This window comes from Streptomyces sp. NPDC030799, from assembly GCF_055572255.1.
The window spans coordinates 481,863-531,339 of sequence record NZ_JBVIDS010000006.1 but is presented as its reverse complement, the minus strand read 5'-3'; the positions used below and the strand labels follow the sequence as shown (position 1 = coordinate 531,339).

44 protein-coding genes and 1 pseudogene (1 of these 45 running past the window's edge) are annotated in these 49,477 nt (G+C 71.2%); 23 read left to right on the top strand and 22 right to left on the bottom strand.

Annotated elements, in window-relative coordinates:
- Positions 1 to 101, bottom strand: a 101-nt coding sequence (locus tag ACZ41I_RS18525; RefSeq protein ID WP_158786612.1) for a biotin carboxylase N-terminal domain-containing protein, incomplete at its 3' end; no start/stop codon positions are given.
- Positions 102 to 465: 364 nt separating this feature from the next.
- Here ACZ41I_RS18525 and ACZ41I_RS18520 point away from each other — a divergent pair.
- Positions 466 to 957, top strand: a pseudogene (locus tag ACZ41I_RS18520) (hypothetical protein); the annotation flags it as partial.
- Positions 958 to 1,042: 85 nt separating this feature from the next.
- Here ACZ41I_RS18520 and ACZ41I_RS18515 read toward each other — a convergent pair.
- The 4 genes from ACZ41I_RS18515 to ACZ41I_RS18500 all read right to left on the bottom strand — a co-directional run bounded on the left by ACZ41I_RS18515 (position 1,043) and on the right by ACZ41I_RS18500 (position 3,706).
- A complete protein-coding gene (locus ACZ41I_RS18515) occupies positions 1,043 to 1,672 on the bottom strand; it encodes a Maf family protein (RefSeq protein ID WP_363219873.1) in 630 nt (209 codons plus the stop codon).
- A gap of 32 nt (positions 1,673 to 1,704) precedes the next feature.
- Entirely contained in the window at positions 1,705 to 1,833 is a 129-nt protein-coding gene (gene mmpB, locus ACZ41I_RS18510) for a morphogenic membrane protein MmpB (protein ID WP_363219872.1), read from the bottom strand.
- A 70-nt stretch (positions 1,834 to 1,903) separates the two neighbouring features.
- Positions 1,904 to 2,113: an acyl-CoA carboxylase epsilon subunit gene (locus ACZ41I_RS18505; RefSeq protein WP_363219871.1), complete on the bottom strand. Its 210-nt coding sequence runs from the start codon at positions 2,111 to 2,113 to the stop codon at positions 1,904 to 1,906.
- A gap of 9 nt (positions 2,114 to 2,122) precedes the next feature.
- On the bottom strand, positions 2,123 to 3,706 hold the full coding sequence (locus tag ACZ41I_RS18500; protein WP_363219870.1) for an acyl-CoA carboxylase subunit beta: 1,584 nt from the start codon (positions 3,704 to 3,706) through the stop codon (positions 2,123 to 2,125).
- Between the two features lie 110 nt (positions 3,707 to 3,816).
- Here ACZ41I_RS18500 and ACZ41I_RS18495 point away from each other — a divergent pair, with 110 nt between their 5' ends.
- Positions 3,817 to 4,677, top strand: coding sequence for a biotin--[acetyl-CoA-carboxylase] ligase (locus tag ACZ41I_RS18495; RefSeq protein WP_363219868.1), 861 nt, complete (start codon positions 3,817 to 3,819; stop codon positions 4,675 to 4,677).
- 264 nt (positions 4,678 to 4,941) lie between these two features.
- Positions 4,942 to 6,048: an adenylate/guanylate cyclase domain-containing protein gene (locus tag ACZ41I_RS18490; protein ID WP_363219867.1), complete on the top strand. Its 1,107-nt coding sequence runs from the start codon at positions 4,942 to 4,944 to the stop codon at positions 6,046 to 6,048.
- Here ACZ41I_RS18490 and ACZ41I_RS18485 read toward each other — a convergent pair.
- A complete protein-coding gene (locus tag ACZ41I_RS18485) occupies positions 6,023 to 6,685 on the bottom strand; it encodes a hypothetical protein (RefSeq protein WP_468514586.1) in 663 nt (220 codons plus the stop codon). The genes ACZ41I_RS18490 and ACZ41I_RS18485 overlap by 26 nt on opposite strands.
- A 196-nt stretch (positions 6,686 to 6,881) precedes the next feature.
- Here ACZ41I_RS18485 and ACZ41I_RS18480 point away from each other — a divergent pair, with 196 nt between their 5' ends.
- The 3 genes from ACZ41I_RS18480 (at position 6,882) to hutH (ending at position 10,609) form a co-directional block, all read left to right on the top strand.
- Positions 6,882 to 7,676 (top strand): enoyl-CoA hydratase/isomerase family protein, encoded by a 795-nt coding sequence (locus ACZ41I_RS18480; RefSeq protein ID WP_363219865.1) that lies wholly within the window; start codon positions 6,882 to 6,884, stop codon positions 7,674 to 7,676.
- Between the two features lie 163 nt (positions 7,677 to 7,839).
- Positions 7,840 to 8,982 (top strand): GGDEF domain-containing protein, encoded by a 1,143-nt coding sequence (locus ACZ41I_RS18475; protein WP_468514585.1) that lies wholly within the window; start codon positions 7,840 to 7,842, stop codon positions 8,980 to 8,982.
- An 88-nt stretch (positions 8,983 to 9,070) separates the two neighbouring features.
- Entirely contained in the window at positions 9,071 to 10,609 is a 1,539-nt protein-coding gene (hutH, locus tag ACZ41I_RS18470) for a histidine ammonia-lyase (RefSeq protein ID WP_399764837.1), read from the top strand.
- A gap of 53 nt (positions 10,610 to 10,662) precedes the next feature.
- On the opposite strand, the gene ACZ41I_RS18465 is transcribed toward hutH, so the two are convergent.
- Both ACZ41I_RS18465 and ACZ41I_RS18460 read right to left on the bottom strand, forming a co-directional pair.
- Complete coding sequence (locus tag ACZ41I_RS18465; RefSeq protein WP_399763975.1) at positions 10,663 to 11,421, bottom strand: hypothetical protein; 759 nt, start codon at positions 11,419 to 11,421, stop codon at positions 10,663 to 10,665.
- 42 nt (positions 11,422 to 11,463) lie between these two features.
- A complete protein-coding gene (locus ACZ41I_RS18460; protein WP_363217339.1) occupies positions 11,464 to 11,784 on the bottom strand; it encodes an LAETG motif-containing sortase-dependent surface protein in 321 nt (106 codons plus the stop codon).
- Positions 11,785 to 11,893: 109 nt separating this feature from the next.
- Here ACZ41I_RS18460 and ACZ41I_RS18455 point away from each other — a divergent pair, with 109 nt between their 5' ends.
- The 3 genes from ACZ41I_RS18455 (at position 11,894) to ACZ41I_RS18445 (ending at position 17,303) form a co-directional block, all read left to right on the top strand.
- Entirely contained in the window at positions 11,894 to 12,241 is a 348-nt protein-coding gene (locus ACZ41I_RS18455; protein WP_363217338.1) for a hypothetical protein, read from the top strand.
- Between the two features lie 225 nt (positions 12,242 to 12,466).
- Positions 12,467 to 13,714, top strand: a complete 1,248-nt coding sequence (locus ACZ41I_RS18450; protein ID WP_468514584.1) for a L,D-transpeptidase — start codon at positions 12,467 to 12,469, stop codon at positions 13,712 to 13,714.
- Between the two features lie 289 nt (positions 13,715 to 14,003).
- Entirely contained in the window at positions 14,004 to 17,303 is a 3,300-nt protein-coding gene (locus tag ACZ41I_RS18445) for a S8 family peptidase (protein WP_468514583.1), read from the top strand.
- Positions 17,304 to 17,328: 25 nt separating this feature from the next.
- Here the strand turns inward: ACZ41I_RS18445 and ACZ41I_RS18440 are convergent, their stop codons facing one another.
- The gene (locus ACZ41I_RS18440; protein WP_399763982.1) at positions 17,329 to 18,222 is read right to left on the bottom strand and encodes a helix-turn-helix domain-containing protein; all 894 of its coding nucleotides are present in this window, start codon (positions 18,220 to 18,222) and stop codon (positions 17,329 to 17,331) included.
- A gap of 169 nt (positions 18,223 to 18,391) precedes the next feature.
- On the opposite strand from ACZ41I_RS18440, the gene ACZ41I_RS18435 reads away from it, so the two are divergent.
- Entirely contained in the window at positions 18,392 to 19,438 is a 1,047-nt protein-coding gene (locus ACZ41I_RS18435) for an NAD(P)-dependent alcohol dehydrogenase (protein ID WP_468319527.1), read from the top strand.
- Between the two features lie 123 nt (positions 19,439 to 19,561).
- On the opposite strand, the gene ACZ41I_RS18430 is transcribed toward ACZ41I_RS18435, so the two are convergent.
- Both ACZ41I_RS18430 and ACZ41I_RS18425 read right to left on the bottom strand, forming a co-directional pair.
- Positions 19,562 to 20,278, bottom strand: coding sequence for a type 1 glutamine amidotransferase family protein (locus ACZ41I_RS18430; protein ID WP_468514582.1), 717 nt, complete (start codon positions 20,276 to 20,278; stop codon positions 19,562 to 19,564).
- 159 nt (positions 20,279 to 20,437) lie between these two features.
- Positions 20,438 to 21,826 (bottom strand): macro domain-containing protein, encoded by a 1,389-nt coding sequence (locus ACZ41I_RS18425; protein WP_468514581.1) that lies wholly within the window; start codon positions 21,824 to 21,826, stop codon positions 20,438 to 20,440.
- Positions 21,827 to 21,900: 74 nt separating this feature from the next.
- Here ACZ41I_RS18425 and ACZ41I_RS18420 point away from each other — a divergent pair, with 74 nt between their 5' ends.
- On the top strand, positions 21,901 to 22,839 hold the full coding sequence (locus ACZ41I_RS18420; protein ID WP_468514580.1) for a macro domain-containing protein: 939 nt from the start codon (positions 21,901 to 21,903) through the stop codon (positions 22,837 to 22,839).
- Positions 22,840 to 22,914: 75 nt separating this feature from the next.
- On the opposite strand, the gene ACZ41I_RS18415 is transcribed toward ACZ41I_RS18420, so the two are convergent.
- The 4 genes from ACZ41I_RS18415 to ACZ41I_RS18400 form a co-directional block, all read right to left on the bottom strand.
- Positions 22,915 to 23,679 carry a nucleotide-binding protein gene (locus ACZ41I_RS18415; RefSeq protein ID WP_363217330.1) on the bottom strand — a complete coding sequence of 255 codons (765 nt, stop codon included), beginning with the start codon at positions 23,677 to 23,679 and terminating at the stop codon, positions 22,915 to 22,917.
- On the bottom strand, positions 23,676 to 25,265 hold the full coding sequence (locus ACZ41I_RS18410) for a hypothetical protein (RefSeq protein WP_399763997.1): 1,590 nt from the start codon (positions 25,263 to 25,265) through the stop codon (positions 23,676 to 23,678). Before ACZ41I_RS18410 ends, ACZ41I_RS18415 begins: the two co-directional genes overlap by 4 nt.
- A 20-nt stretch (positions 25,266 to 25,285) precedes the next feature.
- Complete coding sequence (locus ACZ41I_RS18405) at positions 25,286 to 25,927, bottom strand: hypothetical protein (RefSeq protein ID WP_399763999.1); 642 nt, start codon at positions 25,925 to 25,927, stop codon at positions 25,286 to 25,288.
- A 407-nt stretch (positions 25,928 to 26,334) separates the two neighbouring features.
- Positions 26,335 to 27,453, bottom strand: a complete 1,119-nt coding sequence (locus ACZ41I_RS18400; RefSeq protein WP_468319517.1) for a hypothetical protein — start codon at positions 27,451 to 27,453, stop codon at positions 26,335 to 26,337.
- Positions 27,454 to 27,648: 195 nt separating this feature from the next.
- On the opposite strand from ACZ41I_RS18400, the gene ACZ41I_RS18395 reads away from it, so the two are divergent.
- Positions 27,649 to 28,803 carry a cystathionine gamma-synthase gene (locus tag ACZ41I_RS18395; RefSeq protein WP_363217325.1) on the top strand — a complete coding sequence of 385 codons (1,155 nt, stop codon included), beginning with the start codon at positions 27,649 to 27,651 and terminating at the stop codon, positions 28,801 to 28,803.
- Between the two features lie 141 nt (positions 28,804 to 28,944).
- On the opposite strand, the gene ACZ41I_RS18390 is transcribed toward ACZ41I_RS18395, so the two are convergent.
- The 3 genes from ACZ41I_RS18390 to ACZ41I_RS18380 form a co-directional block, all read right to left on the bottom strand.
- A complete protein-coding gene (locus tag ACZ41I_RS18390; RefSeq protein ID WP_363217324.1) occupies positions 28,945 to 29,193 on the bottom strand; it encodes a hypothetical protein in 249 nt (82 codons plus the stop codon).
- Positions 29,194 to 29,392: 199 nt separating this feature from the next.
- Positions 29,393 to 29,908, bottom strand: a complete 516-nt coding sequence (locus ACZ41I_RS18385; RefSeq protein ID WP_363217323.1) for a sigma factor-like helix-turn-helix DNA-binding protein — start codon at positions 29,906 to 29,908, stop codon at positions 29,393 to 29,395.
- Between the two features lie 167 nt (positions 29,909 to 30,075).
- A complete protein-coding gene (locus tag ACZ41I_RS18380; RefSeq protein WP_399764840.1) occupies positions 30,076 to 30,582 on the bottom strand; it encodes a MarR family winged helix-turn-helix transcriptional regulator in 507 nt (168 codons plus the stop codon).
- 162 nt (positions 30,583 to 30,744) lie between these two features.
- On the opposite strand from ACZ41I_RS18380, the gene ilvA reads away from it, so the two are divergent.
- The 3 genes from ilvA to ACZ41I_RS18365 all read left to right on the top strand — a co-directional run bounded on the left by ilvA (position 30,745) and on the right by ACZ41I_RS18365 (position 34,054).
- Complete coding sequence (gene ilvA / locus ACZ41I_RS18375) at positions 30,745 to 31,974, top strand: threonine ammonia-lyase (protein WP_399764009.1); 1,230 nt, start codon at positions 30,745 to 30,747, stop codon at positions 31,972 to 31,974.
- A gap of 227 nt (positions 31,975 to 32,201) precedes the next feature.
- Complete coding sequence (locus tag ACZ41I_RS18370) at positions 32,202 to 33,200, top strand: ATP-binding cassette domain-containing protein (protein WP_468514579.1); 999 nt, start codon at positions 32,202 to 32,204, stop codon at positions 33,198 to 33,200.
- Positions 33,197 to 34,054, top strand: coding sequence for an ABC transporter permease (locus tag ACZ41I_RS18365; RefSeq protein WP_399764013.1), 858 nt, complete (start codon positions 33,197 to 33,199; stop codon positions 34,052 to 34,054). Before ACZ41I_RS18370 ends, ACZ41I_RS18365 begins: the two co-directional genes overlap by 4 nt.
- A 77-nt stretch (positions 34,055 to 34,131) precedes the next feature.
- On the opposite strand, the gene greA is transcribed toward ACZ41I_RS18365, so the two are convergent.
- Positions 34,132 to 34,632 carry a transcription elongation factor GreA gene (gene greA, locus ACZ41I_RS18360; protein ID WP_363217319.1) on the bottom strand — a complete coding sequence of 167 codons (501 nt, stop codon included), beginning with the start codon at positions 34,630 to 34,632 and terminating at the stop codon, positions 34,132 to 34,134.
- Positions 34,633 to 34,822: 190 nt separating this feature from the next.
- Positions 34,823 to 35,221, bottom strand: coding sequence for a DUF4307 domain-containing protein (locus ACZ41I_RS18355; RefSeq protein WP_399764017.1), 399 nt, complete (start codon positions 35,219 to 35,221; stop codon positions 34,823 to 34,825).
- Between the two features lie 135 nt (positions 35,222 to 35,356).
- Between ACZ41I_RS18355 and mca the strand changes: the two genes are divergently transcribed.
- Together mca and ACZ41I_RS18345 are read left to right on the top strand one after the other, a co-directional pair.
- Positions 35,357 to 36,217: a mycothiol conjugate amidase Mca gene (mca, locus tag ACZ41I_RS18350; RefSeq protein ID WP_363217341.1), complete on the top strand. Its 861-nt coding sequence runs from the start codon at positions 35,357 to 35,359 to the stop codon at positions 36,215 to 36,217.
- Complete coding sequence (locus ACZ41I_RS18345; protein WP_363217317.1) at positions 36,210 to 36,455, top strand: hypothetical protein; 246 nt, start codon at positions 36,210 to 36,212, stop codon at positions 36,453 to 36,455. Before mca ends, ACZ41I_RS18345 begins: the two co-directional genes overlap by 8 nt.
- 8 nt (positions 36,456 to 36,463) lie before the next feature.
- Here ACZ41I_RS18345 and ACZ41I_RS18340 read toward each other — a convergent pair whose 3' ends face one another.
- Together ACZ41I_RS18340 and ACZ41I_RS18335 are read right to left on the bottom strand one after the other, a co-directional pair.
- On the bottom strand, positions 36,464 to 39,667 hold the full coding sequence (locus ACZ41I_RS18340; RefSeq protein ID WP_468514578.1) for a tetratricopeptide repeat protein: 3,204 nt from the start codon (positions 39,665 to 39,667) through the stop codon (positions 36,464 to 36,466).
- A 157-nt stretch (positions 39,668 to 39,824) separates the two neighbouring features.
- Positions 39,825 to 40,211 (bottom strand): hypothetical protein, encoded by a 387-nt coding sequence (locus ACZ41I_RS18335; protein ID WP_468319512.1) that lies wholly within the window; start codon positions 40,209 to 40,211, stop codon positions 39,825 to 39,827.
- Between the two features lie 119 nt (positions 40,212 to 40,330).
- On the opposite strand from ACZ41I_RS18335, the gene ACZ41I_RS18330 reads away from it, so the two are divergent.
- The 6 genes from ACZ41I_RS18330 to ACZ41I_RS18305 form a co-directional block, all read left to right on the top strand.
- Positions 40,331 to 40,921, top strand: coding sequence for an ArsR/SmtB family transcription factor (locus ACZ41I_RS18330; protein ID WP_468514577.1), 591 nt, complete (start codon positions 40,331 to 40,333; stop codon positions 40,919 to 40,921).
- A complete protein-coding gene (locus ACZ41I_RS18325) occupies positions 40,902 to 42,935 on the top strand; it encodes a thioredoxin domain-containing protein (protein ID WP_468514576.1) in 2,034 nt (677 codons plus the stop codon). The genes ACZ41I_RS18330 and ACZ41I_RS18325 overlap by 20 nt, the downstream gene beginning before the upstream one ends.
- A 223-nt stretch (positions 42,936 to 43,158) precedes the next feature.
- Complete coding sequence (locus tag ACZ41I_RS18320; RefSeq protein WP_399764031.1) at positions 43,159 to 44,427, top strand: glycosyltransferase; 1,269 nt, start codon at positions 43,159 to 43,161, stop codon at positions 44,425 to 44,427.
- Positions 44,424 to 46,076 carry an ArnT family glycosyltransferase gene (locus ACZ41I_RS18315; RefSeq protein WP_468514575.1) on the top strand — a complete coding sequence of 551 codons (1,653 nt, stop codon included), beginning with the start codon at positions 44,424 to 44,426 and terminating at the stop codon, positions 46,074 to 46,076. Before ACZ41I_RS18320 ends, ACZ41I_RS18315 begins: the two co-directional genes overlap by 4 nt.
- On the top strand, positions 46,073 to 47,257 hold the full coding sequence (locus tag ACZ41I_RS18310; protein WP_468514574.1) for a glycosyltransferase: 1,185 nt from the start codon (positions 46,073 to 46,075) through the stop codon (positions 47,255 to 47,257). The genes ACZ41I_RS18315 and ACZ41I_RS18310 overlap by 4 nt, the downstream gene beginning before the upstream one ends.
- A 31-nt stretch (positions 47,258 to 47,288) precedes the next feature.
- On the top strand, positions 47,289 to 49,477 hold the 5' portion of the coding sequence (locus ACZ41I_RS18305; protein ID WP_399764035.1) for a galactose oxidase-like domain-containing protein. It continues 214 nt past the right edge of the window; 2,189 of the gene's 2,403 nt are visible here — the first part of the coding sequence; the start codon lies at positions 47,289 to 47,291; its stop codon lies off the right edge, out of view.

Genomic DNA, 49,477 nt, shown 5'->3' with positions numbered 1-49,477 from the left:
GGGTCGGCGTAGACGGCCACGCTCGCGATCCCGGCGTCCCGGCAGGCCCGGGCCACGCGGACAGCGATTTCGCCACGGTTGGCGATGAGCACCTTGCGCACGATTGAGGCTCCCTCCTTGAAACAAGCCGAGTTTAGGGACTGCCGACACGGCACTTCGACCCGTCCCCAATGGTGAGCTTGCCCACACGGAGCGTAGTTCGAGGCTCGCTCGACCCGTGAAATCCCTTGTCGCGCCCGCGTACGCAGGACTCCTCCGGGAAACCCTAGCCCTGTCATGTGGTCAAGGTCTCTGTGAGAGCGTGCTGCGGCCCACTCAGTTTCTTTGTCGAGTCCCTACGAATGGCCCAATGATTCTTTGCTGGCGCGCAAACCCTTGTCCCTGGGTTTACCCGTTAGTAGCGTTCGCGATGGCTCGAACGTACCTGTGGTAACAAGTCGCTGGCTCGAGAGTGGGTGGGGACCGGTGGTGCGCAGACCGGTGGCATGGGTCGTGGCGGTCGTCCTCCTGGCGGAGGGCGTCTTCATTGCTGCGCTGAACTGGTTCCTCGGAATGGTGGTCGACCGCCAGGACATGTCCCTGGCGGGCCTCGACCCGTCGACGATGGCGACGTCCTCGAAGGTCGGCGGCGTCGTCTTCGGGCTCTACTTCGCGCTGTGCGCGCTGGTGGCCGTCCTGGTCGCGATCCGCGACCGCGCCCCCGCGGGCTTCGGCCGCGTCCTGCTGATCAGCGTGGCGGTCGTCCACGGCCTGCTGGGGGCCTTCGTCTGGGGCCTGGTCGGCTGGACGGCGTTCCTGTTCATGGTGGTCGTACTCGGCCTCGTCGTCCTGCTCCTGATGACGTACGACCGGGACGGCGGCCCGCGGCGGGATGTCTCCGGCGGTGGAGCGGGGCAGGACGGCGACCCGAAGACGGAGGCCGAGCCGGCCTCGGCCCCGGCTGCGGCCACGGGCCCGGCGTCCGTACCGGGGCCCCGTACGGACGCGCCGCAGGACGTGCACGACGGGCCCGGCGAGCCGCGGGACTCCGGGGCCGCCCGGATCACTCGTCCGGCGACCACAACTCCGTGATGCCCACGTGCAGTTCGGCCAGCAGCTTGCGCACCAGGGGCAGGCTGATGCCGATCACATTGCCGTGGTCGCCCTCGATGCCCTCGATGAACGGCGCCGAACGGCCGTCCAGGGTGAAGGCCCCGGCGACGTAGAGGGGCTCGCCGGACGCCACGTACGCCGCGATCTCCTCGTCGCTGGGTTCACCGAAACGGACGACGGTGGATGCGGTCCCGGACACGTACCGCTTGGCCGCCGTGTCCCAGATGCAGTGACCCGTCTGGAGGGTGCCCGCCCGCCCGCGCATCGCCTTCCAGCGGGCGGTCGCCTCCTCGGCGTCGGCGGGCTTGCCCAAGGCCTGCCCGTCCAGCTCCAGCACCGAGTCGCAGCCGATCACCAGGGCGCCCTGCACCTCCGGCTTCGCCGCCACGACCGAGGCCTTCGCCTCGGCCAGGGCGAGCGCCAGCTCCGCCGGGGTGGGCGCGGTGACGGCGTCCTCGTCGACGCCGCTGACGATCACCTCCGGTGAGAGACCGGCCTGCCTCAGGAGGCCCAGCCGGGCGGGGGAGGCGGAGGCGAGGATCAGGCGGCGGCGCGTAGACCTGCGGTCCGTAGCAGTCATGCGGTCAGGTTAGTCGCGGGGCGCCGGCCGGCTCACCTCAGGCCGATGACGACCATCGCCAGGATCATGGCCAAGGCCATCAGAAAGCCGAGCCGCCGAAGCATCGCCTGCGCTTCGCGCAGGTCCTTCGGCGGCTCGTTTTCCGGGTCTGACCAGAGCATTCGTCCAGCCTGCGGCCCGGTGGGGGGTGGGCGCCTGAGTATCGGTACTCAATTGGCGCGCCGTGTTGCCTCAGCTCGGCCAGTACGTGCGGGTCCAGGACGCCTGCCCCGGCTTGGGCAGGTGGGACGCCGCGATCCGTGCCGGGTCGGACCAGGCGTCCCTCGGGCCCTCCGCGCCGGGCGGCGTTGCCGCTGCCGCCGCGGCGCGGGCGCGGACCACCGCCAGGGCGGCGGCCAGCTCCTCCGGGGTCGGGTTGCCCCGTACGACTTTGATCGTCACAGCGGCTCCTTAGAGGGGGATGTTGCCGTGCTTCTTCGGAGGCAGGGATTCCCGCTTGGTGCGCAGCTGACGCAGGCCGCGGACGATGTGGGCACGGGTGTCGGACGGCATGATCACCGCGTCGATGTAACCGCGCTCGGCCGCGACGTAGGGGTTGAGGAGGGTGTCCTCGTACTCCTGGATCAGGCGGGCCCGGGTGCCCTCGACGTCCTCCGCCTCGGCGATGGTGCGGCGGTGCAGGATGTTGACCGCGCCCTGGGCGCCCATGACGGCGATCTGGGCGGTGGGCCAGGCCAGGTTGAGGTCGGCGCCGAGGTGCTTGGAGCCCATGACGTCGTACGCCCCGCCGAAGGCCTTGCGGGTGATGACGGTGATCAGCGGGACCGTGGCCTCCGCGTAGGCGTAGATCAGCTTGGCGCCGCGCCGGATGATGCCGGTGTGCTCCTGGTCGACGCCCGGCAGGAAGCCCGGCACGTCCACGAAGGTCAGCACCGGGATGTTGAAGGCGTCGCAGGTACGCACGAACCGGGCGGCCTTCTCGGACGCGTCGATGTCCAGGCAGCCGGCGAACTGCATGGGCTGGTTGGCGACGATGCCGACCGGGAAGCCCTCGACCCGCCCGAACCCGGTGAGGATGTTCGGCGCGAACAGGGACTGCGTCTCGAAGAACTCGCCGTCGTCCAGCACGTGTTCGATCACCGTGTGCATGTCGTACGGCTGGTTCGCGCTGTCGGGCACGACGGTGTCCAGCTCGCGGTCCTCGTCGCTGACGGCGAGGTCGGCCTCCTCGGGGAAGACCGGGGGCTCGGAGAGGTTGTTGGACGGCAGGTACGACAGCAGCTGCTTGACGTACTCGATGGCGTCCTTCTCGTCGCCGGCCATGTGATGGGCCACGCCGGAGGCCGTGTTGTGGGTCCTGGCCCCGCCCAGCTCCTCGAAGCCGACGTCCTCGCCGGTGACGGTCTTGATGACGTCCGGGCCGGTGATGAACATGTGCGAGGTCTGGTCGACCATGACCGTGAAGTCGGTGATGGCCGGGGAGTACACGGCTCCGCCGGCGCAGGGGCCGACGACCAGGCTGATCTGCGGGATGACGCCGCTGGCGTGGGTGTTGCGGCGGAAGATCTCGCCGTACGCGCCGAGGGAGGCGACGCCTTCCTGGATGCGGGCGCCGCCGGAGTCGTTGATGCCGATGACCGGGCAGCCGGTCTTCAGGGCGAAGTCCATGACCTTGACGATCTTCTGCCCGTAGACCTCGCCCAACGCGCCGCCGAAGACGGTGAAGTCCTGCGAGAACACCGCGACGGGGCGTCCGTCGACGGTGCCGTACCCGGTGACGACGCCGTCGCCGTACGGCCGGTTCTTCTCCAGTCCGAAGTTGCTGGACCGGTGCCGGGCGAACTCGTCCAGCTCGACGAACGACCCCTCGTCCAGCAGCAGCTCGATGCGCTCACGGGCCGTCAGTTTGCCCTTGGCGTGCTGCTTCTCGACGGCGCGTTCCGAGCCGGCGTGCGTCGCCTCGTGGATGCGGCGCTGGAGATCCGCCAGCTTGCCAGCGGTCGTGTGAATGTCGATCTCTTCCGGCTCGGACATCGGGATGCGGCTCCCTGCCTGCTCAAAAGGGGGGACGGTTACTCATCCGTAGAGTAGTGCTGGGCCTGTGGGTCGGCAGTGCGGCGTTTCCCACACCTAGGGTGACTTGCATGACGCCGCACAATGCATCAGACGACAGCCGCTGGTCCGACCTGGACCGTCCGCCCCTGAACGCCGCGGCACTGCGGCGTGCGCTGGTCCGGGAGGGAAGCCTGTACCGCGAGGTGGACGTGGTGCAGCGCACCGGCTCCACCAACTCCGACCTGGTCGCCCGGGCCGCCGCCGGGAAGGCAGGTGAGGGCGCGGTGCTGGTGGCGGAGGAGCAGACGGAGGGGAAGGGCCGTCTGGACCGCCGCTGGACGGCACCGCCGCGCTCGGGCCTGTTCTTCTCCGTGCTCCTGCGGCCCGTCGAGGTCCCGGTGGCGCGGTGGGGCTGGCTGCCGCTGCTCACCGGTGTCGCGGTGGCGGCGGGCCTGTCGCGGGGAGCGGGCGTGGATACGGCGCTGAAGTGGCCGAACGACCTGCTGGTGACCGTGGGCGGGGAGGAGCGCAAGGCCGGCGGCATCCTCGCGGAGCGGGCCGGTGAGGGCGGTGTGGTCATCGGTGTCGGCATCAACGTCACGCTGCGGGCGGAGGAACTGCCGGTGCCGCAGGCGGGGTCGCTGGCGCTGGCCGGGGCGGCGGGCACGGACCGGGATCCGCTGCTGCGGGCGGTGCTGCGGTCGCTGGAGGAGTGGTACGGGCGGTGGCGGGGTGCCGGGGGTGATCCCACGCTGAGTGGTCTTCAGGAGGCCTACGCGGCGGGGTGCGCGACGCTGGGGCGCACCGTGCGGGCCGAGCTGCCCGGAGAGCGGTCGATCGTGGGCGAGGCGGTGGCGATCGACGGGGACGGACGGCTGGTCATCGCGACGGAGACGGGTGTACGGGAGCCTGTGGGGGCGGGGGACATCGTGCATCTGCGTCCCGCGTAGGTCCGTGCCGGCCGGGGGGTCGCGCCGCGGCCGGCTGCAGCTCCCCGGGGGCGCGGGGAACTGCGCGACCAGCCACGACCGCCCCGCACTCCGCGACGGCGATGACTCCCCCGGACCTCTCCGGCACAGCACAGAGGCAAACGGCACCTACCCGGTACCGAGCACATCCCCCCGGCCGAACCCAACTGAGTGAGCTGGCGCACACCTGCCGTAGAGTTGAGGCCGGTCGAAACGTGACCGCGGCAGATCGGAAGGGCAGCAGGCGTGACCGTCGACGACACGGGCTCCGGCGCGGGCGCGGACGCCGCCGACCCCGGCGAGGATCCGCTGGCCCTGCGCCTCGAACAGCTCATCCTGGGCGCCGAGCGCCGCTACACCCCGTTCCAGGCGGCCCGTAGCGCCGGCGTCTCCATGGAGCTGGCGTCACGGTTCTGGCGGGCCATGGGCTTCGCCGACATCGGCCAGGCCAAGGCGCTCACCGAGGCCGACGTACTGGCCCTGCGCCGCCTCGCCGGTCTGGTCGAGGCGGGGCTGCTCAGCGAGGCCATGGCGGTGCAGGTGGCCCGGTCCACCGGGCAGACCACCGCCCGGTTGGCCGAGTGGCAGATGGATTCCTTCCTGGAGGGCCTGACCGAGCCGCCCGAGCCCGGAATGACCCGTACCGAGGTGACGTACCCGATCGTCGAGCTGCTCCTGCCCGAGCTGGAGGAGTTCCTGGTCTACGTCTGGCGCCGGCAACTCGCCGCCTCGGCCGGACGGGTCGTGCAGTCGGCGGACGACGAGGAGATGGTCGACCGGCGGCTCGCCGTCGGCTTCGCCGACCTCGTGGGGTTCACCCGGCTGACCCGCCGGATGGAGGAGGAGGAGCTGGGTGAGCTGGTCGAGGCGTTCGAGACGACCGCCGCCGACCTGGTGGCCGCGCGCGGCGGCCGGCTGATCAAGACCCTCGGCGACGAGGTGCTGTACGCGGCGGACGACGCCGGTATCGCCGCGGACATCGCGCTGCGGCTGGTCGAGACGCTGGCGAACGACGAGACGATGCCGGAGCTCCGGGTCGGCATGGCGTTCGGCACGGTCACCACCCGTATGGGTGATGTCTTCGGTACGACGGTGAATCTGGCCTCCCGGCTGACCTCGATAGCCCCGCGGGACGCCGTCCTGGTGGACAGCGCCTTCGCGGAGGAACTGATCCGCTCCGGCGAGGCGCCCGTCTCCGAGGCGGAGGCGGCGGAGGCCGCGGCGGCCGCCGAGAAGGAGGGCGAGGAGCCGCCGGTGTACCGCTTCGCGCTCCAGCCGATGTGGCAGCGCCCGGTCCGCGGGCTCGGCGTGGTCGAGCCCTGGCTGCTCACCCGCCGCGACGGCCAGTCGTAGACCTCTCGCCCCCTCGGTCCACGCACAGGCCGAGCACCGGCACGCACAGTCCGTCCGTACCCGGGTCCGCCGTGCTGCGGCTGGGTGCGGGGCTGGGCGGTGCGGTCCGGGAGGCGGTCGGGGCAGGTGGCTGGGCGGAGGGCGTCGCCCGGGGCTGCGACGGGGTGCCGCGGGTGGCGGCCGGTCCGCCGGCGGTGGTGCCCGGTGCGGCGGTGCTGCCGTGCGGCGCCGCGGGCGTGTACGGGCCGGGACGGGCGCCGGCCGGACGGGCGGCCGTCGGCGGGAGGCTCCGGCCGCCCATGACGGAGGTCGCCGAGGGCAGCGCGGTGGGGGCGGCGGCGACCGTGACGGCGGTGTTCGCCGCGGGGTCCGTGGCGCCGCCGTCCGCGTCGGGGCGGGGCCCGGCCTCGGTCGTGCCCGGGACGTCGGCGCCCGAGTCCGGCGCGACCCGGACCAGGCTGAGCACACCCGCGACCAGGGCGAGTCCGCCGGCGGCGAGCAGTACTTTGCGGGGGCGCGGCTTGCGGTGCCGTCCGCGTCGCACGGCGGGCGCGCCGACCGGCTCGCCGTGCGCCTGTGGCTCCCGCCGCTGCTCCGGTTCCGTTTCCGTACGGGACTGTGCACGTATCGGTGACATGGTTCCCCTCCCCGCCGCCCGCCCCGGCGTGCCGTGGCGGACGCACGCTATGCGTTCCTGTGGGCGATGTGGGGTGAGACGGCCGGGATGTCACTCGAACGGGCGTAGCCCCCTGGGCTTTTCCGCGGCCGGGTCCGGCTGCGATGATCGGGCCGACAGTGGTTAACCCGCGTTAACACGTGAGCCGGAGGATGTCATGAGCGAGGAGCGGTTCGGGGAGTTCGTGCTGGTACGGCGGCACGGGTTCGTCGCGGAGCTGGTGCTGGACCGGCCCAAGGCCATGAACGCCGTCTCGACGGAGATGGCCCGCTCCCTCGCCGCCGCGTGCACGGCGCTGGCCGCCGACCGGGACGCGCGGGTGGTGGTGCTGACCTCGTCCCATGAGCGGGCGTTCTGCGTAGGGGCGGACCTGAAGGAGCGGAACTCCTTCAGCGACGCCGATCTGCTGCGGCAGCGGCCGGTGGCGCGCGGGGCGTACACCGGGGTGCTGGAGCTGCCGATGCCGACGATCGCCGCGGTGCACGGGTTCGCGTTGGGCGGGGGGTTCGAACTGGCCCTGTCCTGCGATCTGATCGTGGCCGACCGTACGGCGGTGGTGGGGCTGCCGGAGGTGTCCGTGGGCGTGATTCCCGGCGGCGGCGGTACGCAGTTGCTGCCGCGGCGGGTCGGGGCGGCGCGTGCGGCGGAGCTGGTTTTCTCGGCGCGGCGGGTGGAGGCGGCGGAGGCGGTCGAACTGGGGCTGGTCGACCAGGTCGTGGACGCCGGGCGCGATCGGGAGGAGGCCCTCGCGCTGGCCGCGCGCATCGCCGGTAACTCGCCGGTCGGGCTACGGGCCGCCAAGCGGGCGCTGCGGCTGGGGCACGGCCTGGATCTGCGGGCGGGGCTGGAGGTCGAGGACGCGGCGTGGCGTTCTGTGGCGTTCTCCGGTGACCGGGCGGAGGGAGTGGCGGCGTTCAACGAGAAGCGCAAGCCGCAGTGGCCGGGGGAGTAGGCGGGGCTGTGCCCGTAAGGGGCGCGGGGCCGTGTTCGACCGGCGGCTGCGCCGCGTGGGCGCGAGCGGCCGCAACGGACCCGAGCCCCTCGCACCGCAGGGCTCACCACCTGTTCGCCCCACCCATGTCCCGCAACCCCCAAATCCTCCCTAATCTGGAGTAATGGGCGAGGACAGGCGGCTGGCCGCAGTCGTGGCGCTGGCGCAGGGGATGGCGGCGGCCCACACTCCGCGGGACTCGTGGCATGCCGCAGCGCTCGGCGCGTGCCGAGCGCTGGACGGCGGCTTCGCTGCGCTGTCGGTGTGGGAGCGGGAGCTCGGCCGCCTGCGCGTCCTCGTGAACGTGGGGGACCGGCGCCCGGACGAGGAGGAGTTCCCCGAGTCCGAGGCCTACCCGGTGCACCAGTTCCCGGAGATCACCGAGTTCCTGCACGAGCGGTGGGCCGGCGGGGGCGGACCCAACGCCTGGGTGGAGACCGCCGAGGGAACCGCCGCCGGCACTCCCGGCTATTTCCATCAGCGCGTCGCCGCCCTGCGCCGCAGAGGCCGCGGCTGCTGTGTCGTCGCGCCGGTGGTGCTGCATGGCAGGGCCTGGGGCGAGTTGTACGTCGCCCGTCCCGTCGACGCCCCTGTGTTCGACCGGGCCGACGCCGACTTCGCCACCGTGCTGGCCGCCGTCGTCGCCGCCGGGCTCGCGCAGACCGAGCGGCTGGAGGAGGCCCGCCGGCTCGCGTACACCGACGCCCTCACCGGACTCGCCAACCGCCGCGCCGTGGACGTACGCCTGGAGGAAGCCGTCGAGCGGCACCGTACGGAGGGTGCGGCCGTCAGCCTCGTCGTCTGTGATCTCAACGGGCTGAAGCGGGTCAACGACACCCTCGGGCACGCCGTCGGCGACCGGCTCCTGGAGCGCTTCGGCTCGGTGCTGTCGCTGTGCGGGGCGATGGTGCCGGGTGCGCTCGTGGCACGGCTCGGCGGGGACGAGTTCTGTCTGCTGGCGGTCGGGCCGCCCGCCGACGACGTGGTCAAGGCCGCCGACGAACTGTGCAGGAGGGCGGCGGAGTTGGAGCCCGGGGAGGGCGTGGCGTGCGGGATCGCCTCGACCGAGGACCCGATCGGGGAGGTGCACGACGCCCGGCGGCTGTTCCGGCTCGCCGACGCCGCCCAGTACCGGGCCAAGGCGCTGGGTGTCGACCGGCCGGTGGTCGCGGGGCGCGAGGGGCCTCAGGATCCGGTCGTACGGCTGGCGGACGAGCCGCCGCCCTCGCAGGGCGAGCGGCGCCGGTTCCGGGGACGCCGGCCGTGAGGCGAAGCCCACACGGATCGGTAAGGGGTGCCCCTGTTCCCCACTAGTGACATCCCCGCATTCAATGCGTACGCTCCTGAATATGGATATGCACACTGTGGTGGTGGGGACGTCCGGTGTCACGGCGTCCGACGTTCTCGCCGTGGCGCGCGGCGGTGCCCGCATCGAGCTGTCGGCGGAGGCGGTGGCGGCCCTGGCGGCGGCCCGCGAGATCGTGGACGCGCTGGCGGCCAAGCCGGACCCGGTCTACGGCGTCTCCACCGGCTTCGGAGCCCTGGCGACCCGGCACATCAGCCAGGAACTGCGCGCCCAGCTGCAGCGCAACATCGTCCGCTCGCACGCCGCCGGCATGGGGCCGAGGGTGGAGCGTGAGGTCGTACGGGCCCTGATGTTCCTGCGGCTGAAGACCGTCTGCTCCGGGCACACCGGCGTGCGGCCCGAGGTCGCGCAGACCATGGCCGACGTGCTGAACGCCGGGATCACCCCGGTGGTGCACGAGTACGGCTCCCTCGGCTGCTCCGGTGACCTGGCCCCGCTGTCCCACTGCGCCCTGACCCTGATGGGCGAGGGGGAGGCGGAGGGCCCCGACGGCACGGTCCGCCCCGCGGGCGAGCTGCTCGCCGAGCACGGGATCCAGCCCGTCGAGCTGCGCGAGAAGGAAGGGCTCGCCCTTCTCAACGGCACCGACGGCATGCTCGGCATGCTGATCATGGCCCTCGCCGACCTCGACACCCTCTACAAGTCCGCCGACGTCACCGCCGCCCTCAGCCTGGAGGCGCTGCTCGGGACGGACAAGGTGCTCGCACCGGAGCTGCACGCCATCCGGCCGCACCCCGGGCAGGGCGCCTCCGCCGCCAACATGCTCGCCGTGCTCAAGGGCTCCCAGCTCACCGGGCACCACCAGGACGACGCGCCCCGCGTCCAGGACGCCTACTCGGTGCGCTGCGCCCCGCAGGTCGCCGGTGCCGGACGCGACACCATGGCGCACGCCCGGCTGGTCGCCGAGCGCGAGCTGGCCTCCGCCGTCGACAACCCGGTCGTGCTGCCCGACGGCCGCGTGGAGTCCAACGGCAACTTCCACGGCGCCCCGGTCGCCTACGTCCTGGACTTCCTCGCCGTCGCCGCCGCCGACCTCGGCTCCATCGCCGAGCGCCGCACCGACCGGCTGCTGGACAAGAACCGCAGCCACGGGCTGCCGCCGTTCCTCGCCGACGACGCGGGCGTCGACTCCGGGCTGATGATCGCCCAGTACACGCAGGCCGCCCTGGTGAGTGAGATGAAGCGGCTGGCCGTACCGGCCTCCGCGGACTCCATCCCGTCCTCCGCCATGCAGGAGGACCACGTCTCCATGGGCTGGTCGGCCGCGCGCAAGCTGCGCACCGCCGTCGGCAACCTCACCCGGATCATCGCCATCGAGCTGTACGCCGCCACCCGCGCCATCGAGCTGCGCGAGGGCCTCACCCCGGCGCCGGCCTCCCAGGCCGTCATCGAGGCCGTGCGCGCCGCCGGTGTGCAGGGCCCGGGCCCCGACCGGTTCCTGGCGCCCGACCTGGCCGCCGCCGACGCGTTCGTACGCGGCGGGCACCTCGTCGCCGCGGTGGAGGCCGTCACCGGCCCGCTGCAGTAACGTCCCGGCAGGACGACAGGGGCCCCGCCGCGCGCGGGGCCCCTGTCGTCACATCACTTCAGCTTGGCCTGCTGGGCCTTGACGACCTCCGGTGACACCGCGTACGCCTTCTTGTCCATCATCGCGCCCAGGTTGGACGTGAAGTAGACCGACAGGGTGGTCCCGGTCCTGACGACCTCGGCGTGGACGGGGGCCGCGTCCCCGTCGTCCGAGTCCATCGTCGCGGTGAACGCCACCGCCCCGTCCCCGGCGTCGGTCGCCTTTTCCGCGGCGACCTTGGTGAACTGCGCCTTCGTCCCCGCCTGCTTGCCGGGGAAGCCGCTCGCGCAGGCCTTGACGGCGGCGGAGACCGACGCGAGGGCCTTCTCGGCGCCGTCGCCGTCGTACGAGGCAAGGGTGACCGTGGTGACGTCCCGGTCCAGGGACTTGTGCATGGCTTCCTCGAACTTCTTCCCGTCGAGGTCGTCCGGCGAGGTCGGCTTGGCCGAGGGCGACTTCTTCGCGTTCTCCATGGCCAGCCGGTCGGTCTTCGCCGCCGCCTCGGTCGGCGGGAGGCCGCTCATCACGCGGGCCAGCGGCCGGCACGGCGCGCTGTCGGTGGTGATCGGCTTGGCGCGGGAGGCCGGCACTGGCCCCACCTTGTACCCCGGCACCTCGCCGTCGGCGATGATCAGCTTCTTCAACTCCGTGGCGCTCGGCGCCTGCACGGCCGGCTTCGCCGCATCCTTGCCGGAGCAGCCCGTGACAAGGGCGAGCGACAGCGCACCCAGCACCGCGGTGGCGCACAGTCGCACGCCCGATGATCTCTTCATGGGCGAACTATGTGCGCACTGTCAAAGAATCGTCAAGGGTGATTAAAACCCCATGCGTTCACGGCGCACCGAATACACCACGAACCCGGCACCGACGCCGAGGAAAAGGGTGCCGCCGACGATGTACGGCGTGGTGTCGGGGCTGCCGGTGTCGGCGAGTTCGGTGTCGTCCGCCGCCTCCCGTGCGCTGTCCGCGGCCGCCTGCGACACCGCCCTGGCCTGCTGTGTCACATGGGTCGTGGTGGATTCCGTGTTCGCTCTGGCCGGGTCCTGCGAGGCCTTCGCGGACGGGACGAACCACAGCGCGCACAGCAGGGTGCCCGCGGCGGTGGCGGTCAGCAGCGGACGGCGAGCGGATGACACGGAATATCGATCCCCTTGTGACGCTGGCGAATTGGCCGTGTGGAGCGATGTTAGTGAAAGTCGCGGGTCACAGGAAAGTCACGGGAGGTTTCAGTCGTACGCTCCCGGCATGAGCGCTGAAGAGACATCACGTTTTGTACGGCTTCGGGTGGAGGTCGTCCTCGAAGTGCAGGACGAGGACGAGGTGACCAAGGCCGCGCTGCGCAGGGTCGGCCGGGACACGGAGCTTCCGGAGGCGGAGCGGGCCCAGGCCGAGGGGGCTGTGACGGACGACACCGCGGAAGCCCTCGCGTATCTCGTGGACCCGTTCGACCTGGTCAGCGAGGTGCCCGGGGTGGAAGTCCAGCAGGCGTCCTGGTCGAGTGAGCGGATCGACTACGACCCTGATTCGCCCGACTGGGATCTCGACGAGGATGATGGGGAAGACGACGACGAAGAAGAGGACGGCATCGGCTGAGCGTCCCGGGGCAGTCATGACCCCGGACGGCAACCGCCGTCCGGGGTTTCGTCGTCTCAGGGGGCGCACGGACGACTCAGCACCACCAGCCTCGGGCGACCGTGGCCGGCGTGGTGCGCCTAACACATGCGAACCATGTGAAACAGGACGGATCGTCCGTAGCGTGGAAGGTTCGCAACGGGGGTCTCGGGGTTTTCGATTTCGGCAACGATGGAGAAGCGTGTGATGACGGACAGTAAGCGGCGCAAGGGCCTGACGGTCGCGTCCGCACTGCTCGGTGGGGTGCTGGCACTCACGGGCTGTTCCGGCGGCGGCCACGCCAAGGCGTCCGACGACGGCAAGAGCTCGCAGGCGAAGGCCGACGAGGCAGCGGCCAAGAAGTCGTCCGAGGCCCAGATCACCATCACACCCAAGGACGGCTCCGACAACGCCTCCATCAACAACTCGGCCGGTGTCACGGTCGCCAAGGGCACACTGACCGGCGTCACGATGACCACCCAGGACGGCAAGGCCGTCGCCGGGCAGCTCTCCGCCGACAGGAAGAGCTGGAAGCCGACCGTCCAGCTGCAGCGCTCCACCACCTACAGGGTCGCCGCGGAGGCCAAGGACGCCCAGGGCCGCATAGCCAACGAGAACGCGTCCTTCACCACGGTCTCCCCGGCCAACAGCTTCATCGGCACCTTCACCCCGGACAACGGTTCCACGGTCGGTGTCGGCATGCCGGTCTCGATCAACTTCGACAAGGCGATCACCAACAAGGCGGCCGTGCAGAAGGGCATCACGGTCAGCTCCAGCAGCGGCCAGGAGGTCGCCTGCCACTGGTTCAGCGCCAACCGCATGGACTGCCGCCCGCAGCAGTACTGGAAGGCAGGCTCCACCGTCACCCTGAAACTCGCGCTCGACGGCGTCGAGGCCGCGCCCGGAGTCACGGGCATCCAGCAGAAGACGGTCACCTTCCACATCGGCCGCAACCAGGTCTCCTACGTCGACGCGAAGACCAAGCAGATGAAGGTCACGCAGGACGGCAAGGTCGTCAGGACCATCCCGATCTCCGCAGGCGCCCCCGAGCACACCACCTACGAGGGCCAGATGGTGATCTCGGAGAAGTTCAAGCAGACCCGCATGAACGGCGCGACGGTCGGCTTCAAGGACTCCGACGGCAAGGGCGAGTACGACATCAAGGACGTGCCGCACGCCATGCGCCTGACCAACTCCGGCACCTTCATCCACGGCAACTACTGGGGCGGGCCCTCCGTCTTCGGCAGCGTCAACACCAGCCACGGCTGCATCGGTCTGCAGGACGTCAAGGGCGCCGGCGACGCGAGCACGCCGGCCGCGTGGTTCTACAGCAACTCCCTGGTCGGTGACGTGGTGGTCGTCCAGAACACGGGGGACAAGATGGTCGCCCCGGACAATGGCCTCAACGGCTGGAACATGAGCTGGGCCCAGTGGAAGGCCGGTTCGGCCGCCTGACGCCCCCTCATCCCTCCGGTGCCGCCCCCCTCAAGGGGCGGCACCGGCGTGTGCGGGCCCTGCACGGGCGGGCCCGCAGCCTTGGAGCACGGGTCGACCTTCGTCATGAGAACGGGACCGCGCCGGTCTGTAACGGTGTCCCGCCCACGGCGTAACAGTTTTCCGTCGCTCTCTCTTACTCTCCTCTCAACCGTTGAGCCCTCTGAACACCCCCCGGCATACTGCGTGGTCGGGTGAACGGGGAATTCGCCCCGTGCTCCGTCTCCAGGGGGAGAACTTGCGCAGACAAGTGAAAAGCGCTGCTGCGGCCGCTGTCGCCACGGCCGCAGCCGTCGCCCTCGCCGCGGGTCTGACCAGCCCGGCGTCGGCGAGACCCGTGGAGCGCACCCCGACCACCGCCTCCGCGCTCACCGCGAGGACCCACGTCACCCTCATCACCGGTGACCGCGTCGCCCTCGACGCCAAGGGCCGCATCGTCGGCCTGCAGCGGGCCAAGGGCCGGGCGCACGTACCCTTCCAGGTCCGCAGGACCAAGGGCCACACACTGGTCGTCCCGGCCGACGCGGCCCGCCTGGTGACCTCCGGCACGCTGGACCAGCGGCTGTTCGACGTCACCGAGCTGAACAAGGCCGCCACCCGCCGGGCCCAGAAGAACGGCCTGAAGGTCATCGTCGGTTACCGCGGTGCCGCCGCCGCGGCCAGGGCGGACGTCCGGGACGCGGCCCGCCTGCGCCGCAGCCTCGGTGCCCTCAACGCCGACGCCGTGCAGACACAGGTCAAGGACACCGCCGGGCTGTGGCACGCCCTCACCCACGGCGACCGGGCCGCCTCCGGCATCGCGCACGTCTGGCTCGACGGCGTCCGCAGGGCCTCGCTCGACAAGTCCGTGCCGCAGATCGGCGCCCCGGTCGCATGGCAGGCCGGCTACACCGGCAAGGGGGTGAAGGTCGCCGTCCTCGACACCGGCGTGGACACCCGCCACCCGGACCTCAAGAGCCAGGTGGCCGAGTCCAGGAACTTCACCTCCGCCGCCGACGCCACCGACCACTACGGGCACGGCACGCACGTCGCCTCCATCGTGGCGGGCACCGGCGCCACCTCGGGCGGCACGTACAAGGGTGTCGCCCCGGACGCCGGGATCCTCAACGGCAAGGTCCTGGACGACACCGGCTCCGGAGACGACTCCGGCATCCTCGCCGGCATGGAGTGGGCGGCCTCCCAGGGGGCCTCCGTCGTCAACCTCAGCCTCGGCGGCTACGACAGCCCCGGCCTCGACCCCCTGGAGGCCGAGGTCGACAAGCTCTCCGCCACCAAGGGCGTCCTGTTCGTGATCGCCGCGGGCAACGACGGCCCCCAGTCGATCGGTTCGCCGGGCAGCGCGGACGCCGCGCTCACCGTCGGCGCCGTCGACAAGAAGGACAGGCTCGCCGACTTCTCCTCCACCGGCCCGCGCATCGGCGACGGCGCCATCAAGCCGGACGTCACCGCGCCCGGCGTGGACATCACCGCCGCCGCGGCCAAGGACAGCGTCATCGACAAGGAGGTCGGCGAGAAGCCCGCGGGCTACCTGACCCTCTCCGGCACCTCGATGGCCACCCCGCATGTCGCGGGCGCCGCCGCGATCCTGAAGCAGGAGCATCCCGGCTGGGGCTACGCCGAGCTGAAGGGCGCACTGACCGGCTCCGCCAAGGGCGGCACCTACACGCCGTTCCAGCAGGGTTCGGGCCGTATCGCCGTGGACAGGGCCTACCGGCAGACCGTGATCGCCGACCCGGTCTCGCTGAGCTTCGGTGTGCAGCAGTGGCCGCACACCGACGACAAGCCGGTCACCCGGCAGGTGACGTACCGCAACCTCGGCGACAAGGACGTCACGCTCACCCTGAGCAGCACCGCCACCGATCCCAGGGGCCACGCGGCCCCGTCGGGCTTCTTCACGCTGGGCGCGACGAGGCTGACGGTCCCCGCGCACGGGAAGGCCTCCGTCGGCCTCACCGTGAACACCAGGCTGGGCGGCACCCTCGACGGCGCCTACGGCGCGTACGTGACCGCGACCGGCGCCGGCCAGAGCGTCCGCACGGCCGCCGCGGTGCACCGCGAGGTGGAGTCGTACGACGTCACCCTGAAGTTCACCGGCCGCGACGGCAAGCCCGCCACGTACTACACCGCCGGCCTCAGCGGCGTGGGCGGCCCGGCGAACGGCACGGAGCTGAACCCGTACGACGCGTCCGGCACGGTGAAGGTGCGCGCGCCCAAGGGCACGTACGTCCTCAACTCCGCCGTCTTCCGGAACGGCAACGGCACCGGCGGCACCGACTGGATCGCCCAGCCGAAGCTGACCGTCACCAGGAAGCAGACCCTCACCATCGACGCGCGCAGGACCAAGCCGGTCGACATCACCGTCCCGGCCCCGGGCGTGAGGTCACGGTTCGCCTCGCCGGGGTACACCCTCACGATCGGTGACGACGAGTACGGCTACAGCTGGTTCCTGGACACGTACAAGGACTTCCGCACCGCCCACCTGGGCCCGAAGCTCCCCGCCGGACAGCTGTTCCAGCAATGGGACGGCCACTGGACCAAGGGGACCAGCGAGCAGTACGACGTCACCTCCGGCGGCCCGGTCACCCGGCTCGCCACCGGCTACACCAGGCACTACAGGGCGAGTGAACTGGCCACCGTCAAGGCCCGGCTGGGTGCATCCGCGCGCGGCAGGACCGGCTCGGTCGCCGCCATCGGCTGGGTGCCCGGCAGCGTGGGCGCCTCCTCCATCGACGTGCCGCAGCAGCTGCCCGGCACCCGCACCCTGCACCTGTCCGCCGGCGGCGGCGTCCTGTGGGACCTGCACTTCACCCAGTACGGCGGCACCGACCAGGACGGATTCCCGCTGCCCGACGCCACGTACGCGCTCGGCGCCTCCTCCTTCAAGGCCGGCCAGAGCTGCACGAGGACGGTCAACACCGCGGTCTTCGGCCCGCACCTCGACAAGGACCTCGGTCTCTACCGCTCCGGCAACGAGATCTACGGTTCGCTGCCGCTGTTCGCCGACTCCGCCAGGCACACCGGATACTCGGACTTCACCTCGGTGACCACGACCCTGTACCGCGACGGCACCAAGATCGGCTCGACCAACGACCCGCTGTTCGGGGAGGCGACCTTCAAGGTTCCGGCCGGTGCCGCCGCCTACCGGCTGACCACCTCGGTCAAGCGCTCGGCGACGGTCGCCCGGGCCTCCTCCCGGATCGACGCGACCTGGACCTTCCGTTCCAAGAAGATCTCCGGCACCGCCGTCCAGCTCCCCGCCTCCGTCCTGCACTACGGCGTCACGACCGGGCTGGACAGCCGGGTCGCGGCCGGCGAGACGCTCACCTTCCCGGTCACCGTCGAGGGCTCGGCGGCGGGCCGCAATCTGAGGTCCCTCGCCGTGTACGTCTCCTACGACGGCAGGACCTTCACGAAGACCGACGTCCGAGACGGCAGGATCACCGTGAAGAACCCGGCGAAGGGCAGGTCCCTCTCCCTGCGCTCCGAGATCACCGACAGGAACGGCAACACATCCCGGATCACGATCTACGACGCCTACTTCGGCAAGTAGACACTCCGCGTGGTCGCAGGACGGCTCAGGCCGACGGCACCGCGTGGGCAGCGTCCGTGCCCCAGCTGGCGAGGAGACGGAGGGAGTCGGCGGACGGCGAGCCCGGCTCGGCGTGGTAGGTCAGCAGGGACTGGTCCGTGTCGTCCGTCAGGCGGAAGGACTCGAAGTTCAGGGAGAGATCGCCCACCAGCGGATGGTGCAGGTGCTTGACGCCGTGGCTCTTCTCCTTGACGTCGTGCGTCGCCCACAGCCGGCGGAACTCCTCGCTCTTGACGGACAGCTCACCGACGAGCGCCGACAGCCGCGGGTCGTCCGGATAGCAGCCCGCGTCCATGCGCAGGGCGCACACGATGTCGATCGCCTTCTGCTCCCAGTCGACGAACAGGTCGCGGTAGGCGGGGTGCAGGAACACCAGGCGGGCCCAGTTGCGCTCGGCAGGCGGCAGTTCCGCCCAGTCGCCGAAGAGCGCCGCCGCCATCCGGTTCCAGGCGAGGATCTGCGAGCGGCGCCCGACGATGTACGCCGGTACGCCGTCCATCGTGTCCAGCAGCTGCCGCAGCGAGGAGCGCACCTGCTGCTGGCGCGCCGCCGGCTTCTTCTTGTGCGACTTCGGCTTGGCCAGATGCGTCAGATGCGCGTGCTCGGCGTCCGTCAGCCTGAGCGCCCGGGCGATCGCGTCCAGGACCTCCGCCGAGACGTTCCTGCCGTTGCCCTGTTCGAGACGGGTGTAGTACGCCACCGACACCCCGGCCAGCTGCGCCAGCTCCTCGCGGCGCAGCCCCGGCACCCGCCGGTGCCGGCCGAAGTCGGGCAGCCCCACGTCCTGCGGCTTCAGCCGGGCCCGCCGGCTGCGCAGGAACTCGTTCAGTTCTGCCCGCCGGTCCAGAGGCGGGGACGAGGGCAGGGGCTGGTTCTCCATACGTCCAGTATTCACGGTCGTACGCACCGGAACCTGACCCCGCCAGTGGTAGGCACGGCAGTCGTATGCACAGGCGTGGTCTGGGTGGCCGTCGTAGCGTGGGAGAGGGTGGTTGCGTGCCCGGTGGGAAGGCAACCGGGCGCGATCACATCGCTAGGAGAACCCCGGCATGACCACCACTGTTGCTGCTTACGCCGCGCCTGCCGCGAAGGCCCCGCTGGAGCGGACCACGATCGAGCGGCGCGCGGTCGGTGAGTTCGACGTCCTCATCGACATCGAGTTCGCCGGTATCTGCCACTCCGACATCCACCAGGCCCGCGAGGGCTGGGGCACCGCGATCTTCCCGATGGTGCCCGGTCACGAGATCGCGGGCGTCGTCTCCGAGGTCGGCCGGGGTGTCACGAAGTACGCCGTCGGCGACCGCGTGGGCGTCGGCTGCATGGTCGACTCCTGCCGGGAGTGCGACAACTGCAGGGCCGGTCTGCAGCAGTACTGCACCGGCGGCGGCCCCACCTGGACGTACAACTCCGTCGGCAAGGACGGCGAGCCCACCTACGGCGGCTACGCGCACAAGATCGTCGTCGACGAGAACTATGTCGTCCGCATCCCCGACGGCCTCCCCCTCGACGTGGCCGCCCCGCTGCTGTGCGCCGGCATCACCACCTACTCGCCCCTGAAGCACTGGAACGCCGGTCCGGGGAAGAAGGTCGCGGTCGTCGGCCTGGGCGGCCTCGGACACATGGGAGTGAAGATCGCCGCCGCCCTCGGCGCGGAGGTCACGGTCCTCTCCCAGTCCCTGCGCAAGAAGGACGACGGTCTGAAGCTGGGCGCCACCCACTACTACGCCACCAGCGACCCGAAGACCTTCGAGGACCTCAAGGGCACCTTCGACATCATCCTCAACACGGTGTCGGCGCCGCTCGACTTCGACGCCTATCTGTCCCTGCTGCGCACGGACGGCGCGATGGTCAACGTCGGCATCCCCGAGGAGCCGGTGAACATCCTCCTCTCCTCGGTGTTCGGCCACCGCCGCAGCATCAGCAGCTCCGGCATCGGCGGCATCCCGGAGACCCAGGAGATGCTCGACTTCTGCGCCGAGCACCAGCTGGGCGCCGAGATCGAACTGATCCGCGCCGACCAGATCAACGAGGCCTACGAGCGGGTCGTGAACAGTGACGTCCGCTACCGCTTCGTGATCGACACGGCCACGATCTGAGCCGGCGGTTCCGCCCGCGGCCCAGCAGCCGCAGCGGATACGGCCCGCCGACCCGCGAGACGAGGCGGCGGGCCGGCGGTGGGACACGGGGGCACGCGTCCCGCCCCCGGTGCCGGCCTGTCCCTAGGCGACGGAGAAGCGCTCTCCGGGTCCGTAGGCCCGCACGAGCACACCCCCGCTCCCGTCCGGCCGTACGACATGCGCACGCCCCAGCCCCGCCGTCCGGACCTCCCCGTCCGCCACCTGCAGCAGGGTGTTCTCGTCGACGGCGACCCCGTACGGCGCCGCGCCCCGCCCGACGACCGTGATCAGCCGCGCAAGCGTGCCCCACTGGGCGGCATGGACGTCCACCGCGAACGGCACCAGCCCCAGCCCCGCCCGCACCTCCACCTCCGCCAGATCCTCGCCGGTCTCCTCCGGGCACACCGGTACCCCGTCCACCAGCCATCCGCCGACCACGGCCCGCCGCGCGGCCACGGCGGCACCGGCCGAGAAGCCCGCGTACGGCATTCCGCGCCCGGCGAGCAGCGCCGGCAACCGCTCCAGAGCGTCCTCAAGCGCCTCCTGGTAGGCGGGCGTCAGCCCACCGCACACCAGCAGGCCGTCGACCCCCTCCAACGCCTGTTCCGGCTCGAACCGGCCGCCGAGCGGCACGAGCAGCGGCACGGGTGTGCACGGCCCCGCCTTCCGCAGCACCTCGGCATACCGCTCGAACTGCGCCGCCCCGTCCCCCTCGTCGACGATCAGACACCCGATGCGCCCCTCCCCGCCGACCGCATCGACGAACGGCTCGTACACCTCGGCCGTGGCCCACCCGCCGCCGATCAGAAACGTGCTCATCCCCATGGCCTCCCCTGGTCGCCTCACGAGCGGCGAATGTACGGCGCGGAGGCCGCTCCCGTCGCCGCAATTACCCCGAAGCGCTCCCGAAGCGTTCCGGAAGCGGGCGGTGGCTGTCGGCGGAAGCGGCGGCGGATCTTTGCTGGAGGTGTGAAGAGGTCAGCCGGCAGCGGTCGGCGGGAGCGCCGGCCCCTGCTCGTCCGCACCACGCAGGAACGCCTCGACCGCCGACAGGTCGGTCCGCTCCAGCTCGTCGGCGCGGATGACGATGCGCAACTCGGGAGAAACGGCCGGGTCCTGGCGCAGGCCCCGGGTGAAGGTCTCGACGATCATCAACAGCAGCTGGGTGCGGTCGAGTTCCACGATGCGGGACAGGCCCGCGCCGATCAGCGGGATCGCCACCGGTTTGAACAGGCCGTGCCGGGCGACCGCCGGCCACAGGCGTTCCAGGCTCAGCCGCAGGTCCGCCGGGGCGGACCGGGCACGCAGGTCGTTGCCCAGCCGGGAGTAGGCGAGGGCGAAGACCTTGCGCCGGCCGGCCGGGACCGCAACCGCCGTGCCGACCGGAAAGCGGGTGCGCCGGCCGCGCCGCTTGGCCTGGACGCTCTCGGTGGCCAGCGGGGTGAACTCCTTGAGCCCCCGGCGCAGTCGTTCGTCGAGCAGCCGGTACCGGCCCTCGAAGAGCCGGTCGACCAACTGGCCCTGCACGCTCTCCCGGCTGATCACCACGTCGTCGGGGAAGGTGTCGAAGGTGTCGCAGAACCCCACGACCAGGTTGGCGTCGTCCTGCTCGAACAGATCGCCGCGCAGCACGACGACGTCCACCCGCAGCCCGCGCAGGGTGTGACGCAGCAGTTCGTCGCCGTGCCGCTCGCGCAGCCGGGCGTTCAGCCGGGCGAGGACCGCGGCGGCCTCGGGGTCGTCCGGTCGTTCCCGAGCCGTCTGTTCGGCCACCGGCAGGGCGAGGTCGTAGCGGTCCAGTGCGGTGTGTCCGGCGATCAGTTCCCGCAGTGCGGTGTCCCTGAGCTGGGTCAGCCGTCGCACCGGGGCGGTCGCGAACTCCTCGTCCGCCACTTCGGCCAGCGGCCGGCCGTGCCAGAGCCGCAGGGCGTCCGCGAGCAACCGGACCGCCGAGGCCGGTGCCGCGTGCAGCGCGTCGCCCACCAGACGCGTGAACTGCGTACTGTCCAGCTCTTCGACAGCCAGGTCCAGTTGGTAGGTACTCTCGGCGCCGTGTGCGGTCGGCAGCTGTCCGGTTCGTACGATCCGGTTGCCGGTGCCCGGTCCCGCGCGGTCGAACGCGCGCCGCAGCTCCAGGATCCGCTTCTGCACCTCGTTGCGGTTGCGCAGGCCCTGGTGCGGCAGCTCCACGGTCTGCTGCCAGACGTCCCGGTACAGCCGGCGAGCGGTCACGGCCTCACCGTCGGCGGCGACCAGACGCAGCAGCAGACGCGCGGTCAGCGGGGTCAGGCGGACCGGAACGTCGTCCACTTCCAGCCGGACGGGGCCCAGGACGTGCACGCGTACGGACGGTGTGCGGCTCTGCACGCGCCTCGCCCCCTCAGCCGCATGACGGCCCGTCAACAGGGCTTTCAGCCTATCAAGATGACTCGGAGTGACGCATGCGATCGACCGTTCCGGACCCGTCGTCGTCCCGTCCCGCGCGATCGCCGTTCCGTCCGGCGCGATCCCGGCTGCCGCGGTCCTGGCGCGGGTGGCGGGTCTTCCTGGGCAACGCGCTGGCGGCCTTCGGCGGGGTGTCGGCCGTCGTGCAGTTCGCCGGCCAGCTGTTCCCGCGCGTCGTGTCCCGGCCCGGTCCGGTGCTGGCCGGTTCGGTCGCCCTGTGTCTGGTCTGGGGGCTGGCCCGGGCGCGTCCGCAGGCCGCCGTACGGCAGGAGTTCACCCGTCCGCACATGACCGTGGTGGTCGAGGAGGGCGACCTCTTCGAGCAGCCCGGCCATCTGGTGGTGGGGTTCACCGACACCTTCGACACCCTGGTGGACGACGGTGTCGTCATCAACGACGACAGCGCCCAGGGGCAGTTGCTCGCCCGCCGCTACGCGGGGGACGCCCACCGGCTGGACGCGGAGCTGGCCGCCGCGCTGGACGGGGTGGCCCCGGTGGCGCGGGAGAGCGTGCGGGACAAGCCGCGCGGCAAGCGCGCCCGGTACCCGGTCGGGACCGTCGCCGTCCTCGGCAGCCGCCCGCAGCTGGTGTTCGCCGTCGCCTACAGCCGGATGGGCAACGACTGCGTCGCCGCGTCCGGCGTCCAGGAGCTGTGGCTCGGCCTGGACCGGCTGTGGGACGCCGTGCGCCGGCACGGCCAGCTGGAACGCGTCACCATGCCGCTGACCGGTGCGGGGCTCGCCCGGCTGCACGACCTCGACGAGGACAGCCTGCTGCGGCTGATCCTGCTGTCGTTCGTGGTGCACTCGTGGGAGCGGCCGGTCTGCCGCGAGCTGCACGTGGTGATACGCCCCGGCGAGCTGAGGCGGATCGACCTGCCGGAGACCGGCGCGTTCCTGGCCGGCCTGGCGGCGGGCGCCCGGCGCCATGTCTGACACCGGGCACCCGTGGGGGCGGTACGGGCCCTCCCCCGGAGCGCGGCCGAGCGGCCCCTGGGCCCGTACCGCGGCTCAGCGGGCCGGCGGCAGCTGCCGCCCGGTCCGTCCGTACGCCGACAGATGGCTGTACGGCCAGGTCTGACGCCATTCGGAGCCGGTGTCGTCGACCGTGCAGCCGGCGATCTTCAACCGTTGCACGATCTTGCTCAGGGCGGCCTCCGAGCCGTCGAACCGGATGACGTTCCGGCCCGCGATGTCGGCGATCGTGCGCAGCTCCCCGACCTCCACCATCAGCGTGCGCTCCGGGTAGGCCATCAGCACCATGCCCAGTTCGATCAGCACGTTCGGCCGGGGCTGACCGGTCGGCTCGGTCTCGTACGGCGGCTCGTTCGCACCGCGCAGCTCGGGGTGCAGCTGGACGATGTCGTCCGGGGTGAGCAGCACGAGGGCCGCCTGGGCCTGCTCGGGGGCCTTCGCGACGACCTCGCCGAGGAAGGGCGCCGTCTTGCCGGTGGCCCTGACCAGGTCCTCCCATTCCAGCGGACGCAGATCGAGCTTGCGCAGCAGGCCGAACATCTTCGTCCGGACCTCCTCGTCGCGCCCGTGGACGACGAAGACGTTGCGGCTGCGGTCCCGGGACGGGCCGGGACGGTCCTGGGCGGATACGGGGCGGTCGTCGTCCCCGGGGGCCTGGCGGGCGCCGCCGTAGAAGTTCTGCGTGCCCGAGTTGGTGCTGTTGCCGTTGCCGGTGACGAAGCTGTTGCCACTGCCGAAGGTGTTTCCGCTTCCGTAGTGGCTGCTGTGGCCGGAGCCCGTCCCCGTGGTGCTGTCCGTCATGCCGATCCCGTCCCCCGGCCGCCGTCGGAGGCGCCGTAGTGGTTCTGCGTGCCCGAGTTGGTGGTGTTGTTGTCGCCGTTCACGAAGTTGTTGTTGCGGCCGTAGTCGTTGAGGATGTTCGTCTGGCGGGCCTCGTGCTCGGCGAGGTCCACGTTGTGCTCCTGCAGGAACTCGCGGATGAAGTGGAGGAGTTGGCGCTCCACGATCTGGGTGTACTTGATCGTGTCCGTCTCCTGGAAGAAGACGTGGAAGTCGTCGCTGGTCGCCATCTCCCGGATGCTGGTGAGCGCTCCGCGGTTCACCACGGTGTCCGCGTAGCGGCCGAGCCCGAACTCACTGGTGTCGGCCGGCTGCGGCAGCAGGACGGTGTTCCTGGCCCACGGCAGCAGGACGGACAGCGCCGAGCGGGCCCGGGACAGGACGGGCCGCAGCGCCGCCTGGGGCGCGGCCCGCAGGGTGTGCCAGCCGACCCTGAGCAGGGTCCCGGCGTCCAGCGCCGCGGGCAGCCGGTCCACCAGGTGGAAACTCGCCTGGATCGGCCCCAGCACATACGAGTAGAACTCGGTGTGCAGGGTGTTCCCCTTGAGGTCGAAGCCCACGAACGCCGTGGTGACCAGCTCCTGGTTCCACGAGCCCACCCGGACGCACAGGTAGGCGCGCCCCGAGCCGTAGGTGTCCTGCCAGCGCCCGTCGGTCTGCTCCGGGATCGCCGCCCAGGCGCCGGGGAGAGTCGTCACGGCCGTGGTGAACGTGCTCTGTTCGACGGCGAGCCCCTCGATCCGCGCCAGCCGGCTCGCGTGGTCGCGCAGTCCGGAGGTCATACGGGCGGAGACGTAAGCGGAGAGGTCCTCGACGGTGAAGGGAATGATGTCCTTCCGCCTCGGCTCCTCACCGGTCGCCTGGCCGTTCACGCCGTGCGCGCCGGGCAGGCCCGGTCCGTGCCGGCCCTCGAACACGGTGACGGGTGCGCCGATCAGCAGCTCCGCGGTGGACCAGCGCCGCACCTGCTGGCCCGCGCCGACGAACGGCTTGTAGCCGCCGTAGCAGATGAGACTGCCGTCCGAGGTCTGCTCCCGGTTGATCTTGGCCACGAGTTCGCTCGTCAGCTGCGGGTGTCTGGGATAGGAGCCGTCGAACCCGTTCGTCCGGCGCGCCGCACCGGTGTGGCGCCCCAGCCGGGAGGTCAGCAGCTGCAGCGTGACGACGCGCCGCAGAAACGCGGTGACCCACAGCAGCCACACCGTCGCCAGCATCCCGGTGGACCCGTCCAGGGCACCGGCGGCCATGAGGAGACAGATGACGAGCAGGCCTGCGACGAGGACGGCCACCCGGGCCCGGTGCAGCCGGCGGGCCGCCAGGGCGTGCGCGAGCACGGGAACCGCGTCGTACCCGTACGAGGGCGCCACCACCCGGAAGCGGTGGGTCAGCAGCTCGCGGATGACGGTGGCGCGGTACACCGGATCCAGATAGGTGCCCGCGCACAGCAGCCGGGTGGCGTCGCTGGTGGCGTCCGCGGACGGGCGGGCCGGGACCGGGCCGCCGGACCCCGGCGGCGGAGCGGGAACCGAAAGAAATGCACTCGCCATGGCTCTGTTCTCCGCTCTCTTCAGCCGGCCGAGGTCATCGAGGCGTGGGTGATGACTCCGTCGACCACGGTGTACTGACCGGTGTACGACTTCTGCGTGCCGTCGCTCTGCTCGGCGTTCAGGTTCACCGAGACCGTGTCCCCGTCGACGGAGAGGACGGTGACGTCGTCGTGCTCGGTGGTGTCGAAGCCGGCGACGAAGGAGTCGTAGTTCATGTCGAGGTTCTTGCCGCCCAGCGCCCAGGCGGTCCTGAAGTCGCGGCGGTTGATGGCGTCGAAGAAGTCGTTGACGGTCGCGCGGGGACCGGTGGCGCTGTCCGTGCCGCTGGTGCTGTCCGTGCTGTCCGTGCTCTGCGTGGTCTCGCTGTCCAGCGGGGTCGGGGACAGGTCCGTGCTGTCGTCGCCCCCGAGGGGCGTCGACGGTTCCGTGCCGTACGCGCTGGAGGTGTCCGGTGCCGGCGGGTCCGTCGGTGGGACGTAGGTGTAGCCGCCCTGGCCGTCCACCGCGGTGGCCCCGGATGCGTTTCCGCCATCCGGGGCCAGCAGCGGCAAGACCGCCATCAGCAGGATCAGCAGAAGGGGGACACCGGCGATGACTAGCGCGTACGTCCGTTCCTGACCCGCGGTGGGTATCAGACTCGGCGGCTCGTAGGTGTGGTTCATGGGCCCTCGCAACTCCCGGCGGACAGCCGGGGTCTGGCTCGTTCCAACGGCGTGGCGAGAGTCACCTTGCCCGACATCCGACGGGTGGGAGCCGGTTTCGCGCTTCCGATACGCTTCCGATCCGGGCCTGGTGAGCGGGCTGTCCCAGTCGGCTCCGACGACTGTCTGCCCCATGATCAGCCTTCTGTCGGTGCCCACCCGGACGACGCGCTTCCGGAAACGCCCACGGCACACCGAAGCGAGGATGCGCCGGGCAGGTGCGAGGGATCCCGAGCCGTGGGGCGCCGATCAGAGGGATGAATGAACGGGGCTCGGACGGCGGGGCCTTGCTCGATCGATCGAGCCGACGCTGTGTGAGGCGCGCGAGTTGTTCGTCGGCCCTGACGGCCGCCTGTGCTGCTGCCGGTTCAGCCGGGGAGGGTGGCCGGGCTGCCGCCGTTGGCCTCGTAACCGGCCACCGCCAGGGCGCGGTAGACGGCGAACTCGGCGGCCGGGTCGGCGGACAGCGTCCAGGGCAGCGTGCCGATGTGCCCGTCGACGTGTATCAGCTGGTGCATGGCTTCCTGCCAGCGCTTGGCGCGGACCAGGAAGAAGATCAGCAGATGGCGGACGTGCGCGAGCATCGGGTCGTCGGGGCGGGCCGAGTGCACCGCGTGCAGGGCGCCGTGCATCGCCTTGGTGACGACCTCGCTCTGGTAGAAGCTCGCCACCAGGGTCACCTCGGGGAGGTGCTCGAAGACCGCGAACAGGGGCAGCGCGGCGAGCAGCGAGCCCTGCGGGGCGCGAGCCGCGGCGGCTTCGGCGAAGGAGTACGCCTGCTCGCGCGAGCCGTGCCACTTCTCGCACCAGTAGTGCAGCGCGGCCAGATGCGCGCCCATGTGATGCGGGGCGCGGTCGAGGATCTTCAGCCAGAGCTGCTCGAACTCGGCCTGCGCATAGGAGAGTCCGCGGGCGATGGACAGCTCGATGATGTACGGCACCGGGTCGCCGGGCGCGAGCAGGGCCGCCTGCCCGCATGCGTCCCGGGCCTCCTCCATGATGATCCGGAAGTCGTCCGTGCCCGGCGTCGACGTCCGCCAGGCCTGCTGCACCAGGAACTCCGCATAGACGGCGGCGCCGCCCGCGTCCTTGGGCTGCTCGGCCCGCCACACCCGCAGCCACTGGCCGCCCGGCGTCTCGTGCACCCCGCCGGGCCGCTCCAGCAGCTCCAGCGCGGCGGCGCCCGCGAAGGCCTGCACCCGCTGCCAGCGCTGCTCGTCCTCGCTCCCGGTGCCGGCCAGCAGCTGGGAGGCCGCACGATAGTCCTGCGTGCGCTGGACCAACTCCAGGACGTCCAGCAGGTCCTGGTCCGGTCCGGGCATGCGCACGTCCAGCTCCTCCTGGCGCACGAAGCCGTAGGCCGCCGGGTCGGCGGCGTCCGGGTGCCCCGGGGGAACCTGCTCGATCACCCCGCGCCTGCGCCGCATGAGCGAGAGCAGCACGAAGCTCAGCATGGGCAGCGCCATCAGCAGCCAGAGAATCGACATGCCTCAAGCGAACCAGACGCCGCCGACAATTGGCCAACCCCTCCGCCGAGCTGTGGAAAACTCCGGTCCCGTTCATGACAGGGCGCGCAATGGCGGTCCGGTCTGTGGCGGGCCACTGCGGGAAATCCCTCGGTTCGGCGGTGTGCGGGCTTCGCGGGCGTCAGCATCCGGCCGGGCGCACTACGCTCGGTGGACATGAGCGACAGGCATATCAGTGAGCACTTCGAGACCCTCGCGATCCACGCGGGCAACACCGCGGATCCCGCCACCGGCGCGGTCGTCCCGCCCATCTACCAGGTCTCGACCTACAAGCAGGACGGCGTCGGCGGGCTGCGCGGCGGCTACGAGTACAGCCGCAGCGCCAACCCCACCCGTACCGCCCTGGAGGAGAACCTCGCCGCGCTGGAGGGCGGCCGCCGCGGCCTCGCCTTCGCGTCCGGCCTGGCGGCCGAGGACACCCTGCTGCGCACGCTGCTCACCCCCGGTGACCACGTGGTGATCCCGAACGACGCCTACGGCGGCACGTTCCGGCTCTTCGCCAAGGTCGCCACCCGCTGGGGTGTGGAGTGGTCCGTCGCCGACACCAGCGACCCGGCCGCCGTACGGGCCGCGATCACCCCGAAGACCAAGGCCGTCTGGGTGGAGACTCCCTCCAACCCGCTGCTCGGCATCACCGACATCGCCGCCCTCGCTCAGGTCGCGCACGACGCGGGTGCGAAGCTCGTCGTCGACAACACCTTCGCCACGCCCTACCTCCAGCAGCCGCTGTCGCTCGGCGCGGACGTCGTCGTCCACTCCCTCACCAAGTACATGGGCGGTCACTCGGACGTGGTCGGCGGCGCGCTGATCGTCTCCGACCAGGGCCTGGGCGAGGAGCTCGCCTACCACCAGAACGCGATGGGCGCCGTCGCCGGCCCCTTCGACTCCTGGCTGGTGCTGCGCGGCACCAAGACCCTCGCGGTACGGATGGACCGGCACAGCGAGAACGCAACGAAGATCGCCGACATGCTGACCCGGCACGCGCGCGTGACGAGCGTGCTCTACCCGGGCCTGCCCGAGCACCCCGGCCACGAGGTCGCCGCCAAGCAGATGCGGGCGTTCGGCGGCATGGTGTCCTTCCGCGTGGAGGGCGGAGAGGAGGCCGCGGTCGAGGTGTGCAACCGGGCCAAGGTGTTCACCCTCGGCGAGTCGCTCGGCGGCGTCGAGTCCCTGATCGAGCACCCCGGCCGGATGACGCACGCCTCCGCGGCCGGTTCGGCACTGGAGGTCCCCGCCGACCTGGTACGCCTGTCCGTGGGCATCGAAAACGTCGACGACCTGCTGGCAGACCTGCAGCAGGCCTTGGGCTAGGCCGTTTCCTTCGGATCGCTGCCGGACCGGACGACCGGGTCGATGCGGTCGACTCCACCGCCGTAGCCGGCGTGGGTCCGGGGTCGTACCGCCGCCGGTTCGTAGGCCCGCCGCAGGTCCTGGCGCCGTGGACCGGTCGGGTCACCAGCCCGTGATCGGCGGAGTCGTCTGGGAGGGCGGCTCCGACCACGGGTGCACACGGGCCGCCCACACGCTGAACGCGATGGCCGCGGCACACGCCAGCAGCCACAGCACCCGGCGGACGAGCAGCCTGCGCCGCAGCAGGCGCTCGCCACGGCGTACCGCATCCGCGCACAGATCCGGCGGCACCTGCGCCGGAACCTGCTCCATGATCTGCCGCGCGGCGGCCTCCCGCTCGGCCCGGTTCACCGCGCCCTCCCCTCACGCCGCGGCGCCGATGTCACCAGGCCCTGCGAGTCGCCCGCGCGCGCAGGGACGTACGCGAGTGGCGGGGGCCTTCGCCGACACCGTCCGCCCCCGGCGCTGTCGCGTCCCTGAAGGCGGCCCCAGCCGCTGCCCACACTCACAGCGCTCTCCCGCCCCGCCCGCTCCGCTCGCTGAGGGCCCCTCATGACGGCGCCACCTTCCGACCTGCCGTATGGGGGCCCTTGGGCGGGCCCGTGGGGCGGGGTGGATGGAGCAGGGTGGCGGTTGCGCGGTCGCAGATGGTGTGGATGCGTTCCCTGGGGAGCCCCAGCAGGGCCGCTGCCTGTTCCTCGGCGACGCCTTCGTAGAGGCGCAGTACGAGGATCAGCCGCTCCTGCGGGCTGAGCGCGGCGAGCGGACTGCGCGGATCGGGGCGGTTGCGGCCGAAGGCGCCGTACCGGTGCCAGGTCGCGCGCGCGAACCGGGTGGCGACGTACTGGCGGGCGCAGTCGTACGGGTCCTCACCGTGCAGCCGGTCCCAGTGCGCGTAGGTGTGGGCGAGCGCGAGCGTCAGGAGGCGCCGCGCACGCGGGTTGGCGTGCGGCGCCTCCGCCGTGAGCAGGGTGGCGGCATGCAGCAGACGCCCGGCCGCACCCGCGACGAACGCCTCGAACTCCCGGGCCCGGCGGGCACCTCGGGACACCTGCCGATCACGCACCGCGCCTCCCCCTAGAGGGGCCCCGCTGCCCGGTACGGGACAGGTGAACCGCGTACGACACAGGACCCGGTCTCATATGAGGCCAGCTGCGGCCCGGGGTCAAGACTCCGGAACCGACCGGTGTCGACGGGAGTCCGGTGGTCGGATGCCGCGGTGGTCCGCAGCCGTCAGGACGCCGGCGACTGCTCCACCGGCCCGGGCCCCGGCACCGTCATCCGCGCGGAGAGCGCGACGTTGAAGCGGGTCAGGAGCGTGCAGAACTGCTCGCGCTCCTCCGGTGCCCAGTCGTGTGTCAGGTCCGCCATCAGCTGACGTCTGGAGGAGCGCACCTCTTCGAGCCGGGCGGCCCCGCGCGGGGACAGCTGGAGCACCACCGCGCGCCCGTCCTCCGGGTGCGAGGTGCGCTTGACGAGCCCGGTGTCGACCAGCGGAGCCACCTGCCGGGTGACCGTGGAGGAGTCGATGCCCATGCTCGCGGCGAGCGCCTTGACGCCCATCGGCCCTTCCTTGTCGAGCCGGTTGAGCAGCAGATACGCCGCGCGGTCCATGGAGTTGCGCACCTGCCCGACACCGCCGAGCCGTGTCTGTTCGGCACGGCGGGCGAACACCGCCACCTCGTGCTGGAGGGTGTCGAGGAGACCGGTGTCACCGACGGTCGTCATGTCCATCGACATTTCAGGTGTTGTGGGCATGGCCGGAGGCTCGCTTCATGAAGGGCTGCTGGGTTGGGGGACAGGGTACGCGGCCCGGGGCCAAGCCGTACCGGCCCTGCACAAACCGGTCTCGGAGCTTGGTCACCCAAGTCGTGTACGAGCGCGAACTGCGATGCTGGAGTCATGAGCTACCGCACGGCTGACACCTTGCGTTCCGTCACCCTCGACGATGTGCGCGGCGCCCAGAAGATGCTCTCCGGCGTATCACGGGTGACCGCGATGGAGGGCAGCCGGCACCTGTCCCAGCTGGTCGGGGCGCCGGTGCACCTGAAGTGCGAGAACCTCCAGCGCACCGGCTCGTTCAAGCTGCGCGGCGCCTATGTGCGGATCGCCGGGCTGCTGCCGGAGGAGCGGGCGGCCGGGGTGGTGGCTGCGAGCGCCGGGAACCACGCGCAGGGCGTGGCGCTCGCCTCCTCGCTGCTCGGTGTGCACTCCACGGTGTTCATGCCGAAGGGCGCCCCACTGCCGAAGGTCAGCGCCACCCGGGACTACGGCGCCGAGGTGCGCCTGCACGGCCAGGTGGTCGACGAGACGCTGGCCGCTGCCGAGGAGTACGCGGCCGACACGGGCGCGGTGTTCCTCCATCCCTTTGACCACCCGGACATCATCGCTGGTCAGGGCACGGTGGGCCTGGAGATCCTGGAACAGTGCCCGGAGGTGCGCACGATCGTCGTCGGTGTCGGCGGCGGCGGACTCGCGGCCGGGATCGCGGTCGCGGTGAAGGCGATACGGCCGGACGTCAGGATCGTCGGTGTGCAGGCGGAGGGCGCGGCGGCCTATCCGCCGTCGCTGGCCGCAGGGCACCCGGTCGCGGTGGAGAACCCGGCGACGATGGCCGACGGCATCAAGGTGGGGCGGCCGGGCCTGGTGCCGTTCGGGATCATCGCGGACCTGGTGGACGAGGTGCGCACGGTCAGCGAGGACCAGTTGTCGGCCGCACTGCTGCTGTGCCTGGAGCGGGCCAAGCTGGTCGTGGAGCCGGCCGGGGCGAGCCCGGTCGCGGCGCTGCTGGCCGCGCCGGACGCCTTCGAGGGCCCGGTCGTCGCGGTGCTCTCCGGCGGGAACGTGGACCCGGTGCTGATGCAACGCGTGCTGCGCCACGGCATGGCCGCCCAGGGCCGCTACCTGGCCGTCCGGCTCCGGCTGACCGACCGGCCGGGCGCCCTCGCCACGCTCCTCGGGGTGTTGTCGGAGGTCGACGCCAACGTCCTCGACGTGAGTCACGTACGCACCGATCCCCGGCTCGGGCTCACGGAGGCCGAGGTCGAGCTGCACCTGGAGACGAAGGGTCCGGCCCACTGCGCCGAGGTCGGCCAGGCCCTGCGGGACGCCGGCTACACGGTCATCGGCTGACGCAAGCACAACTCGCCACCCGTCCGGGTGAGCTGCATTGTAAGACGCGATACATCGCGTTATGGTGAGGGTGTGGTAGCCGGACCGCCTTGCCGCACTGGAAAAAGGCGGGCGAACCAGGCCGATCAAACCTAGCCTTTGCTGACGATCCCCCTGCCACACGCTCCGAACCGTCCCACCCCCCGCGAAGAATCCCGCCCCGAATCCCCGACGACGTGGAGACAGACATGCCAGGCGCCATCCATGCCGAAGGCCTGGTGAAGACCTTCGGCGACGTAAGGGCCCTCGACGGCGTAGACCTGGACGTGCCCGAGGGCACGGTCCTCGGCCTCCTCGGGCCGAACGGCGCCGGCAAGACGACGACCGTCCGCTGTCTGACGACCCTGCTGCGCCCCGACAGCGGCAAGGCGATCGTCGCGGGCGTGGACGTGCTGAAGCACCCCGACGCCGTGCGCCGCTCCATCGGCCTGTCCGGCCAGTTCGCGGCGGTCGACGAATACCTGACCGGCCGCGAGAACCTGCAGATGGTCGGGCAGCTGTACCAGATGCGGGCCAAGGCGGCCAAGCGCCGCGCGTCCGAGCTCCTGGAGCAGTTCAACCTCGCCGACGCCGCCGACCGCCCCGCCAAGACCTACTCCGGAGGCATGCGCCGCAGGCTCGACCTCGCCGCGGCCCTCGTGGTCTCGCCGCCGGTGATGTTCATGGACGAGCCGACCACCGGCCTCGACCCGCGCAACCGCCAGCAGCTGTGGGAGGTCATCAAACAGCTCGTCTCCGGCGGTACGACCCTGCTGCTCACCACGCAGTATCTGGAAGAGGCCGACCACCTCGCCCACGACATCGCGGTGGTCGACCACGGCCGCGTCATCGCCCAGGGCACCTCCGACCAGCTCAAGGCCCAAACCGGCGGCGAGCGCGTCGAAGTCGTGGTGCACGAGCGCGACCACATCGCCGACGCCGCCGCTCTCCTGGACAGATACAGCCTGCGCGGCGTCGGCACGGGCGACGTCACGGTCGAGGAGCACACCCGCAAGCTCACGGTCCCCGTCACCGGCGGCGCCAAGCTGCTCGCCGAAATCATCCGCGAGCTGGACACCCGCGGGATCGAGATAGACGACATCGGGCTGCGCCGCCCCACTCTCGACGACGTCTTCCTGTCACTGACGGGACACGTGGCCGAGGCAGCCGACCAGGACGAGGCGAACGGCAAGGAGGCCGTGAAATGAGTGCCGTCAGTGAAACCGCGCGCATCGCGGCGCCGGGCAACCCGTTCACCCGGTCCGTCCGGGACTCGCTGATCGTCGGCAAGCGCAATCTGATCCGGATGTCCCGCATTCCGGAGATGGTCATTTTCGGCCTCATCCAGCCCATCATGTTCGTGGTGCTGTTCACCTACGTCTTCGGCGGCTCCATGAAGATCGACGGCAGCACCAGCGCCGAGGGCTACAAGAACTTCCTGATGGCCGGCATCTTCGCGCAGACCGTCACCTTCGCCACCGCCAGCTCCGGCGCCGGTATCGCCGACGACATGCACAAGGGCCTCATCGACCGCTTCCGCTCGCTGCCCATGGCACGCGGCGCGGTGCTGACCGGCCGTACGCTGGCCGACCTGGTCCAGACGGCACTGACCCTGCTCGTCCTGGCCGTGGTCGCCCTGCTGGTCGGCTGGCGGGTCGGAACCTTCCATGACACCAACGCCGGCAAGGTCCTCGCGGCCTTCGGCCTGCTGCTTCTGCTCGGCTATGCGTTCACCTGGATCGGCGCGCTGATCGGCCTGAGCGTGCGGACCCCGGAGGCGGCCACCTCCGGCGGCCTGATCTGGCTCTTCCCGGTGACCTTCCTGTCCAACGCGTTCGTCGACATCAGCAACATGACCCCGTGGCTACGGCACATCGCGGAGTGGAACCCGTTCAGCGCCACCGTGCAGGCGGCCCGGGTGCTGATGGGCAGCCCCGGCCAGTCGACCTCGGGGGCCTGGCCCATGCAGCACTCGGTCCTGGCCTCGCTGCTCTACTCCGTCCTGATCACCGCGACATTCCGCACCCTCGCGGTCCGCAAGTACCGCTCGGCCACCGCCTGACGGCTGCGGGCACGGCGAAGCCCCTGGTGTCCGGCACGGCGGACACCAGGGGCTTCGAGGTCCTGTCGGGGGGTGGATCAGCCCGAGTACGGCTCGGCCTTGAGGATCTTCACCGAGGCCTTCTTGCCGTTCGGCAGTTCGTACTCCGCGTCCTCGCCGACCTTGTGGCCGATGACGCCGGCGCCGAGCGGGGACTGCGGCGAGTACGTCTCGATCTCCGAGCTCGCGTACTCGCGGGAGGCGAGCAGGAACGTCAGTGTGTCGTCCTCGTCACCGTCGAAGGCGATCGTGACGACCATGCCGGGCGCGACGGCACCGTCGGCGGAGACCGGAGCCTCGCCCACCTTGGCGTTCTCAAGAAGCTGGGTCAGCTGGCGCACGCGCAGCTCCTGCTTGCCCTGCTCCTCCTTGGCCGCGTGGTACCCGCCGTTCTCGCGCAGGTCGCCCTCCTCGCGCGCGGCCGCGATCTTGGCGGCGATCTCCGTGCGCGCAGGACCAGTAAGGTACTCAAGCTCGTCCTTGAGCTTGTTGTACGCCTCCTGGGTCAGCCAGGTGACGTTCTCGCTGGTCTGGGTCACAGGGTGCTCCTCGTCGGTACTGGGAATACAAAGCATCGCCCTACCCAGAAGCATGTTCCCTCTTGGATGGGCGAAACCACGAGCCTAACAATTCAAGGCCGGAAGGGGGAGGACATAAGCCATCAGAATTGCATCAACGCAGGTCAGCGTGCATGTATTCCGGGTGACGGCTGGGGGTGTCCGGTGGCCGTCAGCCGGTATGGCAGCCGAGCAGCTCGGCCGTCGTGCCCTTCGCCGTCGTACGCAGCGTGACGACCTTGTCGATGCGCGTGGCCGACCCGGTGAAACGGAAGTCGGCCCGGCCCACCTCGGCGCCGTCCGCCGACTGGGAGCGCAGGGTGCAGTAGCCGGCGGTGCCGGAGTCCTTGTGGACCTCCAGATGCACCTTCACGGCGTTGTCCGTCGTGTCGAAGGTGATCACCTGGGCGCTGATCCCGGTCTGGGCGACATAGTGGTAGGCGAAGTAACCGACCAGCGCGAGCAGCGCCGCGCCGAGCACCGCACCGGCGACCTTGAGCTTGCGGTCGGCACGCTCGTCCGAGGAGCGGCCGTAGCGGCCCTCGGGCAGTCGTGCGCTCGCCGTACTCATGATCGTCCTCTCGGCAGGAACCGAACCCGGAATTATTCGCCCCCCGATTCGGTCACTATAGAAGCCTGCGATCGCGCCGAAGACACGGGGCGCCGACTTACCGAGGATTGAGTCTTGACTGACCAGTTGCGACTGATGGCCGTGCACGCCCACCCCGACGACGAGTCGAGCAAGGGCGCGGCCACCATGGCGAAGTACGTGTCCGAGGGGGTGGACGTGCTGGTGGTGACCTGCACCGGCGGAGAGCGCGGGTCCATCCTCAATCCCAAGCTGCAGGGCGACACGTACATCGAGGAGCACATCCACGAGGTACGCAAGAAGGAGATGGACGAGGCCCGGGAGATCCTCGGCGTCAAGCAGGAGTGGCTCGGCTTCGTCGACTCGGGCCTGCCCGAGGGCGACCCGCTGCCGCCGCTGCCCGAGGGCTGCTTCGCCCTGGAGGACGTCGACAAGGCGGCCGGGGAGCTGGTGAGGCAGATCCGCTCCTTCCGCCCGCAGGTGATCACCACCTACGACGAGAACGGCGGTTACCCGCACCCCGACCACATCATGACCCACAAGATCTCCATGGTGGCGTTCGAGGGCGCGGCGGACACCGAGAAGTACCCGGAGGCCGAGTTCGGCCCCGCCTACCAGCCGCTGAAGCTGTACTACAACCAGGGCTTCAACCGCCCCCGCACCGAGGCCCTGCACCACGCCATGCTCGACCGTGGCCTGGAGTCGCCGTACGGGGAGTGGCTCAAGCGCTGGAAGGAGTTCGAGCGCACCGAGCGCACGCTGACCACGCACATTCCGTGCGCGGACTTCTTCGAGATCCGCGACAAGGCGCTGATCGCGCACGCCACGCAGATCGACCCCGACGGCGGCTGGTTCAAGGTGCCGATGGAGCTGCAGAAGGAGGTCTGGCCGACGGAGGAGTACGAGCTGGCGAAGTCCCTCGTCGATACCTCCCTCCCCGAGGACGACCTCTTCGCGGGCATCCGGGACAATGCCTGACATGAGCGCAAGCGTGAGCCTGGCAGTGACGCACCTCGCCCCCCTCGCCAAGGACGTCGACCAGAACAAGGTCACCCCCGGCGTCCTCGGCTTCATCGTCTTCGCGGTGATGGCCCTGGCGGTGTGGGGCCTGATGAAGTCGATGAGCAAGCACATGCGGAAGGTCGACTTCAAGGAGGCCCCGGAGCCCGGGGAGCAGCAGACCGAGAAGGCCGACTCCGCTACGCGACGAGGCTGACCCGAGCGTCAGCGCCACGCCGGTACCGCCACCCCCATCACCTCCCGGGCGTGGCGGTCCGGAGTCATGCGCAGGCGCCAGGCCTGCCAGCCGTCCTCCAGGCTGATGCCGCGTTCCAGCAGCAGGGCGTATGCCGAGGCGTAATCGGCGAGCTTCTCGTCCCGCAGGGCGTGGTCGGCGCGGGTCAGCTGGGCCAGCTCCTCCTGGGCGACCGCCGTGCCCACCTCCACGCCGCCCGGCGCCGCGTAGGGCAGCAGGGTGCAGCGCAGGAAGCGGGCCCAGTCCTCGCCGCGCCGGTCGCCGTAGGAGACGAACAGGTCCAGCGCCTCGTCGGCGAGGGCCAGCGCCGCCTGGGTACGGGCATTGCCCGCGTCGACCACCGCCAGCTCCAGGCAGGTCCAAGCCTCGCCGTGGGCGACGCCGATGCGCTGGAAGTCGGTGCGGGCGTCGACGAGGAGCTGCCGGGCGAAGCCGGAGTTGCGCAGAGAGCCGGTCTGCGCGGCCCGCTGGTCGCGGGTGACCCGGGCCGAGTGGTGCCGGGCGCAGGCGAGGCCGTAGACGTCCCGCATCCGGGAGAACATCGTCCGCGACCGCTCCAGGTCACGCACCGCCAGGTCCAGATCTCCGGTCTCCTCCAGCGCCTGGCCCAGGTAGTACAGCGTCCACGCCTCACCGCGCGCGTCCTCGTTCTCCCGGTGCCGGGCGGCGGCCTGCCTGAGGCCCTCCACGGCCGGTGAGGCGTCGCCGTCCACCAGACGGGCACGGGCCAGCTGGGTCAGCGCCCAGGCCTCGCCGCGTGCGTCGTGCGTCCGGCGGTACCGCTCCAGAGCGGCCCGCAGGTCGGTCTCCGCGCGCGGTGCGTCCCCCAGCCGCAGGGCCAGCTGGCCGAGCTGGAAGTGCGCCCAGGCCTCGCCGTGCAGCGAACCGCCCTCGCGGTGCAGGACCAGGGAACGGGTGAGCAGCTCCAGCGCCTCGGCCAGCCGGCCCCGGTCGCGCTGGACGGCGGCCAGGGCGTGCATCGTCCAGGCCCGGTCCGTCGCCAGCTCCGGCGCCGCCTGCAGGTCCAGCGCCTCCTGCAGCCTGGCGGCGGCCTCGGTGAGGTTGCCCTGGTGGTGCAGGGTGATCCCGAGGGAGCACAGGGCGCGGGCCGCACCGGCGTCATGGTGCGCCTCCCGGTACAGGTCCACCACCGACGTCAGTGTGGTGCGCGCCTTGTCCAGCTCGCCCAGCTGCCGGGCCGCGATACCGGTACGCCACTGCACCGAGCGGACCAGCAGCCCCTGGTCCACGGCCTGCGTCAGCTCGCTGATCTCGCCGAGCCGGTACAGGTCGCCGCGCAGCAGGCAGTAGTCGCACAGCGCGCCCAGAAGATTCAGCACCGCCGACTGGTCCACGCCCTCCGCGTGCCGCAGGGCCGCGGTGATGAAGCTGGACTCGTCGTCCAGCCAGCCCAGCGCCTCGTCCAGCGAGGTGAAGCCGTGCGGGCCGAACTGGTGCGCGCGTGTCGACATGTTCCCGTCGACCAGCCGCAGCACCGAGTCGGCCAGCTCGGCGTAGTTCACGATCAGCCGTTCCTGCGCCGCGCTGCGCTCGGCCGGGTCCTCCTCGTCCAGCAGCCGGGCCTGGGCGAAGGCGCGCACCAGGTCGTGCAGCCGGTAGCGGCTGCCGCGCACATGGTCGATGAGGCCGGCCCCGGCGAGGGCGGCGAGCCGGCGCGTGGCCTCCGCCTCGTCCGTGGCGAGCAGGGCGGCGGCCGCCGCGGCACCCAGCGAGGCCCGCCCCGCGAGCGCGAGCCTGCGCAGCAGCCGGCGCGCCGGCTCCGGCTGGTCGGTGTAGCGCAGCCACAGGGCCCGCTCCACCGGGTCCACCGGACCGTACGCACCCAGGTCCGCGGCCAGCTGCCGGGGCGAACGGGGGCCGAGCGCGGAGCCCGCGATCCTGAGCGCCAGCGGCAGCCCGGCGCACAGCGCGTGGATCCGCTCGGCGGACTCGGCGTCGTACGGACCCGACGCGTCCTCGGCGGCCGCGCCGAGCAGTTCCTCGGCTCCGGCCGAGTCCAGTGCCTCGACCGGCAGATGGTGCACCCAGGCCGGCAGGTCGGCGGGGAGGTCGAGGGCGGTACGGGAGGTGACCAGGACCAGGCTGTCGGAGCGCTCGGGCACCAGCGCCCGCACCTGCTCCGGGTCCGAGGCGTCGTCCAGCACGATTGTCACCGGCAGCCCGGTCAGATGCTGGTGATACAGCTCGCCGAGCCGCTTGACCTGCTGGTCGGGGGAGGAGCGCTCCCGGAACAGCAACTGCTCGCGGGGGGCGCCGAGCCGGTTGAGCAGATGCAGGAGGGCGTCCCGGGTCGCGAGCGGCGCCTCCTCGCGTGTGCCGCCGCGCAGGTCCACGACCACCGCGCCGCGGAAGTGGTCCCGCAGGTCGTGCGCCGCGCGCACCGCGAGCGTGGTCCGGCCGGAACCGGGCTCGCCGTACAGCACGACCACGGTCGGCCGGGTCTCCGTGGCCGCTCTGGCCGCCTGTGCCCACTGCCGGATCCGCGCCAGCTCCGCACGGCGTCCCGCGAACGGACCGGCCGGGTCCGGGAGTTGCCCGAAGGACTGCTCCAGCACCGTGCGCCGGCGGGCCGCGGCGCTCTTGTCCGCGCCGCGCAGCGCGGTGCCGCCGGTCTTCTTCGGGCCCGTGGAGGCGCTGATCACCCGCTGCTGGTCGAGGAACGGGCGGATGCCGCGCACCTCCAGCGCGGTCAGCCACTGCAGCCGCAGCTGCTCGGGCCCGCCCGGCTGTCCGGCGGCGCCGGCGCGGTGATGCGCGGCGGGCACATGGGCCCCGGCCGCCTTCACCACGGAGGCGGCGGCACCGACCACGCCGGCGGTGACGCCCGCCCCGACGGCCGTACCGGTGCCCGTGCCGAGCGACAGGTCGGCCACGGTGGCGGCCACCGCGGCAACGGCCGCCACCAGTAAGGCGGTTCCGGCCCCCTGGCGGGCGTACCGCTGCCCGAAGGACAGCCGGCCCGCCTCGGCCTCGTCCAGGGCACGGGTGTAGGCGTCGTACTCCTCGCCGGCCGCCCCCGCCATCGCGTCCAGCGCACCGCGTGCCCGGGACAGCAGTACCTGCCCGTCGATCCGCCCGCCCGAGCGCCGGACCTCCTCCTCGACCGCCCGCACCAGCAGCCGCTCGGCCTCCGCCCGATGCCCGTCCCGCATGTCCCGTCCCCCTCCGGTGGCAACTTCCTTGCGTATGAGTGTCCTTCGGCGGCGGCGGAAGCGGGAGGGTTGGTTGTCAGTGGGGAGTTGGGCAGGTGCGGCAAGGTCCTTGTGAGTGACCGTGTACGACCCGGCGTACCGGGCATGTTCGGGCACCTCAGCGGGTGTCCACCGCCCCCCGGCCCTTGCTCAGCGCGAGGCGGGCACAGGCCCCCGCCAGCGCCCCCTCCGCCACCGCGCACAGCAGGGCCTCGGCCAGCGGAGCACCCGTGCCCGCCGTCGTTATGTCGAACCAGGCGTCCAGCACCGCCACCGACGCCGTCGCCGAGGCCGTCAGGCGGGCCCTGGTGTCGCCGCGCAGGCCGAGCAGGGCCGTCGCCGCGCAGCCCGTCGCCATGAGGACGTCGAGGCCGATCCAGGCCAGCGGCCAGTTGTCCACCTCGGTGCTGCCGGGCAGGGTCAGGGCCAGCACCACCGTCCACGGCATCAGCAGGACCGCCGCCGCACCCAGCAGAACCCAGGGCCACTTCTTCCGAACGCTCACGTCGTCCCCTCACCGGCATCTCTCCGACTGCCTCCACCGTAGAGCGCAGAGAAAATTCTGCAAAGAAAATTCGGCATACCTCAGGGACTTCTCAGGGTTCTCAGGGTTACGGTGACCGCATGACCGACGGCATGCCCGAGATGACGAGCCTGGAGCGCACCGCCCTCTACAAGTCCCTCGGCAACCCCTTGCGCCGCCGGATCCTGGAGTACCTCGGCCGGCACGGCGAGGCGAACTCCACCGTCCTGGCCCGCGAACTCGGCGAAAGCTCCGGCACCACCAGCTACCACCTGCGCAAACTCGCCGAGCAGCGGCTCATCGAGGAGATCCCGGAGAAGTCCGGCGGCCGGGAGCGCTGGTGGCGGAGCCTGCCCTTCAGCCACACCACCCCCGACCCGGCCACGATGACCCCCGCCGAGTACGCGGCCGCCGCCCAGCTCGCGCACCTCAAGATCGAGTTCGACACCGCCCTCTACCGCCGCGCCCACCAGGAGTACCGCGGCCCCGGGGGCTGGGCCCAGATCCAGCGCCACGGCACCTGGATGACCAGGGAGGAACTGCTCAAATTCATGCAGGAGTACCACGCCCTGCTCGCGCGGTACGGCCACCCGCGCGAGCAGGCCCCGGACGGGGCGCGCCCGGTGCTCATGCGTTTCTACGCGCTGCCCGAGCCCGTGGGAGAGTGGAACGGTGAACCGACTGGCCCATGAGACGTCCCCGTATCTGCTCCAGCACGCCGACAACCCCGTCGACTGGTGGCCCTGGTCGGCCGAGGCCTTCGACGAGGCTCGCAGCACCGGCAAACCCGTGCTGCTGAGCGTCGGATACAGCAGCTGTCACTGGTGTCATGTCATGGCTCACGAGTCCTTCGAGGACCGGGCCACCGCCGACTACCTCAACGAGCACTTCGTCAACATCAAAGTCGACCGCGAGGAACGCCCCGACGTCGACGCCGTCTACATGGAAGCCGTACAGGCCGCCACCGGGCAGGGCGGCTGGCCCATGACCGTGTTCCTCACCCCGGATGCCGAGCCCTTCTACTTCGGCACCTACTTCCCGCCCGCGCCGCGGCACGGAATGCCCTCCTTCCGGCAGGTGCTGGAAGGGGTCCGGCAGGCCTGGGACACCCGGCGTGACGAGGTCTCCGAGGTGGCCGGGAAGATCGTCCGCGATCTCGCCCAGCGGGAGATCGTCCGGCAGGCCCCGCAGCCGCCCGGCGAGGCGGAACTCGCCCAGGCGCTCCTGGGGCTGACCCGCGAGTACGACCCGCAGCGCGGCGGTTTCGGCGGGGCGCCGAAGTTCCCGCCGTCCATGGTGCTGGAGTTCCTGCTGCGGCATCACGCGCGCACGGGCGCCGAGGGGGCGCTGCAGATGGCTCAGGACACCTGTGAGCGCATGGCCCGCGGCGGCATCTACGACCAGCTCGGCGGCGGGTTCGCCCGCTACTCCGTCGACCGCGACTGGGTCGTGCCGCACTTCGAGAAGATGCTGTACGACAACGCCCTGCTGTGCCGGGTGTATGCGCACCTGTGGCGGGCCACCGGTTCCGACCTCGCCCGGCGGGTCGCCCTGGAGACCGCCGACTTCCTCGTGCGTGAACTGCGCACGGAACAGGGCGGGTTCGCCTCCGCGCTCGATGCCGACAGCGACGACGGAAGCGGGCGGCACGTCGAGGGCGCGTACTACGTGTGGACGCCCGAGCAGCTGAGGGCGCTCCTCGGGGACGCGGACGGGGAACTCGCCGCCCGGTACTTCGGTGTGACCGAGGAAGGGACCTTCGAGCACGGGCAGTCGGTGCTCCAGCTCCCCCAGGAAGACGTCCTCTCCGACGCCCAGAAGATCGCCTCCATCAAGGAACGCCTGCTCCGCCGGCGCGCGCAGCGCCCCGCGCCGGGCCGGGACGACAAGGTCGTCGCCGCCTGGAACGGCCTGGCCGTCGCCGCGCTCGCCGAGACCGGCGCCTACTTCGGCCGGCCCGACCTGATCGAGGCCGCCGTCGGCGCCGCCGACCTCCTCGTCCGCGTCCACCTCGACGACCACGCCCGCCTCGCCCGCACCAGCAAGGACGGGCGGGTCGGTCCCAACGCCGGTGTGCTGGAGGACTACGCCGATGTCGCCGAGGGCTTCCTCGCGCTCGCGTCCGTGACGGGCGAGGGCGTCTGGCTCGATTTCGCCGGGCTGCTCCTCGGTCATGTGCTCGCCCGCTTCACCGATCCGGAGACCGGCGCGCTGTACGACACGGCCTCCGACGCCGAGCGGCTCATCCGCCGGCCGCAGGATCCCACCGACAACGCCACCCCGTCCGGCTGGACCGCCGCGGCCGGTGCCCTGCTGGGCTATGCCGCCCACACCGGATCCGAGGCCCATCGGACCGCCGCCGAACGCGCTCTGGGGGTGGTGAAGACCCTCGGGCCGCGTGTGCCCCGGTTCATCGGCTGGGGGCTCGCCGTGGCCGAGGCCCTCCTCGACGGGCCGAAGGAGGTCGCCGTCGTCGGACCCGATCTCGCGGACGAGCGCACAACCGCCCTGCACCGGGCGGCACTTCTGGGTACCGCCCCGGGTGCCGTGGTCGCCGTCGGCACTGCGGAGAGCGACGAGTTCCCGCTGCTCGCCGACCGTCCGCTCGTGGCCGGTGCGCCGGCGGCGTATGTCTGCCGTCACTTCTCCTGCGACGCCCCGACGACCGATCCGGAGCGGCTGCGGGCATCCCTGAACAGGCACTGAGCGTCGGGAACCGCGGGCGCCGGAAGGCGTGAATGTCCGAAACGGGAGCGCGTGTTCGGATAGGCGGATAGATCCTGTTACCGATACCACCGTTCCGAAACAAGCTATTTATCGGAACACCTCCCACGCTTCACAGATCCCCCCTACTCTCTCCACAGCGGGTCGATGGACGGTCACTCACCGTCTCCCGCACAGGGGGATTCGGGGATCTGGGGGGATCTTTTTGCTCACGTCTGTCTTCATCGGTGCCGTCTCACTGGCCCTGTTCTGGATGGCGGCCTTCACCCTGTGGTGGCAGATGCACGCGTGGCGCACGCCCGAGGTGCTGGCCTCCACCCGGTTCGGCAGACCGGACGGCGGGGAACACCTGTCGTTCTCACTGCTGTTGCCCGCCCGGCACGAGCAGGCGGTGCTGGACCACACCATCCAGCGGCTGCTGGAATCCACACACACCGACTTCGAGATCATCGTGATCGTCGGGCACGACGATCCGGAGACCACCGAGGTGGCCGAGCAGGCCGCCGCACGGGACCCGCGGGTCCGGGTCGTCGTCGACACCCACGAGAAGAAGAACAAGCCGAAGGCCATGAACACGGCGCTGCCGCACTGCCGCGGCGACGTCGTCGGGGTCTTCGACGCCGAGGACCAGGTCCACCCGGAGCTGCTCGCACACGTCGACCACGCCTTCCGGACGACGCGAGCGGACGTCGTCCAGGGCGGCGTCCAGCTCATCAACTTCCACTCCAGCTGGTACAGCCTGCGCAACTGCCTGGAGTACTTTTTCTGGTTCCGCTCCCGGCTGCACCTGCACGCGCAGAAGGGGTTCATCCCGCTCGGCGGGAACACCGTGTTCGTGCGGACCGACGTCCTCAGGGAGGCGGACGGCTGGGACCCGAACTGCCTCGCCGAGGACTGCGACCTGGGCGTCCGGCTGTCCAGCGTCGGCAAGAAGGTCGTCGTCGCCTACGACTCCGACATGGTCACCCGCGAGGAGACCCCCGGCTCGCTGATGTCGCTGCTCAAGCAGCGCACCCGGTGGAACCAGGGCTTCCTCCAGGTGTACCGGAAGAAGGACTGGAAGCAACTGCCCACGTTCGGGCAGCGGCTGCTCGCCCGGTACACCCTGATGACGCCGTTCCTGCAGGCCTTCTCCGGCGTGATCATCCCGCTCAACGCGGCCGTCGCGCTCTTCCTGGACGTGCCCGTCGGTGTCGCCTTCCTCACCTTCCTGCCGCTGGTCACCGCCGCTGTCACCTTCGTCTTCGAGGTGGTCGGGCTGCACGACTTCGGCAAGCAGTACGACCTGAAGGTCCGCCTCGTCCACTATGTGAAGCTCATCGTGGGCGGCCCCTTCTATCAGGTCCTCCTCGCCGGTGCCGCGATCCGCGCCGTGTGGCGCGAGCAACGCGGCCGTAACGACTGGGAGTTGACCACGCACGTCGGCGCGCACCTCACCGCGGCCGAGCCCACCCGAGAGGACATTCCTGCGTGACCTCCACACTTCCCGCGGTGACCGCAGCGAAGGTCCCCGCGCAGCCCACACCTGCGCCCACGGCCCGTTCGACCGGTCGAACACAGCCGCCGCCACGGCTCCGCTCGTCCCGGCCCGACCTGCTCCTGTGCGGTGTCCTGCTCACGGCGATCCTCGTCGTCCAGGGCTGGAACATCGCCGCATACCCGACCCTCAGCGACGACGAGGGCACCTACCTCGCCCAGGCCTGGGCCGTCCAGCAGGGCCGGGGCCTGGCCCACTACACCTACTGGTACGACCACCCACCGCTCGGCTGGATCCAGATAGCCCTGCTCAGCCGGCTCCCCTCGGCGGTCAGCCCCGGCTCGATGACCGTCGGCACCATGCGGCTCGTCATGCTGCTGGTCAGCGGCGTCAGCGCGGTCCTCCTGTACGTTCTTGGGCGCCGGCTCTCCCTGCCCCGCTGGGCCGCCGGACTCGGCATGGCCCTGCTCGGGCTCTCCCCGCTCGCGGTCGTCCTCAGCCGGGAGATCTTCCTCGACAACATCGCCGTGATGTGGCTGCTGCTGGCGTTCTGCCTCGCCGCCTCGCCCAGCCGCCACCTCTGGCACCACTTCGGCGCGGGCCTCGCCGCCGCCGCGGGCGTCCTCACCAAGGAGACGATGCTCGTCGTCCTGCCCGCCCTGTTCGTCACCATGTGGCGGCACAGCCACCGCGACACCCGCAAGTTCGCCCTCACCGGAGCCGTCACCGCCTGCATCCTGACCGGCTTCTCCTACCCGCTGTTCGCCCTGCTCAAGGGCGAGTTGCTGCCCGGTGCCGGGCACGTCTCCCTCTGGGACGGCATCACCTACCAGATGTCCAGGCCGGGCTCGGGATTCATCCTCGACCCGGGTTCCGGCTCGTACGGAGTCCTGCACTCCTGGCTCTACTACGACCGCGTCCTGCCCCTCGGCGGCCTCGCCGGAGCCCTGCTCCTGCTGCTCACCGGGCGCTGGTCGGTCACCGCCCGCGCGCTCGCCGGACCGGCCCTCACCGTCGCCGTCCTCGCCGCCGTCGCCCTGCGGCCGAGCGGCTATCTGCCCGCCATGTACGTCATCGGTGCGCTGCCCTTCCTCGCCCTGGTGCTCGCCGGCGGTGCCGCCTCCGTCGCCCACATGGTCATCAGCAGATGGCGCAAGGACGGCGAGCACCGGTACGTCACCGGCGGCCGGTACGCGCTCGCCGCCGCCCTCGCCCTGGCCGCCGGCGCCTACGTCGTACCGCACTGGTACGACGGCGACCGCACCGCCGTCACCGCCGACGCCAACCGGCCCTACCGGCAGGCCTCCCACTGGCTCGGCACGAAGGTGGCGGACCCGGAGGACACCCGGATCCTCGTCGACGACGCCCTCTGGCTGGACCTCGTGCACGCCGGCTACCGGCCCGGGCTCGGCGCCATCTGGTTCTACAAGGCCGACCTCGACCCGGCCGTGACCCGGACCATCCCGCACGGCTGGCGCGACCTCGACTACGTCGTCGCCTCGCCGACCGTCCGCCGCGACGCCAAGGACCTGCCGACCGTCAGGGCCGCCATCCAGCACTCCACGCCGGTCGCCACCTTCGGCAACGGGGAGGACCGCATCGAGATCCGGCGGATCAAGGCCACGGCCACGGGGGGCACCCGATGAGCGAGTACACCGCCCCGGTACCCGGCCTCGACGCCGTCGGGCGAGCCGCGGAAGACGCAGTCCCCGAACCCGGCGCCGTCACCATCGTCGTACCGACCTTCAACGAGTCCGCGAACATCCGGCAGCTGCTGCACCGGATCACCGAGTCCGTGCCCGTCCGGCTGCCGTGCGAGGTGGTCTTCGTGGACGACTCCACCGACGACACCCCCGAGGTGATCCGCGAGGCCGCCCAGGACTGCCCGTTCCCGGTGGCCGTACGGCACCGGGCGGAACCCGTCGGCGGGCTCGGCGGGGCGGTGGTCGAGGGGCTGCGGGCGGCGACCTCGGAGTGGATCGTCGTCATGGACGGCGACTGCCAGCATCCGCCGTCGCTGGTACCGGAGCTGGTGGCCACCGGCGAACGGGCGAACGCCGGGCTCGTCGTCGCCTCCCGGTACATCGAGGGCGGCAGCCGGGCCGGGCTCGCCGGCGGCTACCGGGTGGCCGTCTCGCGCGGCGCCACCTGGCTCACCAAGGCCCTCTTCCCGCGTCGGCTGCACGGCATCAGCGACCCGATGAGCGGCTTCTTCGCCGTCCGGCGCAGCGCGGTCACAGCCGAGGTGCTGAAGCCCCTCGGCTACAAGATCCTGCTGGAGCTGGCCGTCCGCAGCCGTCCGCGCCGGGTCGCCGAGGTGCCGTTCGTCTTCCAGGACCGCTACGCCGGCGAGTCCAAGTCCACCGCCCGGGAGGGCTTGCGCTTCCTGCGCCACCTGGCCGGCCTGCGCACCGCCTCCCCGGTCGCCCGCATGATCGGCTTCGGGCTGATCGGAGCGAGCGGCTTCGTACCGAACCTGGCGGGTCTCTACGCCCTCACCGCCCTCGGCATGCACTACGTGCCCGCCGAGATCCTCGCCAACCAGCTCGGCGTCGCCTGGAACTTCCTGCTCATCGAGCACCTGCTGTTCCGCGACCGGCGCGCACACCGCCGCTGGTGGGACCGGCTCGGCCGGTTCGCGCTCCTCGCCAACGCCGACCTGGTGCTGCGCATCCCCCTGATCGCACTCCTCGTCGGCCGGTTCGGCATGGGCGCCCTGCCCGCCACCGCCCTGGCGCTGGTGCTGACCTTCGTCCTGCGCTTCGTCGGCACCGAGGCGCTGGTCTACCTCCCGCGACGACGCCGTACCCCGGCGTCCGCCCGATGAAGCACAGCCGTACCACCGCAAGGAGAGCCGTGTGAGCACGTACCGCAGACGGACCGCACTGGTCGGGGTGGGCGCCCTGACCGCCGGTCTGCTCCTCACCTCGCCGCAGAGCGCCGAGGCCGCCAACCTGATCAAGAATCCCGGGTTCGAGACCGCCGGCACCGGTGACATGCCGTACTGCTGGGAGAAAGCGGGCTGGGGCGACAACGACTTCACCTACGAGACCACCTCCGACGCGCACTCCGGTGCCAAGGCCATGAAGGTCACCCTGACCCGCCGGGTCGACGGCGACCGCAAGGCGATGTTCCTGGAGTCCGCCGACTGCGCGCCCGCGGTGAGCGTCGGCAAGCAGTACGACCTGGGGCTCTGGTACAAGACCACGACCCCGGACGCGAACGTCACCCTCTTCCGGCACGACAGCACGACGGGCTGGCAGTACTGGACCGACGTCAAGACCCTCCAGATGGCGTCGAGCTGGACCCCGGCCACGGTCCGCACCCCCGAGATACCGGCCGGCACCGACCGCATCACCTGGGGTGTCTCCGTCTACGGCACCGGATCGGCGACCACCGACGACTACACCATGGAGCAGGTCCCCGACCCGCTCCCGCCCGCCCGGTGCACGGGCACGGACGACCAGTGCGCGAACGGCAGTTGGTCCGTGCTGCCGACGCAGAACCCGGTCCGCTCCATGCACTCGGTCGTCCTCAACAACGGCAAGGTGCTGCTGATCGCCGGCTCGGGCAACAGCGAGGACGCCTTCAACGCGGGCACGTTCACCTCCGCGGTGTACGACCCGGCGACGGGCACCTACAAGGTCGTCCCCACGCCGAAGGACATGTTCTGCGCCGGGCATGTGCAGCTGCAGGACGGCCGGGTGCTGGTGCTGAGCGGCAACAAGGCGTACCCGGTCGCGGGCGGGCACGGCTACGAGGGGTTCAAGGACTCGTACGTCTTCGACCCGAAGACAGAGACCTACACCAAGACCAACGACCTCAACGACGGCCACTGGTACCCGTCGGCCACCGAACTGGGCAACGGTGACGTCATCACCTTCGGCGGCCTGCGCGAGGACTCCACGGGTTCGGTGACCGCCGACCGCTGGTCGGACAAGGACCAGCAGTGGCTGCCGTCCTGGAAGGTCAACCAGACCTGGTCCTTCTGGGGCCTGTACCCGGCGATGGTCCTGATGCAGGACGGCCGCCTCTTCTACACGGGCAGCCATGTCTTCGGCAACAACATCCCCGGCACGGGTTCGGCGATCTACGACTACGACGCCAACACGATCACGCAGATCCCCGGCCTGCAGAACAAGGACCAGCGCGACCAGTCGGCGTCCGTGCTGCTGCCCCCCGCGCAGGACCAGAGGGTCCTCACCATCGGCGGCGGCAACATCGACTCCAACCCCGACGCGGGCCGCCTCACCGACGTGATCGACCTCAAGCAGGCCAACCCGTCGTACGTCGCCGGGCCGCCGCTCCCGCAGGGCACGGTCGACCTCGGCAGCGGCAAGGTCGCCGAGACCGGCAACCAGGGCAAGATGTACGTCTCCGCGGTCCTGCTGCCCGACGGCAAGGTGCTGGAGACCGGCGGCGCCCTGCACAACCGGGCCGACCCGGTGTACGAGTCCTCGGTCTACGACCCCGGCACCAACACCTTCGACCCCGTGGCCGCCGACCCCCAGTCCCGCGGCTACCACTCCACGGCCTTCCTGCTGCCCGACGGCCGGGTGATGGCCACTGGTGACAACCCGGGCAACGGCAGCTGGAACCGCAACGTGTCGATCTACACCCCGCCGTACCTCTACAAGGGCACGCGACCGACGATCACCTCGGTGATCAACCAGGAGTGGAAGTACGGCGACACCCAGCGGATCACCGTCGACCACCCCATCGCCAGGGCCGAGTTGATCCGGCCCGCCGCGGTCACCCACTCCTCCGACCCGAACCAGCGTTTCGTCGACCTGCCGCTGAGCGTGGACGGCAACAACGTCGACCTGAACGTGACGAACAACCCGAACATCGCCCCGCCCGGCTGGTACATGCTCTTCGCGGTCGACGCCAACGGCGTTCCCTCGGTGGCCAGGTGGGTGCACCTGACGGGCCCGGCGGCCCTCGGCGCCACCACCGCATCGCCGCACGTCCACGCCTTCGCCGACGCGCTGTCCGGCAAGGAGTCCGGCCCGGGGCAGAAGCGCACCTCGCAAGCGGTCAGCCCGAC

Bases quoted from the DNA above. Each gene is read 5' to 3' on its own strand.
- ACZ41I_RS18515 (WP_363219873.1), bottom strand. From the start codon at position 1,672: ATGACTGCTACGGACCGCAGGTCTACGCGCCGCCGCCTGATCCTCGCC.
- mmpB (WP_363219872.1), bottom strand. From the start codon at position 1,833: ATGCTCTGGTCAGACCCGGAAAACGAGCCGCCGAAGGACCTGCGCGAA.
- ACZ41I_RS18500 (WP_363219870.1), bottom strand. From the start codon at position 3,706: ATGTCCGAGCCGGAAGAGATCGACATTCACACGACCGCTGGCAAGCTG.
- ACZ41I_RS18495 (WP_363219868.1), top strand. From the start codon at position 3,817: ATGACGCCGCACAATGCATCAGACGACAGCCGCTGGTCCGACCTGGAC.
- ACZ41I_RS18485 (WP_468514586.1), bottom strand. From the start codon at position 6,685: ATGTCACCGATACGTGCACAGTCCCGTACGGAAACGGAACCGGAGCAG.
- ACZ41I_RS18480 (WP_363219865.1), top strand. From the start codon at position 6,882: ATGAGCGAGGAGCGGTTCGGGGAGTTCGTGCTGGTACGGCGGCACGGG.
- ACZ41I_RS18475 (WP_468514585.1), top strand. From the start codon at position 7,840: ATGGGCGAGGACAGGCGGCTGGCCGCAGTCGTGGCGCTGGCGCAGGGG.
- hutH (WP_399764837.1), top strand. From the start codon at position 9,071: ATGCACACTGTGGTGGTGGGGACGTCCGGTGTCACGGCGTCCGACGTT.
- ACZ41I_RS18465 (WP_399763975.1), bottom strand. From the start codon at position 11,421: ATGAAGAGATCATCGGGCGTGCGACTGTGCGCCACCGCGGTGCTGGGT.
- ACZ41I_RS18455 (WP_363217338.1), top strand. From the start codon at position 11,894: ATGAGCGCTGAAGAGACATCACGTTTTGTACGGCTTCGGGTGGAGGTC.
- ACZ41I_RS18450 (WP_468514584.1), top strand. From the start codon at position 12,467: ATGACGGACAGTAAGCGGCGCAAGGGCCTGACGGTCGCGTCCGCACTG.
- ACZ41I_RS18440 (WP_399763982.1), bottom strand. From the start codon at position 18,222: ATGGAGAACCAGCCCCTGCCCTCGTCCCCGCCTCTGGACCGGCGGGCA.
- ACZ41I_RS18435 (WP_468319527.1), top strand. From the start codon at position 18,392: ATGACCACCACTGTTGCTGCTTACGCCGCGCCTGCCGCGAAGGCCCCG.
- ACZ41I_RS18430 (WP_468514582.1), bottom strand. From the start codon at position 20,278: ATGAGCACGTTTCTGATCGGCGGCGGGTGGGCCACGGCCGAGGTGTAC.
- ACZ41I_RS18420 (WP_468514580.1), top strand. From the start codon at position 21,901: ATGCGATCGACCGTTCCGGACCCGTCGTCGTCCCGTCCCGCGCGATCG.
- ACZ41I_RS18415 (WP_363217330.1), bottom strand. From the start codon at position 23,679: ATGACGGACAGCACCACGGGGACGGGCTCCGGCCACAGCAGCCACTAC.
- ACZ41I_RS18410 (WP_399763997.1), bottom strand. From the start codon at position 25,265: ATGGCGAGTGCATTTCTTTCGGTTCCCGCTCCGCCGCCGGGGTCCGGC.
- ACZ41I_RS18405 (WP_399763999.1), bottom strand. From the start codon at position 25,927: ATGAACCACACCTACGAGCCGCCGAGTCTGATACCCACCGCGGGTCAG.
- ACZ41I_RS18400 (WP_468319517.1), bottom strand. From the start codon at position 27,453: ATGTCGATTCTCTGGCTGCTGATGGCGCTGCCCATGCTGAGCTTCGTG.
- ACZ41I_RS18395 (WP_363217325.1), top strand. From the start codon at position 27,649: ATGAGCGACAGGCATATCAGTGAGCACTTCGAGACCCTCGCGATCCAC.
- ACZ41I_RS18380 (WP_399764840.1), bottom strand. From the start codon at position 30,582: ATGTCGATGGACATGACGACCGTCGGTGACACCGGTCTCCTCGACACC.
- ilvA (WP_399764009.1), top strand. From the start codon at position 30,745: ATGAGCTACCGCACGGCTGACACCTTGCGTTCCGTCACCCTCGACGAT.
- ACZ41I_RS18370 (WP_468514579.1), top strand. From the start codon at position 32,202: ATGCCAGGCGCCATCCATGCCGAAGGCCTGGTGAAGACCTTCGGCGAC.
- ACZ41I_RS18365 (WP_399764013.1), top strand. From the start codon at position 33,197: ATGAGTGCCGTCAGTGAAACCGCGCGCATCGCGGCGCCGGGCAACCCG.
- ACZ41I_RS18355 (WP_399764017.1), bottom strand. From the start codon at position 35,221: ATGAGTACGGCGAGCGCACGACTGCCCGAGGGCCGCTACGGCCGCTCC.
- mca (WP_363217341.1), top strand. From the start codon at position 35,357: ATGGCCGTGCACGCCCACCCCGACGACGAGTCGAGCAAGGGCGCGGCC.
- ACZ41I_RS18345 (WP_363217317.1), top strand. From the start codon at position 36,210: ATGCCTGACATGAGCGCAAGCGTGAGCCTGGCAGTGACGCACCTCGCC.
- ACZ41I_RS18340 (WP_468514578.1), bottom strand. From the start codon at position 39,667: ATGCGGGACGGGCATCGGGCGGAGGCCGAGCGGCTGCTGGTGCGGGCG.
- ACZ41I_RS18330 (WP_468514577.1), top strand. From the start codon at position 40,331: ATGACCGACGGCATGCCCGAGATGACGAGCCTGGAGCGCACCGCCCTC.
- ACZ41I_RS18310 (WP_468514574.1), top strand. From the start codon at position 46,073: ATGAGCGAGTACACCGCCCCGGTACCCGGCCTCGACGCCGTCGGGCGA.